This is a genomic window from Shewanella sp. UCD-KL12 (assembly GCF_001957125.1).
GTDB lineage: Bacteria > Pseudomonadota > Gammaproteobacteria > Enterobacterales > Shewanellaceae > Shewanella.
The window spans coordinates 230,686-277,595 of sequence record NZ_MPHJ01000007.1 but is presented as its reverse complement, the minus strand read 5'-3'; the positions used below and the strand labels follow the sequence as shown (position 1 = coordinate 277,595).

Annotated in this window: 44 protein-coding genes and 1 rRNA gene (1 of these 45 running past the window's edge); 17 read left to right on the top strand and 28 right to left on the bottom strand. The window is 43.7% G+C overall.

Features of this window, described 5'->3' with window-relative positions; all coding sequences use genetic code 11:
* From BM736_RS14720 to BM736_RS14710, 3 genes are all read right to left on the bottom strand, one after another.
* Positions 1 to 287, bottom strand: a 16S ribosomal RNA gene (locus BM736_RS14720); the annotation flags it as partial.
* A 533-nt stretch (positions 288 to 820) separates the two neighbouring features.
* Positions 821 to 1,690: a cation diffusion facilitator family transporter gene (locus tag BM736_RS14715; RefSeq protein WP_076413504.1), complete on the bottom strand. Its 870-nt coding sequence runs from the start codon at positions 1,688 to 1,690 to the stop codon at positions 821 to 823.
* Positions 1,691 to 1,794: 104 nt separating this feature from the next.
* Positions 1,795 to 2,277, bottom strand: coding sequence for a Spy/CpxP family protein refolding chaperone (locus tag BM736_RS14710; protein WP_076413502.1), 483 nt, complete (start codon positions 2,275 to 2,277; stop codon positions 1,795 to 1,797).
* 232 nt (positions 2,278 to 2,509) lie between these two features.
* Between BM736_RS14710 and BM736_RS14705 the strand changes: the two genes are divergently transcribed.
* Positions 2,510 to 3,193 carry a response regulator gene (locus BM736_RS14705; RefSeq protein ID WP_076413500.1) on the top strand — a complete coding sequence of 228 codons (684 nt, stop codon included), beginning with the start codon at positions 2,510 to 2,512 and terminating at the stop codon, positions 3,191 to 3,193.
* On the top strand, positions 3,193 to 4,572 hold the full coding sequence (locus BM736_RS14700; RefSeq protein ID WP_076413498.1) for an ATP-binding protein: 1,380 nt from the start codon (positions 3,193 to 3,195) through the stop codon (positions 4,570 to 4,572). The genes BM736_RS14705 and BM736_RS14700 overlap by 1 nt, the downstream gene beginning before the upstream one ends.
* Before the next feature lie 138 nt (positions 4,573 to 4,710).
* Here the strand turns inward: BM736_RS14700 and BM736_RS14695 are convergent, their stop codons facing one another.
* Entirely contained in the window at positions 4,711 to 5,379 is a 669-nt protein-coding gene (locus BM736_RS14695; protein ID WP_076413496.1) for a TetR/AcrR family transcriptional regulator, read from the bottom strand.
* Between the two features lie 122 nt (positions 5,380 to 5,501).
* Between BM736_RS14695 and BM736_RS14690 the strand changes: the two genes are divergently transcribed.
* Positions 5,502 to 6,368 (top strand): LysR family transcriptional regulator, encoded by an 867-nt coding sequence (locus BM736_RS14690; RefSeq protein WP_076413542.1) that lies wholly within the window; start codon positions 5,502 to 5,504, stop codon positions 6,366 to 6,368.
* A 135-nt stretch (positions 6,369 to 6,503) separates the two neighbouring features.
* Here BM736_RS14690 and BM736_RS14685 read toward each other — a convergent pair whose 3' ends face one another.
* From BM736_RS14685 to BM736_RS14670, 4 genes are all read right to left on the bottom strand, one after another.
* Positions 6,504 to 7,628 (bottom strand): hypothetical protein, encoded by a 1,125-nt coding sequence (locus tag BM736_RS14685; RefSeq protein WP_076413494.1) that lies wholly within the window; start codon positions 7,626 to 7,628, stop codon positions 6,504 to 6,506.
* Positions 7,629 to 7,685: 57 nt separating this feature from the next.
* Positions 7,686 to 8,930: a hypothetical protein gene (locus tag BM736_RS14680; protein WP_076413492.1), complete on the bottom strand. Its 1,245-nt coding sequence runs from the start codon at positions 8,928 to 8,930 to the stop codon at positions 7,686 to 7,688.
* Positions 8,931 to 9,250: 320 nt separating this feature from the next.
* Positions 9,251 to 9,604: a cytochrome c3 family protein gene (locus BM736_RS14675; protein ID WP_076413490.1), complete on the bottom strand. Its 354-nt coding sequence runs from the start codon at positions 9,602 to 9,604 to the stop codon at positions 9,251 to 9,253.
* Positions 9,605 to 9,631: 27 nt separating this feature from the next.
* Positions 9,632 to 11,152 carry a flavocytochrome c gene (locus BM736_RS14670; RefSeq protein ID WP_076413488.1) on the bottom strand — a complete coding sequence of 507 codons (1,521 nt, stop codon included), beginning with the start codon at positions 11,150 to 11,152 and terminating at the stop codon, positions 9,632 to 9,634.
* A 267-nt stretch (positions 11,153 to 11,419) separates the two neighbouring features.
* Between BM736_RS14670 and BM736_RS14665 the strand changes: the two genes are divergently transcribed.
* Positions 11,420 to 12,337 (top strand): LysR family transcriptional regulator, encoded by a 918-nt coding sequence (locus tag BM736_RS14665; RefSeq protein WP_076413486.1) that lies wholly within the window; start codon positions 11,420 to 11,422, stop codon positions 12,335 to 12,337.
* Between the two features lie 89 nt (positions 12,338 to 12,426).
* Here BM736_RS14665 and BM736_RS14660 read toward each other — a convergent pair whose 3' ends face one another.
* On the bottom strand, positions 12,427 to 13,407 hold the full coding sequence (locus BM736_RS14660; RefSeq protein ID WP_076413484.1) for an MDR family oxidoreductase: 981 nt from the start codon (positions 13,405 to 13,407) through the stop codon (positions 12,427 to 12,429).
* Between the two features lie 143 nt (positions 13,408 to 13,550).
* Here BM736_RS14660 and BM736_RS25200 point away from each other — a divergent pair, with 143 nt between their 5' ends.
* Positions 13,551 to 13,694 carry a hypothetical protein gene (locus BM736_RS25200; RefSeq protein ID WP_179079060.1) on the top strand — a complete coding sequence of 48 codons (144 nt, stop codon included), beginning with the start codon at positions 13,551 to 13,553 and terminating at the stop codon, positions 13,692 to 13,694.
* Positions 13,695 to 13,799: 105 nt separating this feature from the next.
* On the opposite strand, the gene BM736_RS14655 is transcribed toward BM736_RS25200, so the two are convergent.
* From BM736_RS14655 to BM736_RS14645, 3 genes are all read right to left on the bottom strand, one after another.
* The gene (locus BM736_RS14655) at positions 13,800 to 14,279 is read right to left on the bottom strand and encodes an ankyrin repeat domain-containing protein (protein ID WP_076413540.1); all 480 of its coding nucleotides are present in this window, start codon (positions 14,277 to 14,279) and stop codon (positions 13,800 to 13,802) included.
* A gap of 116 nt (positions 14,280 to 14,395) precedes the next feature.
* A complete protein-coding gene (locus BM736_RS14650; RefSeq protein ID WP_076413482.1) occupies positions 14,396 to 15,907 on the bottom strand; it encodes a catalase in 1,512 nt (503 codons plus the stop codon).
* A gap of 124 nt (positions 15,908 to 16,031) precedes the next feature.
* Positions 16,032 to 17,843, bottom strand: a complete 1,812-nt coding sequence (locus BM736_RS14645) for a sigma-54-dependent Fis family transcriptional regulator (protein ID WP_083700192.1) — start codon at positions 17,841 to 17,843, stop codon at positions 16,032 to 16,034.
* Between the two features lie 278 nt (positions 17,844 to 18,121).
* On the opposite strand from BM736_RS14645, the gene BM736_RS14640 reads away from it, so the two are divergent.
* The 3 genes from BM736_RS14640 (at position 18,122) to BM736_RS14630 (ending at position 22,313) form a co-directional block, all read left to right on the top strand.
* On the top strand, positions 18,122 to 19,642 hold the full coding sequence (locus tag BM736_RS14640; protein ID WP_076413480.1) for an aldehyde dehydrogenase family protein: 1,521 nt from the start codon (positions 18,122 to 18,124) through the stop codon (positions 19,640 to 19,642).
* A 210-nt stretch (positions 19,643 to 19,852) separates the two neighbouring features.
* The gene (locus tag BM736_RS14635; RefSeq protein ID WP_076413479.1) at positions 19,853 to 21,406 is read left to right on the top strand and encodes a YjjI family glycine radical enzyme; all 1,554 of its coding nucleotides are present in this window, start codon (positions 19,853 to 19,855) and stop codon (positions 21,404 to 21,406) included.
* Positions 21,378 to 22,313 carry a YjjW family glycine radical enzyme activase gene (locus BM736_RS14630; RefSeq protein ID WP_076413477.1) on the top strand — a complete coding sequence of 312 codons (936 nt, stop codon included), beginning with the start codon at positions 21,378 to 21,380 and terminating at the stop codon, positions 22,311 to 22,313. The genes BM736_RS14635 and BM736_RS14630 overlap by 29 nt, the downstream gene beginning before the upstream one ends.
* A gap of 330 nt (positions 22,314 to 22,643) precedes the next feature.
* Here the strand turns inward: BM736_RS14630 and BM736_RS14620 are convergent, their stop codons facing one another.
* Positions 22,644 to 23,591, bottom strand: coding sequence for a LysR family transcriptional regulator (locus BM736_RS14620; protein WP_076413475.1), 948 nt, complete (start codon positions 23,589 to 23,591; stop codon positions 22,644 to 22,646).
* A gap of 170 nt (positions 23,592 to 23,761) precedes the next feature.
* Between BM736_RS14620 and trmL the strand changes: the two genes are divergently transcribed.
* On the top strand, positions 23,762 to 24,226 hold the full coding sequence (trmL, locus tag BM736_RS14615; RefSeq protein ID WP_076413473.1) for a tRNA (uridine(34)/cytosine(34)/5-carboxymethylaminomethyluridine(34)-2'-O)-methyltransferase TrmL: 465 nt from the start codon (positions 23,762 to 23,764) through the stop codon (positions 24,224 to 24,226).
* A 21-nt stretch (positions 24,227 to 24,247) separates the two neighbouring features.
* On the opposite strand, the gene BM736_RS14610 is transcribed toward trmL, so the two are convergent.
* From BM736_RS14610 to BM736_RS14595, 4 genes are all read right to left on the bottom strand, one after another.
* Positions 24,248 to 24,784, bottom strand: a complete 537-nt coding sequence (locus tag BM736_RS14610) for a hypothetical protein (RefSeq protein ID WP_256717876.1) — start codon at positions 24,782 to 24,784, stop codon at positions 24,248 to 24,250.
* On the bottom strand, positions 24,741 to 25,307 hold the full coding sequence (locus BM736_RS14605; protein WP_076413468.1) for a hypothetical protein: 567 nt from the start codon (positions 25,305 to 25,307) through the stop codon (positions 24,741 to 24,743). Before BM736_RS14605 ends, BM736_RS14610 begins: the two co-directional genes overlap by 44 nt.
* A gap of 180 nt (positions 25,308 to 25,487) precedes the next feature.
* Positions 25,488 to 26,924, bottom strand: a complete 1,437-nt coding sequence (locus BM736_RS14600) for a M16 family metallopeptidase (protein WP_372828703.1) — start codon at positions 26,922 to 26,924, stop codon at positions 25,488 to 25,490.
* Positions 26,925 to 26,929: 5 nt separating this feature from the next.
* Positions 26,930 to 28,261, bottom strand: coding sequence for a pitrilysin family protein (locus BM736_RS14595; protein ID WP_076413464.1), 1,332 nt, complete (start codon positions 28,259 to 28,261; stop codon positions 26,930 to 26,932).
* Between the two features lie 277 nt (positions 28,262 to 28,538).
* Between BM736_RS14595 and BM736_RS14590 the strand changes: the two genes are divergently transcribed.
* Positions 28,539 to 29,243 carry a flagellar brake protein gene (locus BM736_RS14590; RefSeq protein ID WP_076413462.1) on the top strand — a complete coding sequence of 235 codons (705 nt, stop codon included), beginning with the start codon at positions 28,539 to 28,541 and terminating at the stop codon, positions 29,241 to 29,243.
* A 44-nt stretch (positions 29,244 to 29,287) separates the two neighbouring features.
* On the opposite strand, the gene BM736_RS14585 is transcribed toward BM736_RS14590, so the two are convergent.
* The gene (locus BM736_RS14585; protein ID WP_143562409.1) at positions 29,288 to 29,644 is read right to left on the bottom strand and encodes a hypothetical protein; all 357 of its coding nucleotides are present in this window, start codon (positions 29,642 to 29,644) and stop codon (positions 29,288 to 29,290) included.
* A 6-nt stretch (positions 29,645 to 29,650) separates the two neighbouring features.
* The gene (locus BM736_RS14580) at positions 29,651 to 31,246 is read right to left on the bottom strand and encodes an EAL domain-containing protein (protein WP_076413458.1); all 1,596 of its coding nucleotides are present in this window, start codon (positions 31,244 to 31,246) and stop codon (positions 29,651 to 29,653) included.
* Positions 31,247 to 31,544: 298 nt separating this feature from the next.
* On the opposite strand from BM736_RS14580, the gene BM736_RS14575 reads away from it, so the two are divergent.
* Positions 31,545 to 33,659 (top strand): EAL domain-containing protein, encoded by a 2,115-nt coding sequence (locus BM736_RS14575; RefSeq protein WP_076413456.1) that lies wholly within the window; start codon positions 31,545 to 31,547, stop codon positions 33,657 to 33,659.
* Here BM736_RS14575 and BM736_RS25015 read toward each other — a convergent pair.
* Together BM736_RS25015 and BM736_RS14570 are read right to left on the bottom strand one after the other, a co-directional pair.
* Positions 33,630 to 33,815, bottom strand: coding sequence for a hypothetical protein (locus BM736_RS25015; protein ID WP_143562402.1), 186 nt, complete (start codon positions 33,813 to 33,815; stop codon positions 33,630 to 33,632). The genes BM736_RS14575 and BM736_RS25015 overlap by 30 nt on opposite strands.
* A 141-nt stretch (positions 33,816 to 33,956) precedes the next feature.
* Complete coding sequence (locus BM736_RS14570) at positions 33,957 to 34,553, bottom strand: tRNA-uridine aminocarboxypropyltransferase (protein WP_076413455.1); 597 nt, start codon at positions 34,551 to 34,553, stop codon at positions 33,957 to 33,959.
* Positions 34,554 to 34,803: 250 nt separating this feature from the next.
* Here BM736_RS14570 and BM736_RS14565 point away from each other — a divergent pair, with 250 nt between their 5' ends.
* Entirely contained in the window at positions 34,804 to 35,775 is a 972-nt protein-coding gene (locus tag BM736_RS14565) for a putative porin (protein ID WP_076413453.1), read from the top strand.
* Positions 35,776 to 36,007: 232 nt separating this feature from the next.
* Here the strand turns inward: BM736_RS14565 and BM736_RS14560 are convergent, their stop codons facing one another.
* Positions 36,008 to 37,210: a multidrug effflux MFS transporter gene (locus BM736_RS14560; RefSeq protein ID WP_076413451.1), complete on the bottom strand. Its 1,203-nt coding sequence runs from the start codon at positions 37,208 to 37,210 to the stop codon at positions 36,008 to 36,010.
* A gap of 106 nt (positions 37,211 to 37,316) precedes the next feature.
* Here BM736_RS14560 and BM736_RS14555 point away from each other — a divergent pair, with 106 nt between their 5' ends.
* Both BM736_RS14555 and BM736_RS14550 read left to right on the top strand, forming a co-directional pair.
* Entirely contained in the window at positions 37,317 to 38,279 is a 963-nt protein-coding gene (locus BM736_RS14555) for a LysR substrate-binding domain-containing protein (RefSeq protein WP_076413450.1), read from the top strand.
* 201 nt (positions 38,280 to 38,480) lie between these two features.
* Positions 38,481 to 38,834: a hypothetical protein gene (locus BM736_RS14550; protein ID WP_076413448.1), complete on the top strand. Its 354-nt coding sequence runs from the start codon at positions 38,481 to 38,483 to the stop codon at positions 38,832 to 38,834.
* Positions 38,835 to 38,909: 75 nt separating this feature from the next.
* On the opposite strand, the gene BM736_RS14545 is transcribed toward BM736_RS14550, so the two are convergent.
* The 3 genes from BM736_RS14545 to BM736_RS14535 form a co-directional block, all read right to left on the bottom strand.
* Positions 38,910 to 40,187, bottom strand: coding sequence for a hypothetical protein (locus tag BM736_RS14545; protein WP_256717873.1), 1,278 nt, complete (start codon positions 40,185 to 40,187; stop codon positions 38,910 to 38,912).
* A gap of 106 nt (positions 40,188 to 40,293) precedes the next feature.
* On the bottom strand, positions 40,294 to 41,721 hold the full coding sequence (locus BM736_RS14540) for a DUF4145 domain-containing protein (RefSeq protein ID WP_076413446.1): 1,428 nt from the start codon (positions 41,719 to 41,721) through the stop codon (positions 40,294 to 40,296).
* Between the two features lie 58 nt (positions 41,722 to 41,779).
* Positions 41,780 to 42,505, bottom strand: a complete 726-nt coding sequence (locus tag BM736_RS14535) for a hypothetical protein (protein WP_076413444.1) — start codon at positions 42,503 to 42,505, stop codon at positions 41,780 to 41,782.
* A gap of 182 nt (positions 42,506 to 42,687) precedes the next feature.
* Here BM736_RS14535 and BM736_RS14530 point away from each other — a divergent pair, with 182 nt between their 5' ends.
* Complete coding sequence (locus BM736_RS14530; protein ID WP_076413442.1) at positions 42,688 to 43,206, top strand: DUF2780 domain-containing protein; 519 nt, start codon at positions 42,688 to 42,690, stop codon at positions 43,204 to 43,206.
* A 131-nt stretch (positions 43,207 to 43,337) separates the two neighbouring features.
* Complete coding sequence (locus tag BM736_RS14525) at positions 43,338 to 43,787, top strand: TerB family tellurite resistance protein (RefSeq protein WP_076413440.1); 450 nt, start codon at positions 43,338 to 43,340, stop codon at positions 43,785 to 43,787.
* Between the two features lie 91 nt (positions 43,788 to 43,878).
* On the opposite strand, the gene BM736_RS14520 is transcribed toward BM736_RS14525, so the two are convergent.
* The 3 genes from BM736_RS14520 to BM736_RS14510 all read right to left on the bottom strand — a co-directional run bounded on the left by BM736_RS14520 (position 43,879) and on the right by BM736_RS14510 (position 46,408).
* A complete protein-coding gene (locus BM736_RS14520) occupies positions 43,879 to 44,703 on the bottom strand; it encodes an HDOD domain-containing protein (protein ID WP_076413438.1) in 825 nt (274 codons plus the stop codon).
* 181 nt (positions 44,704 to 44,884) lie between these two features.
* Positions 44,885 to 46,150: an L-methionine/branched-chain amino acid transporter gene (gene yjeH, locus BM736_RS14515; RefSeq protein WP_076413436.1), complete on the bottom strand. Its 1,266-nt coding sequence runs from the start codon at positions 46,148 to 46,150 to the stop codon at positions 44,885 to 44,887.
* 36 nt (positions 46,151 to 46,186) lie between these two features.
* The gene (locus tag BM736_RS14510) at positions 46,187 to 46,408 is read right to left on the bottom strand and encodes a hypothetical protein (RefSeq protein WP_143562400.1); all 222 of its coding nucleotides are present in this window, start codon (positions 46,406 to 46,408) and stop codon (positions 46,187 to 46,189) included.
* A gap of 121 nt (positions 46,409 to 46,529) precedes the next feature.
* Between BM736_RS14510 and BM736_RS14505 the strand changes: the two genes are divergently transcribed.
* Positions 46,530 to 46,910, top strand: the 5' portion of a protein-coding gene (locus tag BM736_RS14505) for an Lrp/AsnC family transcriptional regulator (RefSeq protein WP_076413534.1). 48 nt of this gene lie beyond the right edge of the window; 381 of the gene's 429 nt are visible here — the first part of the coding sequence; the start codon lies at positions 46,530 to 46,532; its stop codon lies beyond the right edge, outside the window.

Genomic DNA, 46,910 nt, shown 5'->3' with positions numbered 1-46,910 from the left:
AGGGATCGTCGCCTAGGTAAGCCATTACCTTACCTACTAGCTAATCCCACCTAGACTCATCTAATCGCGAAAGGCCCGAAGGTCCCCTCCTTTCCCCCGTAGGGCGTATGCGGTATTAGCAGTCGTTTCCAACTGTTATCCCCCACGACTAGGCAGATATCTAGGCATTACTCACCCGTCCGCCGCTCGACAGCAAAGGTGCAAGCACCTTTCTGTTTCCGCTCGACTTGCATGTGTTAGGCCTGCCGCCAGCGTTCAATCTGAGCCATGATCAAACTCTTCAATTAAAGTTTTGTTGGTTCCTAAGAACCGGCTCAATGAATTCTGATTTCGTTTAGAAGACTCGGAAGAATCTTAAAAACGTTTGTACATATTGCTATGAACACTCATCGTTACATTGAGTTAAATTTTTGATTGCTTCCTAAGAAGCAATTTCGAATAACTCAACACCTGTGAATGTCCACACAGATTTCTTGTTTCGTATTGTTAAAGAACGTTCGCCGCTGTGGGCTAGGGGTGCGTATTCTACACTTCCCTTGGTTGGCGTCAAGTGCTTTTAAAAATTAAATTTCTAAGCGTTTACTTGTTGCCCTGACTAGCTACTCGCCTTAGTTAGCTTATCGCTTAAGAAGACTGGTTTGCCGTGTCAGTGGGAGCGCATTATAGGGATGTCAGCCGTGATGGCAAGTGCTTTTTTGATATAAATCGATATTTTTTAGAAGTATTAAATTAAGCACATACTACACACCAGTTACCCCCAGATTTATCCACAATCGGCACCATTTCGTTCATTTTACATACTAAGCAGTCATTAATGACATCAAACTGGATCTTGGTGAATAATAACTTCTGCATCATCAAATAATGCTCTTATCCTCGCTTCGGTCTGATCCGCAATAGTATGTGCTTCTTTTAAACTAAGAGAACCATCCAACTCTAAATGACATTGAATAAACGTTGTCTTACCCGATTCACGGGTTCTCAAGTCATGGATCCCTTTAACTTGAGGATCTTGCTGTGCCAGCTCCATTATCTTTAACCGAGTGTCATCATCAAGCTCCCTATCCAATAGAGATTGAATTGAACGATAAGCCAAGTCTATTGCTTGCTGTCCAATGAAGATTGCAATAAGAATTGCAAACAAACCATCGGCCCACCACCAACCATATTGCGATAATACTAAGGCCAGTAGTACTGCAGCATTTAAAAACAGATCAGATTTATAATGAAGCGCGTCAGCCTCTACAACTGTACTTGATGTTGCTGCTAATGCTTTCTTCTGTAGAACCACAAGCGCGAAAGTCAGCACAATAGCAATAATAGAGACAACAACACCTAACATTGCATGGTTAACTGGAGCTGGGTTTATTAACCGGTCACCACCATGGAACAGAAGTAAAAATGCTGAGCCTAAAATGAATGCAGATTGTGCCAATGCGGCGAGAGGCTCAGCCTTACCATGGCCGTATCTATGATCTTGGTCGGGAGGTACGATCGCATAGCGGATAGCAATGAAATTGACAATTGATGCGAGTGCATCTGCAAAGGAATCAGTTAACGACGCCAGCATACTGGCTGAGCCAGAATAGAACCATGCCGCCATTTTAATGGTAATAAGGGTCAAGGCAGTTGCCACTGCAGCGCGGCTAGCTAACTTGACCCAAAAGTCGTATTGGGAAGCTTGAGTCATAAGATCATATTTCTACTATATATAGCTATTCATTTATCTTGAACTAGCTTGCAGGGGAAGCCTATGATCTTATTGTATACCAATCTTGCATTTAAAGCCGATGACTAGCGACCACCTTTACCTTTACGGCTATGGCCTTTTTCAAAGTTCTCCTTGAATTGCTCTTGCTGCTCTGGAGTCAAAAGCTGATAAACCTTGTTTTGCACTTTCAACATATCAAGTTTCTTCGCTTGGCTGTTTGCTTGCCTTTCCTGCATCATCGATTGCGCTTTTGCTTCATCAAAACTGTCTGCAGTGATCAGTGTTAAGAACTCTGCTTTTTTAGCCTGACGTTCCTCTTTTGATGGACGACTCTCTTTCATCGCAGTCTTTTGCTCTTTCATTAAAGACTTTATTTCAGTTTTTTGCTCATCAGTAAGGTCTAACCCTCTAAACATCTGGCGCATACCACCATGGTGTGACTTACCCTCACTCTTCATATGATGCTGACAACCCTGATCTCCATCATCGGCATACACTGCTGTTCCCATAAGGGCTGTACTAGCGAGTATTGCGAGTAAACTTGCTTTAACGGTATTCTTTTTCATTTCACTAGCCTCTATCTGGTAAGTTAATTGTTTTATTCAACAGGTTCTAGTGTAGAGGTTTCAATGTAAGCTAGGGTTAATTGATGGTAAAGCACTGTAAATTAGCTATTAGATTCTATTTCAAAATACCTTTCTCTGTCGTCTTTACTTAGACTTACACTCATAAACTGCAATTGACATCCAAAAGGGTATACTCCCTTGTTAGTGAAATGATTAAAGGTTGAGTTGAAATATGAGCCAGCTATTATTAATAGATGATGATTTAGGACTTTCTGAGTTGTTAGCGCAACTTCTTGAATTAGAGGGCTTCGAGCTTACTCTCGCCCATGATGGGCAAGCGGGTCTAGACCTTGCCTTGGCAAACAGTTATGACCTTATTCTGCTCGACGTGATGCTTCCTAAACTCAATGGCTTTGAGGTACTTAAAGCACTCAGGGCAAACAAGCAAACTCCAGTGCTAATGTTAACCGCCAGAGGCGATGAGATAGATCGAGTTGTCGGATTAGAGATTGGCGCCGACGATTACCTACCTAAACCCTTTAATGATAGAGAACTGGTTGCTCGAATTAAGGCTATTATTCGCCGAACTCATATTTTGCCAGATGATACACAACCTACAGTATATGAATACGGCGATATCAAACTTGACCCGAGTCGCCAGGAGGTCTACTGCCAAGAGCAGCTGCTTATTCTCACGGGGACTGAGTTCAGCCTACTTTTTGAGATGCTTCAAAATGGTGGAGAGCTAGTCAGTAAAGAGTCACTTAGTGAGACAGTACTGAGCAAAAAGCTGATGCCCTTTGATCGTAGTTTAGACATGCACCTCTCTAATTTAAGAAAGAAGCTTCCAGAGCGTGTTGATGGACGGCCGAGAGTTAAGACCATTCGTGGCAAAGGTTATATCTGGCTACCTTAATGAGTGTAAATAAACTTCCCAACCGCATTTTTATTAAATTGCTGCTAGGCTTTTGGCTTTGCAGCTCTTTAATTATCGTTATTGTTGGTTTACTGCCACTCCTGCAAAAAAACCATGATAGAGCCCCTCTGCCTCCGCATTTAGAGCAAATGTTATCTAGGGTGGCCGATAGAATTTCTTCTCGCTTAATTGAAAACCCTGAAGCAATTAGCAGTAAACCTCTTAAGCGGTTGACACATCAAAGAGATATGCGAGGCAAACCTGTTCGCTTCTACCTTGTCGATCAACAAGGGCGTGTCCTTAACGCCAATAAAGTATCTAGAGGACTGCGTCGCTTCATGCTTATTGCAGATGAAGTCAACCACCCTATATCACAACAGTTTAGAGATGAATTGATCTTCGGCCCGTACGAGTTTGATGTAGCTGATGAAAGCTATTCTCTCTACGGAAGACTAGGAGATCATCACCCTAGGCCCTGGTTCTTCTTTTTTGCTGAAAATAAGATCCTCACACTCAGCTTAGCAATATTACTTTCTGGTTTACTGTGTGCACTACTCGCATGGCACTTAGGTAAACCACTGCGAAGCTTGCGGTTAAGTGCAGATGCATTAGCGGCAGGAGATCTATCCAGCCGTGTTGATAACAACACGACAAACAGAAAAGATGAGATAGGACAGCTAGCTCAGGCCTTCAACGGAATGGCTACCTCTGTTGAAAATATGGTTAATAGCCAACAGCGATTGATCAGTGATATCTCCCACGAACTAAGGACGCCATTAACACGGCTGCAGCTAGCACTCGCCCTTGCGCGTAAGAAAGGGCAAGAATCAGCAGAAACGGAAAGAATTGGCTATGAAGCTGAACAGCTGGAGCAGATGATTGCAGAGTTGCTAGAGCTGTCTCGGGTAAAACTCAACATTCACGATACCAAGTACCAAGTTTTCCTTAATGAGACGCTAAGTCAGGTACTCGATGATGCTGAGTTTGAAGCTTCTCAGCAGGGCAAGCAGTTGTTAATTGATATTGATGATTCAATCTCATTGCCTACTAACCCTAGGCCAATGGCCCGTGCGATAGAGAACTTACTTAGAAATGCAATTCGTTATGCCGAGCTGCAAATCCATATTAAGGCACAAGCCACTGACTCTGAAGTAATTATAGTTATCACAGATGATGGGCCAGGCATTGAGAATGAACAAGACTTGCTCGCTATTTTCGATCCCTTTTATCGCCCTCAAACAGCAAGAGAAAGAGAGTCTGGAGGCTGGGGACTGGGTTTAGCAATCACTAAGGCAGCTATAGATGCTCATCAGGGACTGATTGTTGCTGAGAACAGAGCGCCTCATGGCTTAAAGGTGACCATTAAGCTGCCGAGCTAACTACACACGGTTGGCTCAATACCTTCTTAGCTAATAGCCAAGTCGAAAAAGCCTGCATGATGGGGGATTCGTTTATCTGAATGCCCCATCTACTGACTTAATGCATCGCTGAATGGGTAACACACTCGAGCATCACAGTTAAGCTGCTGAACTCATCGTACTTTGATGCAAGCTCAATTCCTTCTTAGCTAATAGCCATGCTGAAAAAACCTGCTTGGTGGGGATTCGTTTATCTGAATGCCCCATCAACTGACTTAATGCATAGCTAAACTGGAAGTACAGTTGTACATCCTCAAAGTGTTTATCTGCATCATCACTATTTATCATGGCTCCCCTTAGATAGCTCATCACAAGCTCAGCCCTATCAAAACCAGGCACATCGCCAATTCGAGAGATCATTTCTCTGTTCCACTGTAGATATTCAGCACAGAGATGCTCAAATCGATCACGGTAATGAGCAGTGGCTTGATCGAGCAGATCTTGATTTGGCATAACACGGTCAATGACAAACAGCTTCTCTGACAAAGTGAGATATAAACGATTACAGTGATGATAAAGAAAACATATCAGCGGGTCTTGATGCTCTTTCTCATCTTGCTTTGCCAGCTCAATCCAGGTTTGATAATCGTTACAGGCAACAGCAACAATTAGATCGGCTTCGGATGTAAAGTGATTATAGATAGTGCCTTTAGAGATTTGGCTTGCCTTCATTAAATGAGATCGACAGAGATCAAAGGTTTTATGTCCCTTTAGGCTGCGCTGAGCGGCCTTAACTAAATACTTTTCTCGCTGTGCCCAACTACTCATATCGACCCCGTCACACTTATTAACATTGCAATTTTTTAACTTCACAATTACAAGGTAGCAAGCTTTAGCCGACCTGGATATTGAGTAATACTGATACCACTATCAATAATCCCAATACCTCCATGTTAAAGATTGAACTACTTGAAAGCTTTATTGCTATCGCTGAATGCGGAAACCTATCTAAAGCAGCCGAAAAGCTCTGTCGCACTCAATCAACACTCAGTTTACAAATCAAAAAACTGGAGGAAAGTGTCGGTCAGTCGCTGTTATTGCGGGATAACAAAGGTGTCACCTTAACTGAGTCAGGCGCCACTTTATTGAACTACGCCTACAAGATGATGCAACTCAACTCTCAGGCTTTAGATGATCTCAAAGAGTGCCAAAACAGAGAGACGATTCGATTAGGTGTGCCGACTGATTACATTAACCGTTATTTAAGCAGCTGTTTATTAGAGTTCATAAGAGAATTTACCTGTATTGAGCTCGTCATTGATACCGATGTCAGTGGCAACTTATATAAGCGATTACAGCAAGGTGAATTTGATCTCATTGTCGCCACTCACTGGCAGCCACCGGTCAATGGTGAGCTGTTATTCGAAAGACGATTCCACTGGGTTGCTGCAAAAAATGGTAATGCCCATACACGCAACACTATTCCTATGGCCCTTTATCCAGAAAACTGCCCAATACGTGCACAGGTATTTGCCAATCACCAACTTTCTATGCGCCCCATTAATGTGTTGCTATCCACTCCCTCACCGCAAGCACTATGTATGGCTGTAGAAAATGATTTAGCTATCGCACCAATTGGCGAGTTTCGTATTAACGACAACATGCAGATACTCGATCCTATTGAGCATGGAATTCCGGCTTTACCTGTGTTCAATGAATCACTCTACCTCAACCCAGAGACACAGACTGATGCCACCAACCAGCTAATTACATTGATTAAAGCTAATGTCAGCAACTTAGCTGAAGTGGCCGATTAAAATAGCGAATTAGATCTGTAAAGAAGCCAGTTTCTGAAGTAAATGATTTAGGGCTACAAATTAAAATGCCAACCGAATGGTTGGCATTGCTTTAGCAAAAGCAGATAAGTTTTTATCACATCATGCTTACTGAAATCAGAAGTAGTACCCAAAGTTAATATTAATCCGCTTATCCCAGCTATCGCCTATTTCAGGCAAGCCAACATGACCATTGTCTCTGGTAGAAGCATACATATTTTTGCCGAGGATAAAATCGATCATGGTATAGGTCGGCCCTGAAGAAACTGCGCAGCCTGTGACATTTTGGTAGCTAGTATCAAAATCCTCATCGTCAACATCTGGGGTAACTATGCCAAAGTCATTGTAAAACTTCAGGCTCCCCCATTCAGTATCAAGTGTTTTCGCAAAGTTGACACTATATGCTTGCGCTTTTGAAGCTATTTCATATTGCCAGTTATATGCGGCAACCGCTATTTTATTGCTGTCAGCGGCATCCGCAGCATCATATTCATACTGCATTGCTTGCAGTTGTACGTTCCAGCCCTTATAGCTACTGTCCACATGAATAGCCACCGCATATCGATCACCATTATTACCCGTTTTACTGTTATAGATCTGACCATACTCAACCGAAGCACCAAGCGCCGTACTGCCACCGTCATAATTCATTTCATACATCTGGCGCAAATTGAACTGATTGGTCTCTTCGTTACTGTATTCAGTACCATTAACTACACCAGTATAGAGATCTGTGGAGTAACGATCGCTACGGCTTGCCCCATATTCTGCATTCTTATAAAAAGCCACCTCTGTACCCCAGGCACCACTTTTATACGCGCCTTTCACACCAAGATCATAATCATCTTCAAAACCGAGATAATATGGCATCCCAAACCAGAAGCTATTCGATATAAAACCTGGATTACCGAAAGGAACCTGATTAACGCCTACCTGAATTTGCCACTCGGGGCTTATATCATAATACCCATAGCCAAAGCGTAACGCTTGCCAACCATCAAAAAAGCGATATTCACTCGCTAAGCCCCAATCACCTAATTTCCCATTAAACTTAATTGCCGCCATATCAAAGGTGAAATCACCTAACTTATCTTTAGAGCTTTCACTATAATCTTTATATGCATAGTTAACTCGTACAGTACCACCTACATCTATACCATCTTGTTGCTCCTCGGCCATCAAATTAAAAGATGAAACACACAGTGGAATTACAATTAAAGATGTCAACTTGAACTTATTCATAAATACTCTCTTGGAAAACCATCAAAAAACAATAAACAGCTATTACTGAAAATATAATTACCATTTAAGTTTGGTTAGATCGCACTGAATAACTTCACCGCGGTTTGCTGGAGTACCAGGGTTATTTGCAGATTCACATAATAACGTCGTGCCATAATCATTACGTTTATCGTGGGCATTACTTCGAGCCCATACTGATACGATAGCTCTCTCTTCTGGTTTAGCTTCACAGCTGCCATCTACATCAAATGCATGAATGGTATTTTGATGAAAATACAACAGAGGATCTTGCTCAGCGCTCCCCGCTTGCCACATAGAGGCTTCATTGGCCTGGCTGGCATCAAACTGCACTCGGCGCATCTTGTTATCTTCTTTTACCGTCTTAACCAATGGTGAGTCTTCTCTTACAGCAAAGCTCTTGAATTGATTGGTACATGCAGGCTTACGCATGTTGTAGTAGAGCTCTGAGATGGCGTGATTATGATATGGATACAGAGTATCTACAGCCTGAACTGTCATCCCCACTTCGGCACCCACTTTTTCTCCGTTAATCTCATCGATACGCAACAAACCCCAATGGCCAAATATTTCGGCGTAGGCGTAACCGCCACGAATATTGTTGAAGTTTTTATCGTTGCGCTTGCTCTCTTCACCGTACATGGGGAACCAACCTGCAGCCGCCCATAAGTTTGGTAGTGCATTTGCGCTCACATCATATGGAAAAGAGGATGGCATTTTCACTTCGTTGCCTGTAACCATCTTGGTGAAGTTTTTAGTGAAGTTCAGCCCAATCTTTCTGACCTCTTTATTGGTCACTTTAGTATTAAAAAAATCTTCGAACGATGCACGCTTGGCCCACTGTGCCACTGGAGAGTTTTTCTCTAGTTCTCCCCCGGGGCTATATATCCAACTGACATCTCTGCGCGCACCAAAACATTGCTTGGCCTTTTCAGGGTTATTGATCACCTGGTAGATATTCTTCACCAAAATTTTCATATCACGGCGATCCATGATGCACATTTTTTTACCACCTTCGGTGGAATCAAATAACGCCTCATCCGAGTTAATACAGTTACTCTCTTCACCATTTGTTAATGCATGCGCATACCCTTTTAAATAAACTAATGTTTCATCCCATAATATATCTACATACTTCTGTTCTGACTTAGAATACATAGGTGTATCACCCAAACATTTAAACTCAGCATTATTAATATCATTAACATCTAAAACATCGGGTAAAGTATTAGCTGACACTCCATTACAAAACAAAAGTGCCAATACAAGAATTGATTTATTCATTTATTACATCACTCATAGCTGCATTAATTTCAAACTAATAATAATCTTGGAACCAATTCCAAAAATATAACAGCAACAAGTTAAGCCACTTATTATTCATTTATTATTTACATGAGTCACAATTATTCAAACTTTAATTGTTTCATAAAAGGTTTGTTTATATGAAGTTATAAGCAAGGCTTACAAAAAAGCCCCCGATGGATATCGAGGGCTGAGTTAGATAGCACTATTGCTAAAAACAGATCTTTGCAGGGATATGGGGACAAGCAATAGCGCTATAAGTACTCAAAATAGTGAGTTATACCTAAATAAGGCCAACCTTACTCTTTATGTTTATCAAACTTAAAGGTATGACAATTGCTGCATATCGGCTTCTTAGGCTTATGCTCGCCATGACACTCCTGACAAGGTAGGTCTTTACCATAGTGCAGGTTATTGTGTGGATTCTGCCACTTGTCCTCTTCACTACGAGCAGTTTGTTCAGCTAAATCATCAATATCATGACACTGCAAACAAGCTTGATCAGATGGGAACTGCTTAATGCCATTGTCATGGCATGTTTTACAATCCTTCCCTATCACCTCTTTATGATGATCACGTACCTCTACCGCTTGCGCCGATAAACTCACTAAGCCAGTTAGGACCAGCGCGAGTACAATATTTAGTTTTTTCATTATTGATTCCTCTTATTACAGGTCTAATTAGGCTTTCATGATGCTACGTGCAGCAGTCATACCCATCACCATACACTCAGGAATAGAGCAACTACCTAAGCGACTCACTCCGTGGATCCCACCACAAACTTCACCAGCGGCATATAGGCCTGAGATAGGCTCACCCGTAAAGCTGTCTTTCACTTCAGCTTTAGTATTCACTTGAACACCACCCTGACAGTAATGTACTTTCGGCCATAAACGAACCACGGTAAATGGTGCTTGGATATACTTATCCTTGGCCTTCGTCATGTTCTTACCGAACTGAGTATCCTCACCAGATTTAACGTAGCTGTTGTACTCTTCAATCTGAGCTTTTAATGGCTTAAGTGGTACATCAAAGTGCTTAGCAAGTTCTTCGATCGAATCAAACTTCCAGCCTACGTTGTACTTGATCACTTTCTTAGTATTCGGGTGCTTCTTGGAATCTTTATAGCTAGTGATCAAAATTGGAGGTAATGCCTCCCCCTTCTCATCGCGACATGCAAGCTCGGCATCGGCGCGGGTCTTACGGTCAGCAATCTCATTCATAAAGCGCTTACCCGTTAGACGGTTGATAGCCATTGAATGAGGGAAGTTGTAGATAGAGTAATTAGACACATAACCGAAGCCACCTTCATCAGGTGATGCCCATGGGCCAGATTGAATATGAGCCAAGTGAACGGGAACGGCACCTAAACGGAACATCTCATACATACCTTCACCCGTTGCACCTGGAGCGTTAGTGCAACCGACTTCAGAAGTCAGCGTTGGATCTTGTGCCATACGAAGATCAATGTTCTGCGCAAAGCCACCAGTCGCCATAATCACACCGCGTGATGCGCGGATATTTATGACCTTTCCAGGCTGATCTTCACCAAAGTGATAGTTCTGGCGCATTTTAACTCCAAGAATCTCACCTTTCTCACCCACTAAGAAGCCTTCAAACTTAGAACGATTATGGGTTTTCACACCAATTTTTTGGCACTGCTTGTAGAGTGGTTGTGTAATACCAGCACCACAGCTCACAGTTGTTTGATAAGTACGCGCAACAGAGTGGCCACCTAATTGCTGTAAGTAAGGGTGATATTCGCTGCCTGCATCAAAGGTCATCTGCAGTGCTTCCATCGCATGCTCTGCCACATGACGCAGTAGTGCTTCATCTGCTATTCCACGGCCAGATTTCATCTGATCGCTTACCATTCTGTCTACTGAGTCCTGCACACCCTCTTTGTTCTGCATCGGCGTATTCGGCGCGGCAAAAAGACCGCCGTTGATGGCTGAGTTACCACCAAAATAGGACATTTTTTCGAAGATATGAACGTCTTTAGCCCCTTTACGTGTGGCTTCTATTGCAGCCGCTAGCCCCGCAAAACCAGAACCAATAATGAGAACTTCAACTTCTTTATCCCATTTAACTCCTTCCGCTTTTTCAGAGATGGCCATTGCTGGTGCGGCCATTGCAACACCTGCAGCAGCTCCCATACCCTTAATGAAATTACGGCGTCCAAGCAGATTGTTATTGCTCATCTGTCATCACCCTTTTTAGTTTTAATCGACAAGGTAATAGTAAAGATGGAACACGTTCCAAAACGGGAGAAACAAGGCAGTGTATCTAATCGTGAATAGTTAAATGATGAAAGTTAAGACTAGGTTCAAATTTGGTTAAAACTATAACTTTTGAGGTATTTTGGAACCCGTTCCAAAAGCGGGTGAGCATTGAAAAACTCAACGAATTTCAAGCATAGGTCACCCCATGATGATAGTGTTGTATTAGCATAGTCTTGGGTAATAAAAATGGAACTAGAAGAGATCTACCGTCACGATCTTAGTTTGCTTATCGCACTGCAGATTTTGGTTGAAGAGTGCAGCGTTACACAAGCTGCTAAACGGCTACATTTGAGCCAATCTGCCACCAGCAGAATTTTGGCAAGACTGCGTGAAATGCTTGATGACCCACTATTTACCCGTGTCGGACAAAAATTGGTCCCGACGCAGCGGGCGCTCGAGTGTTACTCACAACTGCAGCAACCGACAGGGCAGTTGATCGAACTATTGAGCCCTAAAGAGTTTAGCCCTATCGCATGCCAACAAAAATTCACCATTGCTGCGACTGACTATGCCATGCAGGCTCTGGTGCCTTTCGTTTTACCCGAAATATACAGCAAAGCCCCTAATATTAAGCTCGAGGTGATCCCCGTTCAGCACCAAGAACTTCAATCCCAGCTGAGTAAACAGGGGGCTGACTTAGCTATCTGCCGAGCAATCGGTCAGACGGAGCAACTCAATCAAGAAAGCTTAGGCAAGGTAGGCGTCAGCTGCTTGCTTTCACCCGAGCACCCTTTAGCTGATTCAACATTGACGCTGGCCGATTATCTGCATTTTCCCCATGCAACAGTAGCGATTAGTGATGGAGTAAAAGCACTGGTGGATTCGGCAATTGCAACTCATCCTGATAGAAACGAGCTTTTAAGAGCGTCGCACCTTGATAGTGCGCTAGCTTTATTGCCATTTCACCCGCTAATCATCACATTGCCTGAGGGGATGGCTGAACTGGCAGCCACGAAGCATAGACTCAGACTCAAACCACTGCCTTTTAAGATACCAAGGCTAGATTACACCCTATTTTGGCACTCAAAATCTGAGCTAGATAAAGCACATCTCTGGCTAAGAGGGGAGATAGCACTCTCTATCCGTCAGTTGCTAAAGCAGTAAACCTTAAAAAGTAAGTAATAAAAAGACCTGCTACTGCAGGGCTTTGAAAGGGAAAACACTAAGCTAACAGTCAGGTGTAATACTCAGAGTTAGATTTTAACTAACACTCGGCCAGTTACCTGCCCTTTAACTATTTTATCGGCGTAAGCTGCAACCTCTTCAAGTGCAACGGTTTGGGCCGCTTGCTGGTAATAGCTATCAGGTAGCAACTCTATCACTCTTCCCCATGCCGCTTTACGTTTTTCAAATGGGCAAGACACTGAGTCGATACCGAGTAAGCTAACACCACGTAGAATGAATGGCATCACAGTGGTTGGTAGCGCAAAGCCACCAGCCAAACCACAGATAGCGGCTGCGCCACCATAATTCATCTGCGCTAATGCCGTTGCCAACACTTTATTACCCACAGTATCGACAATACCAGCCCAGCGCTGCTTCTCTAAGGGTCTAGCGTCTTGTTCAAATTCACTACGGTCAATCACCTCAGCAGCGCCGAGTGACAGCAACAATTCACTGTTCTGTTCGACTCGCCCAGAGCTTGCAACGACTTTATAGCCCAATCGAGCCAGTAAAGAGACAGCGACAGAGCCTACGCCACCACTTGCGCCAGTCACTAAAACTTCACCAGATTCAGGCGTGATCTTGGCATCTTGTAGCGCTTGCACACATAGCATAGCGGTTAAACCGGCAGTGCCTATCATCATCGACTGCTCTGCACTGCACGCTGCTGGCATTGGCACTAACCAATCCGATTTAACGCGTGCCTTTTCAGCCATACCGCCCCAATGATTCTCACCTACGCCCCAGCCAGTTAAGATAACCTCATCGCCTTTTTTATAGCGCGGGTCAGCTGATTCACTCACAACACCAGAGAAATCTATGCCGGGTACCATAGGGAAATTACGAATAATTCGGCCTGTGCCAGTAATGGCTAAACCATCTTTATAGTTTAATGAAGAGTAACTAACATCAACCAACACCTCGCCTTCAGGAAGCACTGACTCGGTTAGCGCTTCAATATTCGCTAAAGTTGTCTTACCTTCTTGGGTGAGCACTAACGCTTTAAACATAATTAATCCTCTCAATTTGGCAGGTTAGATTAGTCTAAAACACCACATGAATGAACTGCATATTTTGCATATACGTTATGCGCTCAATACATAATCTAGCGACATGACGTGAATAGATGCATTAAGCAGTATGAGAACTAGTCATGACTTATACCAATCAGTATAAAGACTTGCTCGCTCAGCGAGAGTTTAGCGCTTCTGAGGCAAGGCTACGAGTGAAGAGCATAGTTATTCTACGTTTAAGCTTGTTAACGCAGCATTCAGAAGCACTAAAACTCGCCTTGTAGGAGCTTTTTGGGCTTCCTGCTTCTTCGTTGAATAACCTCATAAGGAATCACCATTACATCATTTATTCGCCTTGAATTAGTTTGCCCAAAATAGCTCTGAGTAGATTAATTTCTTATACTGATTGGTATTAACTGGTGCTCCTGCCCCCAATATTGAGCAAACTCCTCGAGTGTCATTCCGGCCTTATTGGTCATGCTGCTGTCACAACTTTGACTGTATAGCAGGCGGGTTATTCTGAGCTCAGCTTTAATCATTGCCCCCATAATCGCTGTATTGCCACGCTTATCTTGAATACAAGTATCGGCATCATAATCAAGCAGTAACTTAACTGCATCATATTGACCTGCATATGCCGCTGTCATTAATGCGGTATAGCTTTGCTGATTGACTTGGTTTACAGGAAAGCCTGCATCAAGATACTGACTCAGCACTTCGGTATCCCCAACTCTAGCCGCAGCCATAAAATAATCGGTAAGTTCAGATGCTAATTGAGGTTTTTGGGAGGCGAGCTTACTGCTCTCGTTCGCTGATAAGGGGAGTGCTATAGAGCACAATAAGACGAGAGAGATGAGTAATTTTGTCATAACGCTAAAACCTGTTGATAAAAGGTTGCCCACAACATGTACTCTAAAGGGCAGAAAGAGCTTAATTACATGTTGTGGGACTTATTTTGAAATATAACGGCCCTACGCACTGGTTACTAAAGTGATTTAGATAACTGTTTTACTTTGCTTAAATCACCATTTACAGCACGTGTTAGTGCCTGACCATAATCCTTATCCGCTAAGTAGAAGTAGCTCAACATCTGGTGCTTAACTGCACTGTCTTTTACTTTAGACAGATCGCCAGATAAGTTAGTGATCAAGTCTTTCCTATCTTGTTTGCTTAAGCCGCGATAGAAGATACCCGCTTGTGTGTAGTTATCTTGCTTGCTGATCGCTTTCTGCTGCACATTACCTGACAAGGCAGTGTAAACAGCGCGATATTGATTATCATCAGTCAAATCTCGCTGACGGCTGGCTTGATAATTCACATCAGAGCTTGAGATCCCCATATTGGCAGCCCCTTCCTGATTGTGGTTCTGCACCTCGACTTGCGCTCTGTTAATCGGCAATTGAGTATGGTTTGCCCCAAGACGATATAACTGAGTATCGGCATAGGAAAAGATACGTCCCTGCAGCAATCTATCCTCAGAAGGTTCGATTCCTGGAATTAAGTTTGATGGTGCAAATGCTGCCTGCTCAGTCTCTTGAAAGAAGTTACCTGGCATACGATTTAGCGTCATAGTGCCCACTTTCGTTTCAGGCACATCTAGCCACATCTTAGTCGCATCGAGTGGGTTATAGTTAAAGTCATTCAGCTGATCTGGGCGAAGCACCTTCACATAGAGATCCCACTTAGGGAAGTTCCCAGCACCTATCTCGCGGTACAGATCGTCGGTCATATGGTTGAAGTTTTTGCCTTGCATCTCGACAACCTCTTCAGGGTTTAACCCCTTGACGCCCTGCTGACTTTTCCAGTTAAACTTTACATAGCTTGCTTGGTTTTCATCGTTCACCCACTTATAAGCATGCACACCCCAACCATCCATTTCACGGTAACTCGCAGGGGTACCTAGATTACTGTAGACCTGAGTTAACATATGAGTCGCGCTTGGTTCATGACTGAAAAAGTCAAAAAAGCGATTAGGATCTTGCATATTAGTGACTGGAGATGGTTTCAATGAGTGCACCATATCTGGAAACTTCATCGCATCACGAATAAAGAAGATAGGCAGGTTATTACCCACAAGATCCCAATTTCCCTCTTCTGTATAAAATTTAGTGGCAAACCCACGTGGATCTCTCAATGTTTCTGGCGATCCCTTAGAGTGAATGACCGAAGAGAAGCGCACAAATACTGGGGTTATTTTGCCTTTCTCACTAAAGGGTACTGAGCGCGTTAATTCGCTGAAGTCACCATTGGCAACAAACTCGCCATGGGCGCCAGCGCCACGAGGATGCACAACACGCTCAGGAATTCTCTCTCTAGCGAAGCGCTGCAGCTTTTGAATTAAATGCACATCTTGCAGTAACACACTGCCCTCACTGCCAGCTGTTAGAGAATTTTGGTTGTCGCCTACGGGGGCGCCGTTATCACGGGTTAATGTCGTTGCCTGAGCGCCAGTACTGAATGCTAAAGATAAAAATAGAAAACTTTTTGAGATATGCACAACGTATCCTCTGAATGCATGGGTTTGCTCTTTCTGCTTGCAAACAGTATATGCTGGACACATTAATAGAATAAAACGAACAAATTCGATTAAGCTAAACTACAAAACAAATTAAAAGATTAATTTAAGCTTTGATCCCTAAGGCTTTGAGTTTTCGATAAAGCGTATTGCGACTAATGCCTAATGCTTTAGCGCATTGAGTGATATTACCGTCTAGTCGATTGAAGGTTTCCATCACATTGGTGTTAATCGTCTCTTCCAAACCCGAGGGCTCTTTAAGGCAAGTATCAGCACTAGCAGCTTGAGCAAGTCGTTGTTGAATATTGTCGGGCAAGTGCTGCCTATTGACCTCGGCTTCCCCTTCAGACATCAAACAGATCACCTGCATTAGGTTATCAAGTTCACGCAAGTTTCCAGGCCAAGCGTAATCAAGTAATTGAGCTAATAAAGCGCTCTCGATACCTTGTTCTGCAACACGATACTTACGGTGCAGTTTATGGATAATTCGCTCAATATCGCCTCGCTCTCGCAGCGCGGGTATCGTCACCTGTAAGCCATTGAGACGATAGAAGAGATCTTGCCTAAACAAGCCATCCTCCACCTGCTTTTCTAAATTAATATGGGTGGCTGCTACAACTTGAATATCCACTTTGAAAGCCTGATTACTCCCAACAGGCGTGACCTCTCGCTCCTGCAAAACACGAAGTAATCGACTCTGTGTCGCAAGGGGCATCTCGCCAATCTCATCAAGAAACAGAAAGCCGCCATCAGCATGTCGGATCTTACCCTGGTAGCCATTTCGACTTGCCCCTGTAAAAGCACCAGCTTGATAACCGAAAAGCTCTGACTCCACTAAGTCGGCAGGAAGTGCTGCACAGTTAACCGCGACCAAAGGGGCCGATGAACGCAGGCTCTGAGCATGTAGCTTATTGACGAACTGCTCTTTTCCTACCCCGGTTTCACCTAAAATTAATAGCGGGATCGAGCGACCAATCACCTTACAGGCCTGTTGCCAAGCTCGCTCAAGCTTAGGCTCTCTAAATTTAACGCCGACTTGCTTAGCTGAGAAAACACGCTTACTGGGATGAATTGACTGACGTTTGATATGCAGCGATTCATGCCTTAATACTCCCTCTCCTTTATGCCAAGCTTGCCCTAAGTACCGGTTGATATCATCACCCACTCGCGGTGAGTTCAGCAGCTTTTGCGCCATGGGATTACTGCCCAGTATCTTGCCCTCATCATCGGCTATCACAATCCCCTGCCAACCAGAGTTGATAAGCGACGCTTGCTCAGCAAGATCGATACGGTAGTGAGACCCAGGTATATGACATAGCAGCGCTGTTTCAATCTGCTGCACTAAGCTAGAGATCAACACCAAGGTTTGCTGAGTATGCTGCGCCTGCTCAGTGGTAATGTCTATCGCGCCCAACATCTTCCCTGTTGATGAAAAAATTGGGCTAGCCGTACAGCTCATAAAGCGGTTTTGTTTGAGAAAATGTTGTTCACCTACCACTGAAATAGCCTGTTTTGCACTAAGCGCTGTGCCGATGGCATTAGTCCCTCTATGCTGCTCTAGCCAGTTTACCCCGACATCTAAAGCGATGTTCGCCAGCTTATCGGAATACTTAGATACCCCCCAATGACAGAGCACATACCCTTCACTGTCAGATAGGATTAAACGGCTACTAGTGTGGGACATAAGTTGATTAAACAGCGGGACGCCGTGGGTATTAACCAGCTCAATCAGCTGTTTATGAGTATGGTGACGCGCTTGCAAATCACTTAGCGCTAACCGCATATCTTGAGGATTTGCAGTCTCTCTCAGACCAGATTCTTGGCTACGCTGCCAAGAGTCGGCAAGCCAATGCTGCTGTAATTGTTGACCGTTAACTTGCTGAGAGCCCAACTGTTGAGCGTTCAATTTGAATGTCATCGCAGTGTTCCATTCTGGCACACCTAGGGTGTGCAGTTATGTCACAGTGCGAACACTAAACCAATGCTACTCCATCCTGGTTTTCGCACATTAAGAGTTCAAAAATTAGTTTTTCATCATACTGTTACCTCACCAATATCACAACTCCTGCCAGTTTGGCCTAATGCTTGCTCCATTCCCTATGAGTAAAGCAACAAGCTTTACGATGAATAACAACAAGATACATAAAGAAGTATTAGCTAAAGCGATCTAACAAGACAAATTAAAGGACAAAGATAATGAATTACGCACATCCAGGCAGCGCACAATCAAAGGTTAAGTTTAACAGTCAATATAACAACTTCATTGGCGGTGAGTGGGTGGCTCCCGTCGGCGGTGAATACTTTCCAAATAGCTCACCCGTTAATGGTGAGGTGTTCTGTCATGTTGCTCGCTCTGATGAGCGTGATATTGAACTCGCACTAGATGCTGCACATCAAGCTAAAGATAGCTGGGGCAAAACCTCAGTAACAGAGCGCTCAAACCTACTGTTAAAAATTGCCGATCGTATCGAGCAAAACATTGAGTACCTTGCCATTGCCGAGACATGGGAAAACGGTAAAGCAGTGCGTGAAACCTTAGCGGCCGATCTCCCCCTGTTTGTCGATCACTTCAGATACTTTGCCGGTTGTATACGCGCCCAAGAGGGCAGTGCTGCAGATATTGACGCCAATACTGTCAGCTACCACTTTCCTGAGCCTTTAGGTGTTGTCGGTCAGATCATTCCTTGGAATTTCCCACTATTGATGGCCGCCTGGAAAATTGCCCCAGCCTTAGCCGCTGGTAACTGTATCGTACTTAAACCTGCCGAGCAGACCCCTGTGTCTATCTTGGTCATGCTTGAACTTATTGAAGATCTGCTTCCTGCGGGGATCCTTAACGTAGTTAATGGTTTCGGTACTGAAGCGGGACAAGCGCTGGCCACCAGCAAGCGTATCGCAAAACTGGCCTTCACAGGCTCAACCAATATCGGCCAACATATTCTCAAATGCGCCGCTGACTCACTGATCCCCTCAACAGTAGAACTCGGTGGTAAATCACCGAATATTTACTTTAGCGACGTGATGGATCATGAGGATGAATACCTAGATAAAGCCGTAGAGGGCATGTTACTGGCCTTTTTCAACCAAGGTGAAGTCTGTACCTGTCCATCTCGCGTGTTGATTGATGAGAAAATTTACGACAAATTTATTGCCAAAGTGGTTGAGCGAGCTAAAACCATCAAGCAGGGCGATCCTCTCGATACCGATACCCAAGTCGGTGCGCAGGCCTCAAAAGAGCAGTTCGATAAAATAATGAGCTATCTAGCGATTGGTAAAGGTGAAGGCGCAGAGCTGCTACTGGGTGGTGATATGTGTAAGCTCGATGGCGATCATAGTACTGGCTACTATATCCAGCCGACGATTCTTAAAGGCACTAACGATATGCGTATCTTCCAGGAGGAGATTTTTGGTCCAGTGATCTCTGTCACCACCTTTAAAGATGAAGCCGAGGCATTAGCCATAGCCAATGATACCGAATACGGTTTAGGTGCCGGCGTGTGGACACGTGATATGAACAAGGCGCAGCGTATGGGCCGAGGTATTGAAGCAGGACGTGTCTGGATTAACTGTTATCACGCGTACCCAGCTCATGCGGCATTTGGTGGCTATAAGCGCTCGGGGATCGGCCGAGAAACCCACAAGATGATGCTATCTCATTATCAAAACACGAAGAATCTATTAATCAGCTATGACGTTAACCCACTAGGTTTCTTCTAAATATGCAATTTCGTTTAAGCTGAAATTGAGCAAAGCCATGCTTACACCAATCAGTATAGGTGTGGCTTTGCAGCCTTCCCCCTACAGATAAAACTGTGACTTTAGTTTCGGATTTCCATTTAAGAAAATAATAGAGCAAAGCTTTTCACTATGGTGATACGTACAGTCGAGTTAAATTAGTATCCATAATTTAAAAGTGGGTATAGCAGCATGGCTCTACAAGCAAAGCTAGCGCAAATCGTCACAGATCCAAATCTCAGCGTAAAACAGAAATCAAATTTCTTAGCCTTAGAGGCTGAAGCGAGTCTCCCCTATCTTGAAATTTCTGAGGCTGTCGACGCCGCAATGAGCAATGGCATAATCTGCGATATGTTTGAAGGTCACGCACCATTTAAGCCGCGCTATGTCTTACCAAACTATGCAAAGTACCTTAAACAAGGCTCACAATATTTAGAGCTCACTCCTGCTCAAGACCTCGATGAAGCCCTTAATGCACTGACGATTATTTATCACCATGTGCCTTCGGTAACAGGTATTCCCGTCTTCTTAGGTCACCTAGATACACTACTACTGCCTTATATGGACGGCGTTGATGAAGCAGCGCTTTATCGCAAATTAAAACTGTTTTGGATCATGTTAGATCGCACGCTTCCCGATGCCTTTATGCACGTCAATATTGGCCCCACAGATAATATTGTTTGCCGCACTATCTTAAAAATTGATGCCGAACTGAAGCAGATAGCACCCAACCTAACTTTCATGTATGACCCAAAGGTCACTCCTGAAGATCTACTGAAAGTCGCCACAAGCAATATCTGTGAGTGCAGTAAGCCCCATATCGCCAACTACCCTATTCATCGGGATACTTTTGATAAAGCTGGCTTTGGTATTGTTAGCTGTTATAACTCACTCCCTTTAGCTGGGGGAGCTAACACCTTAGTTCGTCTTAATCTGAAAGAGGTGGCATTAAAGGCTAACAGTATCGATGACTTTTTTGCTGAAACCTTGCCTCACTACAGCCAACTAACCTATGAACTTATTAACGCACGAGCCGGTTTTTTACATGAGAAATCAAATTTCTTCGACAGCTTCTTAGTCAAAGAGCAGCTCATTGATGAGAGCAGATTTGCCCCTATGTTTGGCATATACGGGATGGCTGAAGCGGTGAATATACTGCTAGGGACACCAGAACCAAGCGAGTCTGATTCAGGCAAACCAAGTAAGCAATATGGTCATAGTGCTTTAGCCAATGAGCTCGGGCATAAGATCTCAGCAGCGTTAGATAAAATAGTCAAAGCAACACAGGTCAAATACGGTTATAAGGGCCGAGCTTTGCTGCACGCTCAAGGGGGGATAAGTCTAGATAAACAGGTCACTCCTGGCGTAAGGGTGCCCTATGGTACAGAGCCAGACCCTATCTCTCACATTCAGGCTTTGGCCAAGCACCATCAATATTATACGTCGGGGATCAGTGACATCTTGACCATAGATGAAACCGTAAAAGCAAACCCTGATGCCATGTATCAACTTTGCAAAGGCGCTTTATCTCTAGGGTTTCGCGAGTTCACAGCAAATGTAGCCTCTAACGATCTTGTTCGCGTCACGGGTTATATGATTAAGCTCTCCGATATCGCCACATTTAAAGAGCAAGGTTCACGCACCAACACCACCTGGCTTGGCGAGGAAGCAGCAAAAAATACCGGAATATTAAATCGTACGCCAAGAGTTGCAAGCCATGAACAATCGCCACGCTACTCAAACTAGTCTGCAGCAAAGTGCCCAAGAGATTCAACTTGATAAAAGAGCACTGGTTAGCCAGATCATTAAGTTCTCTACCGTTGATGGACCCGGTAGCAGGCTAGTACTTTTTTTGCAGGGGTGTAATTACCAGTGTAAAAGTTGTCATAACCCTCACACCATAGAGCTGTGTGATAGTTGTGGCGACTGCGTTAGCCATTGCCCCGCTCAAGCACTAACAATGATAATTGAGCAGGACAAAAAGCAGATTATCCACTGGAATAGAGAGCTCTGCTCGCACTGTGATACTTGCCTAGAGGTATGTCCTAAACAATCTAGCCCAAAAACTTCTGATTATACCGTGTCACAGATACTCGACTTAATCCGAGACCAACTGCACTTTATCACGGGGATCACGGTATCAGGCGGTGAGGCTACACTACAACTTAGCTTTATTACGGCACTGTTTAAGGCGATTAAATATGATGAAACGCTCAAACATTTAAGCTGTATGCTAGACAGTAATGGCAGCCTCAGCGCCACAGCTTGGGAGAAGTTACTCCCCTATGTTGACGGTGTCATGCTAGATCTCAAAGCTTGGCAACAAGAGACCCACCAATATATAACGGGTCGAGGCAACCACAGGGTATTTCAATCCATTCAGCTAATTGCCAAATATAACAAGCTCTATGAAGTGCGCTTATTGCAGATCCCTGGCGTGACTGATTTTGAAGCAGAAATTGACTCACTGAGTGATTATCTCAAACGTTTACCGAGAGAAACTCGAATTAAACTCAACGCATTTCAACATCATGGCGTTAAAGGTGAATCACTCACATGGTCAGTCTGCACCAAAGGCAATATTGAGCAATTTGCTCAACAGCTGACAAACAGAGGGGTTCAACAACTCGTGCTACCTAGCTTTTATAACTGACTGAGCGATAACAGTTTATACCAACCAGCATAAGAAAGTGATCTACTCAGAGTGTTTTTTGGCAACTAATTCAAGGCGAATAGGTGATAGAATGGTTATTCCCTTGTGAAGCTATTCAACGAAGAAGTAGGCAGCCAAAAACACTCCTGAAAGGCGAGTTTTAGCACCTCATATGCTGTGTTAACGAGCTAGAACGTAGAATAACTATGCCCTTCACTCGTTGCAAAGAACATGGATGTTCTGAATGTCGTTAATGCAGGAGCAATTAATGACCTTGCCTCTGAAGCGCTAATATCTCGCTGAGCGATCACATCTTTATGCTGATTGGTATTACTGTTCTAAGCTTGATTGTACTATCTGCTGATACAGCCAACGGTGTGCCGGATCATTCATGCTTGGCTTGTGCCACACCACACTATAAGCCACTTCACCGTAATCAAAGGGGAGCTCTAGCGCCCTTAGTCCTCTGGCTTGAAAGGCAGTTTCGGCCCATCGACGTGAACAGGTGAATAACAGTTCACTGTGATGGCACATCAAGGCTGCACTGCCAAAGTCAGGCACTGAAATTGCCCGCTCTCGATGCCTGCCTAACTGAGCAAGCTGCATTTCAAAAAATGGCGTATTAAGGTCGCCATCAGTAATGCCAATATGTCCGTAGCTGAGGTAATCATCCAGACTAAATGAACGAGTATCTTTTCCATCTTCTACCAGCGGGTGAGCAGGATTCATCAAGCAAACCATTTCATCACTCAATAACTTTTCCCATACTAGATCTTTATGGATAGTGGGAGCACTACTCGGCTGACTCAAGTCATGGGGCAGAATAATAAAATCTAACTCACCTTTTGCTAGCCCATCAAAACCAACAGTATCTTTTAAGCTAATATCTAATCGAATGTTAGGCGCTAACGCTAACACTTGCGCACTCAACTTAGCCGCTAGCAACTCAAAGGTACTCTCACGCATAGACAGTGAAAACCGACCACAATACTGAGCAGGATCGAAGCCCTCTTGAGTCATAATTTGGTTCATATCATTGATCATTTGATGAACGCTAGGCCCTAATCGCCGTGCTAATGGAGTAGCAATCAAGGTATTACCGTGGCGATAGAACAGCTCATCATTGAGACTTTCTCTAAGCTGACCTAAGGTTTTGCTCACCGAAGATGGACTTAAGCAGAGCCGCTGGGCACTCGCCGTTACACTTAATGTATCTAACATCACATGCAAGGTGATCAGATGCTTCATGCTGATGCGAGAAAGTTTAATGAGATCCATAAGCAGTTTATTTCCCAAAAGTAGCTGTACTCGCTACGGATTTATCTCATTCTACAGTGAGATCTTTTGCCACACCATCGCTGTAGAGCCAAGGAAACTATCGCTATTTTCTGCCTGACACTATTTGCCGTATAATCACTAGTCATTACTCATTTTATTTAGCAGGCCGCATGTTCCATATCGCACTCTACGAACCTGAAATCGCTCCCAATACAGGCAATATTATTCGCTTGTGTGCCAATAATGGCTGCCAACTTCACTTGATTGAGCCTTTAGGTTTCGACTTAGAGGAGAAGAAGCTACGACGCGCGGGCCTAGATTATGCGGACCTAACTCGAGTGACCCGTCATAAAGACTATGAGAGCTTCCTCGAAGCTATGAGTGGCAAACGTATTATGGCCTGTACAACAAAAGGCAGCCGCCCTCACACTGAACTTGAGTTTGAAAAAGAGGATGTACTGCTCTTTGGTCCAGAGACACGAGGCTTACCGATTGAGATCATCGAGTCCTTACCCACATCTCAGCGTCTAAAGATCCCTATGGCAGGTACGAGTCGCAGTTTAAACCTCTCTAATGCAGTCGCCATTATTAGCTATGAAGCTTGGCGACAAGTAGGGTTTGAAGGCGCACTGTAAAGCTAATCCGATGACAAAGCGCTAGTGTTGATCTGGCTGCATCTCGACGCCGCGATAGAATAGATACCTGTCAGTATCATCATCGAGATACTGCACGTTTTGCAGCCAAAGCCAGCCATTTTTATTCGGTTCAAATCTGAGTTGGATCAGTGCAGGACGCTTATTCAACTCCCCCTCACCCAACAAAGTAAAGCTGCCATATTGCTTGTATAAGCTAAAACTCTGAGTTTTATCAATCTCATCGCCATCAAAGTAGGTAAGGAATACCGACTCTCCTCTCACCCTAAACCACCAAGTCTCACTGAAAGGCTTATTAGCATTTCTACTGACAGAGATGATCAGTTGCCGTTTATCTGCCGAGCAGATCGTCGACACCGTAACCTCCAAAGGCGCTTGCTTTAATTTTGCAGCACTTCCTTGCCACTCTCCGGCAAGCGCATCACAAAACTCGTTAAAATGCGCTTTCTCGGCCCAGCATGGAGACGCATAGAGGGTGAGCAGGAGTAAACTAAATTTAAAACAGCTCGATATCATCTTCTTGAAGGGTATGGTGCTCATCTTTATATAGCTTCAATGCTTCATGTACAGGGGTTCCTTGAAGAACATGCTCGAACATTTTTCGCTCACAATCAAGAGAATAACTTTCCTCTATCTCCTCTTGAAGCTTTTCCCAGGCACCTTGCGAAGTGCGGTCTTTTGAATTACTTAGCACCTCCTCCATCATAGCGAGCCCCATAATCACATGCTGTAATCGCTGAGAGACTCGATCATAAAATTGAAATGCGACCACCCCCTCTCTCACAGCTTCCGCTAAGTTTTCACCATGAGCTAATACTTCAGTAGGCGTATCCTCTAATTGGGTCAGATACTGATTCATCCCCTCTAAATGCTTCGCCATATCGGTAAATAATGCGCCTAGAGAGGTCACATTATGATCACCATCGGTAAGAGATAGCTCAATCTGCGCCATTGCGAGTAGTAAAACTTTGATGCTTTCTTGGATATGGCACCAGTCTACTTGGCTATCTGGTTGTTGGATATCTTCAGCTGGACTTATGGCCTGTGCATTAGTGATTGTCATCCCGGCCCTCCTTGTCTTTTATTCCTAGCATCAAGTGTAGAACAGCAAGTCGAAAAGGAAAGTTGCAGGAGGGGTATTAGCCTAAGCACTGACCCTTGTACAACAAAAAGGCCTAAAGTGAATGAACACTTTAGGCCTTAATATAGAGGTACTAGAACAGTGGTTTTGGCGTGACTAAAGCTAGCCTCCGAATCCCACCGCTTTAATATCTATTGTTTTAACATCACCATACTCAGCAACAATCGGCGCAACCTTCTCGGCATTGCCGATTACGACAAATTGCAGATTTTGCTGTGGAAAGTAACGCTGCACTAACCTTTGTGTCTCAGCCAAAGTGAGTCCATCAACATTTGCTTGAAAGTCATTGATAAACGCATCATCAAACCCATAGAGATACATATCTGACATTAAACCCGCTAGCTGGCCACTCGTTTCAAACTTAGGTGGGAACTGACCTTTGACATAAGCCTTAGCCGAATCAAGTGTGACCTGATCAACGCCCTTTTCCCATAATCTGGCATAGGTTTTTAAAGCAAGATCTATGGTCTCTTTAGTTGTCGCAGTCTTAGTAAAGGTACTGATCCTAAAAACGCCACCTTGCGAATAGGGAATAAAACCAGAGCGAGCCCCGTAAGTTAGTCCAGCGTTCACCCTTAGCTCATCATTTAGCCAAGAGGTAAAACGACCACCTAGTATGGTATTAACCACTTTCAGACCTACATAGTCAGGGTTGTCACGTGAAATTCCCTTGCCGCCAATTAAGAAGGTTGTCTCAATCGCATCGCTTTTGTCGACTAATAGCACCTTTGGAGCGTTAAGCTCAGGCTGTCCCTCTTTTAGAGGCGGCATCACAACAGCTTCTAAGTTCTGCCACTGACCAAATAGCGCTGTTAACTTTGACTTCATTGCCTTAGCGTCAAAATCTCCCACAACAGCAATTGCGGTATTACTTGGCTGATAGTAGCTTTTATGAAACGCCCGCATCTGAGAAACATTAAGATCGGCTAATGAGGTCGCGTTACCCGATGTCGCATTCCCATATGGATGCTCACCAAAAACTAACTTATCAAAGTAGCGACTGATCACAGAGCGTGGACTCTCTTTTGACTGTGATAAACCCGCTATCTCTCTTTGACGTAAGCGATCAAACTCCTCAGCACTAAAATCAGGTGAGAGTATTACACTCTTAAGCAAAGGCAGCATTTTATCACTGTCTTTTGCCATAAAATCGGCACCGATATAGCTACCCTCTTTTCCCGCATCGGCATAGATAGACGCCCCAAGAAAGTCGACCATCTGCTCGATCTCACTCTTAGACTTACCATCAGCGCCAAGTAGTAAGCTTTGTGCAGTCATTGAAGCAACACCTGAGGTGGTATCATTGACTGAGCCCGCTCTGACCACGGCACTCACTGTGATTAACGGCACCTCATTTTGCTCCATCAAATACAGAGTTAGCCCGTTATCTAACACCAGTTGTTCATATTGAGGAACGCTAAAACTACCGGTTTCAACTCGACTTGTTTCAGTTTGAGTCGCACATGCAGACAGTAACAAGCTACTTGCAGCAACAATGGCTGTTATAACTTTATTGGAACGCGTGGATAATTCAGTCATCGTTTTCATTCATCACTCTCCTCTGTAGCGGCTAGTACTGCAACGGTGCGGTTTGCACGACGTAGATAGGTTTGAGCGACACGCTGTAGGTCATCTGGTGTTACCTTGTTATAAGCATCTGGTGCATTGAATAGCTTCTCGAAGCTACCAAAGTAGAGCTCATAAGTGCCTACCGTATTTGCCTTACCGTTGATGGTTTCCATAGAACGATAAAAATTCATCAACTTGATATTTTTAACTTTCTCAAGCTCCTGCTCTGTCACACCTTCACGTGCCACGCGATTAATCTCAGCAATTAAGCTCTTTTCTAGCTCAACAGCGGTGATCCCAGGGTTCGCCACTCCCATGACATAGAAAAGATTCGGGTCTATGGTCATAGGCAGATAAGTTTCAACTTCAATAGCGAGCTGTTTCTCTACAAGAGATTGGTACAGACGAGAACTATTACCTGCACTAAGCACTGATGACAACAGATCAAGTGCGTAATAATCATCATGTGATGATGCCGGTACATGATACGCAAGCATCACATTAGGTGTGCTTACCGATGCTTTTTGAACAAAGACTCTGCGCTCGCCCTTTTGTAGCGGCTCTACCGTTTTCACTTCTCGTGGCGGTGCTTGTGCTGGTATAGGCGCAAAATACTTATTTGCTAATGCTTTTACTTCAGCGAGTTTCACATCACCCGCAATAACAACAACAGCATTGTTAGGGGCATAATAAGTTTTATGGTATTGCACCAGATCATCTAAAGTCCAAGCGGCAATATCAGACTCATGGCCAATGACTGACCAGCTATAGGGGTGAGCTCTAAAAGCCGCTCCCTTTATCTCCTCTTGTAGCGTACGCCAGTTTGAGTTTTCAAGACCAGTAGTTCGCTCTGAGGCAACAACCCCACGTTCACTTTCAACCATATTTGCGTCAATATCTAAGTGCGCAATACGATCAGATTCAAGATCAAAAATGGTTTCCAATGCATTTGCTGGGAACCAATCTGTATAAACGGTTAAGTTCTCAGTGGTGTAAGCATTATTGGCACCACCAGCGGCTTCCATAGTACGGTCGAACATCTTAGGACCATACTTTTTCGCCCCATTAAACATCATGTGTTCAAAAAAGTGAGAGATCCCAGTGATCCCAGGCACCTCATTACGAGAGCCTACCTTCCAAAAAAGATACATATTGGCGTTAGGGATTGAAGCATCCTCAACAACCATAATTTTCATGCCGTTATCTAGAGTAAAACTCTGGATATCTTCAGCTTGAGTCGCTTGAACTGAGATCGAGGTTATCAGTAACCCCAGTGTCAGTATCAATCCCGATACTATTCGGATCATTTTGCGCTCCCTATAAATGAGCAGACTGTGTGTTTATACCTATGGGTATTTAATGTGTGGTGAACATCTACCAACTAAAACCTATGCTCTAGCCTAGATAGATGAGATCAAGCGTCACTATAGAAAAACAAAACAAGATTAATATCAAGTCAAAGCTGCCAATTTACCATTTAGAGTTGTAACGGAATGCAATAAAAATAGAGATAACTTTCAATTCCATAAAAGGCTAAATCTTTATATTGGTGCTATGGTTTAGTAAAAAAAGGAGCGGAGCTAAGTGACGGACTCACAGACTTACGAATTTTCTGACTTAGATGGCATAGCCTGCAATACTGAGGTCAATATTCAGATCCCAACCCCCACACAAGCCATTCGCCTACGCACCCGAGTCATAGGTGTCGACCCTCAATTATCTGTCATTTTGGCCCTAGGAACAGACAAAAACTGGCAACATGCAACTGAATTTATTACTCAAGGGCAAAGTGTGGTGATTCGGATCATTAAGAGTGATGAGCCTGAAGCGACTGTGCTCGCATTTAGAAGTAATATCACTAAATTGCTCAATAGCGCCGGACGTTGGCTAGTTATCGACTATCCCAAAGCGCTACAAAAAGTCGCTTTAAGACAACACTCAAGAATCCCAATCAAGGTTGAATCATCAATGAGAGCCGCGCCATTAAAAGAGGGAGGAGAAAGTGCAGAAGCAAAACCCTTAGCTCATGGGCATCTAACAGATATTTCAATTAAAGGCGGTGCTTTTATCTGCAAGAAAACAGACAGGTTAATCAAGGATGGTAATAACCTTTTACAAGTGAAAATCATGCCCGAAATGGAAACCATATCAATACCCGTCACAATACGAAATGTGCTTGAAGTCGAAAGTGATAAAACACACAACCAATACGGTTTCGAACTCGATAGTCCACAAAGCGAGGCTGAGCTATTCGTTCAAAAGGTCATTCTTAATCACTTGCTGCAATAGCTTATTTGAGCAGATGACTTAATCAAAAAGGGCTAATTCCCCACTTATGGTTTAGGGATTTTTCGCTCTTTTGCTGCAGCTTCTTTCGCCTCTCTGAGGTATTTATCTTCTCTCGACTCCCGCTCATTAAATTGCTGCTGAGCTTTAGCTTTTTGCTCTGACTCCCAGTCATTATCTAACATCTTTTTATAGATCTTCTTCTCTCTGCCTTCAGTCTCATTGGCCGCTTCTTTTGCCTTTTTAAGCTGCGCTTGTTCAACCTGTTTAGACTCTTCTCGCGCTTCATCAGCCTTCTGGGTCAAACTCTTATACTCAGAAGCTTGTAGGTTTGCCGCCAAAAATAAACACACTAAACTTGCTAAGGTTAGCCCATGGCTACCCGCTAACTTCCCTATTATCATTTTCATCTAACACTCCTTTATTATCTGTTCATCACTTTGAGGCCTTATACTTTCTCCAGTTTGGCATACCTCATTTCTTTGCAACCAAAACTCGATAAACTCAGCCGCTGGCAGGGGTTTTGAGAATAGATATCCTTGCTGCAACTGTACGCCTTTCCCCTGTAATGACATGGATTGCGCCTCATCCTCTACACCTTCAGCAATGATCTGCAGCCCTAAAGATTTTGCCATCTGGATATAAGCATCCAGTACTTGAGTTCGATTAGGTGACAGCGTTAAGGTATCAATAAAGATCTTATCAATCTTCATCACATCTATGCTTAACTCTTGCAAATATGAGGCCCCCCCATATCCAGTTCCGGCGTCATCAAGTTCAACGCAAACTCCGAGCGCCTTCATCTTTTCAATATTGCTTCTCGCCTCTGCAAGGTTTTTCAACGGCAGACGCTCAGTGATCTCTATAGCCAGCTGATGAGAGGGGAAGCCCTGATTGGTCAGCTCAGTTAACTGCTCAGCAAAAGTTGACTCTTCTAGATGTTGCGGAACCAAGTTTATGCTACAACGAAAGCTTGTTGATGAATGTAAAACCTCAGCAAGATCTATGGGGATATTTTTCAGTAGCTGGAGTGTAACTTCGTTGATCAAGTCACTCTCCTCTAATGTCTGAATAAATAACGCTGGGGACTCTATACTTCCATCAGGCTTAACCCAACGCACAAGCGCTTCAGCCCCTGAAATAAACCCGGTTTTAGCATCGATAACAGGCTGATAGAAAGCAACCATCTCACCGTGTTGAACCGCTTGCAGAAGTTGGTAATCTAAAGAGTTATGCTGCTTCCTAATCAAACTGATGATATAGAAACACAATAAACTCAACATGATTGAGATTGGTGTCGTAAACATCAATGATGACAGCGCCAGGCTTCTCACTCTTTGTCTACCGACCACGGCATCGATATAAAATGGGAACTTATCACTTATGACTCTTTCAGAACTCAGTATACGGTCTTTTAAGCCTCCCACCTTAAAGATAAGGTCGTCATTAGATAGCCGAACTTCCACATTTCGGCAGTCCGTACAGTCGTCCTCAAAGAAAGAGTAGCTATCCTCTAGTGCGATACGCACAACATTAATTCGCTCTCTGGTTTCTAAGGTTAAAAACAGATCTCGCTTAGCGAGTCCTTGCCAGTCATATCCCATAAAGCTAATGGCACGGTTCTTTTTCTTATCCAGATAGATAATATTTTCAAAGGTCCTATCTAATTGAGATACTTTGATATTCCCAACTACGGAGCAGTAGGTCCAAGGATCTGAATCTCTATGCCTTATCAGGAATAACCCAGCACCTAAATGATCGAACAAAAACTCCTCTAGCGTTTCCTGTCCTTCATAGTCACAACCATCGAACTCGACTTCATTGAGCTTTTGTAAACTAAGGCCTGCCACATGCAGCTTATGTTCAATATAACTAAGCAGCTGTTTTGAATCAGATTTAACTTCTTTTGATACTTGCCAATACGCATAAGAATATGAGGTGATAACAGCGATAAATACCACTAAAAGAGAAAACAGTCCCCAGGAAGATACCTTTCTAAATTGCATAGTCAGTAATGTCCATCAACTAAATCAATAACTTCTTTAGTGGCAATACTCACAAACCCCTCCCCAGAGGACAGCTCAGAACAAAGGCGATATTTTAACCCTACATGAGTGATAATGTGCAGATAAAAATTAGCTAAATATCGGTTATATATTACAAAAACAAACTTCGGGTTTGAGTAAAGGTTGAAATAAGGTTACTTTTAACTCTGCTGTAATCTTGTACTAATAGATATAATGCATTTTTAACTAATTTCACACCTTAATGGATTTCAGTGATATGGGACAAGGGAGTATAGGAATGGGCCATTGGTCTTATCTATTATCTAAGCTGACTTCAGATAGGCCTAGCTTGTCTGAAAAGCTTGAGTCTTGGCTAGAAGAAACTGACGTTTCCCCTATTGCTATCATTAAGAATTACCACTTTATTGAAGCTAGCCCAACTGCCCTAAGCTATTTTCAAGCACAACCGGAACACCTACTAAACGCCACCCCCTATGATATATCCCCTCGAATCCAATCTTCTGGGCACAATAGTGTTGAATACTCACAAGAGCTAATTCAAAAAGCCTTAATGGGTGATGTCATAGAGTTTGATTGGCTTCATTTAAGCCAGCAGGGTAAAGAGCTACCCACTAAAGTCTCTCTGTTCCCTTTTAATCTTGATGGGCACCCCGTAGTTGTCGCTCAATTTGTGGCAGCAAATAGACGAACAAGAGCCAGAGCTAGCACAGATAATGGATTTAGCAGCTTACCTAGCCAATTGATGTCGATGACATTAGAGGACAGTGCTGAAGCGGTTTATATTACCGATGCCAAACATAATATCATCGCAGTCAATAAAGCAATGTCGCGGATCTGTGGCTATAGTGCCGATCAACTACTGCATAAAAGTATCGATCTTATTGACCTACGCAAACATACAGCACTAGAAGAACAAGAGTACAATAGCGCACTCGAGGAGCGAGGTAGCTGGCAAGGTGAGGTTTGGAAGCAAAGATCTGATGGTTCAGAGTTCCCAGCATGGAAAAGTTGCCGCAAACTGATTGCTGATAACCACACTTACTACGTCACTATTTTTAGTGACATCAGTAGTAAGAAGAAGCTAGAAGCCAAACTCACTGAACAAGCCATGTACGATACTCTGACAGGCTTGCCGAATCGATACCACCTTAAGCTGCTTCTTAACCAAGCACTGCAAGAAGTTAAAGATAACCCAGCCCAAATGGGCGCGTTAATGTTTCTTGATCTTAATGGCTTCAAAAACATTAATGACTGCTTCGGTCATGCGACTGGGGATAAGGTACTGCAACTTGTTTCAGCGCGATTAGAAGCCAGCTGTATCGAAAAAGCAGAAATTGCTCGGCTCGGTGGAGATGAGTTCACCTTAGTAATAAAAGGCTGCCAGGATAAAAGCGAAGTTGAGGCATTTTCTCAGCAAATTATGACCCTGTTTGAGGCCCCATTTGAGATTGATGACCAAAAGTTATACTTAGGAACCAGTATCGGTATCGCGTTATTTCCAGAGCACAGTAACCAAGCGAGTAAATTGCTCAGCTTAGCCGACACAGCCATGTATAGCGCGAAGAAAAGCCCACAGCATGTACTTTTTTATAATACTTCGATGCACGAAGAAGCTGAAAAGAAACTCACTTTACTTAGTGAGCTACGCCATGCTCACAGTCTCAAGCAGTTCAAACTCGCTTATCAAGTCATCGTCAATTTAGAGTGTAATACCGTTATTGGTGCAGAAGCCCTATTACGCTGGCAAAAGAGCGATGGCGAAGTGGTTAATGCGACCGATTTTGTTCCTTTGCTTGAAGAAACGGGGCTACTTATCTCAATTGGCCCTTGGGTATTGAAGCAAGCTTGTCAGCAGGTCGCCCAATGGCGGCACGAACACGCTCCAGATCTCAAAGTATGCGTTAATGTTTCACCTATGCAACTAGAGCATCCAGACTTTTCTCTCCATGTTAATCAAGCTTTAGAGATCAGTCAGCTGCCCGCCGACGCGCTAGTATTAGAGATCACCGAGTCAGCACTATTAAGGCAGCCTAAGAGAGTTAAAAAAACCCTAAGCCATCTCAAAGCGTTAGGCGTGAGTATTGCTATTGATGACTTCGGGGCAGGCTTATCCTCATTAAGCAAGCTTGGAAGCTTGCCCATAGATAGCTTAAAAATTGATGCAGGCTTTGCTAAGCGCTTAAGTGAGCCACAGGGGAAGCTACTTTGCCAGGCAATGATACAACTCGCTCAAGCTTTAGATATTAGTTTTGTCGTAGAAGGGATCGAAACACAGCAGCAGAAAGAGATCTTAGAAAAGATGGGGAAAGGCTTTGGTCAAGGATACTTCTTTGGTCACCCTAAAGCTGCAGATAGCTTTACCTCAGAGAGCTTCATTGCTATCGATGAGTAGTAGCAACAAAACATCAGTCATACGGACTGAAAAATAAGAGAGTGAAAGCTGCGCCGACATCCGCAGCCAGTTAATGACGCGCGCACTGCCTCCCTGCATGGACAGCACACCGACGCAGCCTTCACACCACCTGTAGTACAGATGATTCGAATACATTAGACCTCATCTAATCATAAATAAGCGTGATCAATTTACGGTTTTATTCAGCGCTCACTGATATATGTCACAAAAAACAGTTCCCTTTAGATTGAGCCGTTTCTACCTACATCAAAAAACATAATTAACGTTATGAAAATATCATTTTTTATAACGCTTTCTAATCTCTGCAGGCATTGAGTTTAAACGCTGTTCAACCATGGCGCCTAATGCCTTTGTTAACGGTGTCACTTCAACACTTGGCTCAATTGCCTTAAGCATCATGGCAGCAGCTTCGAGAGTTGATAAACTATCACTTCGACTTGCCTTCCTGATGGTGTAGTTAGACGCAGACTCTAAATCTAAATGCAGCGCAGGGTACTTCTGTAACCAAGGGTTTAGCTGTAAAAGCTTATAGGCTTTTCGCCATGTGCCATCCAACAATAAAATAATCACATCTTCTGCGAAGTCTACCTCAGCTGCATTTTGACTTTCATCTGAGGGGTAAACAAGGAACACAGGCTTTTTACTTGCCTCTAAGTATTGTTGCAACTGAGCAAAATCATCAGGCCCCTCACCAACAATAACTTGAGTACGGGGAATAACCAGAGAGAGTAAACGGACGCTATTTTTTGCATGACCCACTTCACTAGGATCTTGCAATACAATAATCTCTGTCATCACCTCAATCTGCTCGATACTTTTACAAAGACAAGCCTTCAAAGGGTAATGACATTTTGGGCAACTAGGACGCGTCACAAAGCTCTCAATTTTCAAACTGTGGGTAAAGTATTGTAACCGACATCAGATACAAACTGTATCAAGCAAATTATTTACACTCTCACCCAGCTTTATTACATTTGTATATTCATTAAGAGGTACGGAAGTACTTTGAAGTGAATTTTAAGGGACTATTTTTATTAACTATTTTCGAGATGTTATTCATTTAGATGAAGAATACTCTCTCGAAGTACAAGCCGTGAAAAACCAGTATATACAAGGAAGTAACATGAAAAAGTCAAGCTTAAGCATCGCTATTCTGCTCACACTTTCCCCTTACATTAAAGCTGAAGAGCAACAGATTTTAAATAGCTTCCAACATGAGGCTAACCTCACTTACGTTACAGATACTGGAGACGATGGCACTTCGCTCTGGCAACTAGACTATCGTTACTATTTCGATAAAGTCGACAGTGAACAAAGCCCCTATGCGCTCAATACTTTTATGGCTCAAAGCTCCAACATGGGCGCACAATATAGCTTAATGAATACCGAATACCGTGGCATTGGAGGTGATTTTGATACAGATAGCTACAGTATTGATGGCACCTATGTTTTCGACTCTAACTGGTTTTTAGGGCTAGCCTACCAACACGTAAGCCCAGAACAACAAAGTGCAACTTATGACCAAGATAGCGATACGTACACCATCAATGCCGGGTACTACATTAATAATAGCGCTTCCCTCAGTGCCTTCTACAGTAACAGTGAACAATCTGAAGAAATAGATCGTGAGTTTTATCAACTATCTATGGAACAATCTGTAGATAGTTATGGTGTCGAATATCGCCACTTCTTTGCATTGAACACACTTTCAGGCATCGATCTATCGGCCAGGCTAAGCCAGGAAAAACTTGACTATATTTCAATATCGAGTGGTGTCTCTAACACCACAAACCTCTCAAATAACACAGTCAATACGGCGGTAATTAACTTAGACTGGTATATAAATCGTTCATGGTCCATTGGCGCAAACTACCAATGGTTAGATATAGACGCTGAATATATCGCAACGGGCGATCTTGAATGGCATACAAAAATGTCACATAGCGATAGTTTTTATGGTTTGAAAACAGCCTATTGGTGGCAGATATCTCAACATTTTTCCGCTAATTTTAATGCCGTAAAACTTTTTGGTTCAGATGAAGATAATACCCCAGATGGCTTCTTGATTGGCGCATCGATCAATGGACGCTTTTAACTACTGATACCTTCCTCGCATGCCATCTTTGGCATCCGAGGATAAATACCTCTGACTGCCATGGAAGGTGGGAATGGCAATAAATGACTGGAACACCTCTTGTAAGTAAGCAGGGCCATGTATAAAAAAGCCCGCTACTGTGGTTAGCAGTTGGCGGGCAAAGGGTGTTGCTTAAAATAATCAGTTATCGTCTAACATCTAGGCTCTAGCAACTAAAGTCTAACGACTCGTGTTAATGCGCATGTTGCTCTTGATGCCAGTGGTCTAAACGAGACATTGCCATCATAGACAGTAATGATATCGCTAACCCCCCCATCACAAGTGCTACCGCATAAGGCGCTGTTAAACTGGTCTGCTGTACTAGACCTGCGAGCAAGGATGCACCGCTCATTTGAATGCAACCTAGCATAGCGGTTGCAGTACCTGCACGCTCACCAAATGCTGACAATGCCATACTCGTCGCAGGGCCAAGTAAAAGTGCAAATCCGACGCAAAGCAACATCATAGGGAACATGAAGCTCAGGGCTGCCGCTAAGCCTGTTTGTGGCCCCAACACTTGCACAAGCACCTGTAGTAGCGCCGATACCAGCATAGTTATCAGTGCCAAGATAACCGTTGGACGATTTCCAAGCTTAGAGATAACCATAGGAGCAAGAAAACACGCTGCGATATTCACTGCTGCATTTAGGCCGAATAACCCGCTAAAGGTCAGCTCTGACATACCTAAAGTGTCAATAATCCATACTGGTGCATATGAAACATAGCTCAAAATCGCAGCCATGCCAGCCATACAGCAGATGGCATAAAACATAAAGTGTGGCTCAACTAACACAGGCTTATAACGAGCCCAACGGTATAAAGGCCCTGTCGTTACTGTATTCTTAGGGCGAGTCTCTGGTAATCGATAACCGACGACTAGCATCATTACAATTGCGTATAACGTCATAAAAATAAAGGTCGAGCGCCAGCCAAACTGTAGCGCTAATAAGCCACCTAGTGTTGGAGCTAACGCAGGAATAACACAGATCACTCCATTAAGGTAACTGTAGTAACGCGCACCTTCTTTTGGAGAAAAGCAGTCACGTACCGCACTAAATACCACAATCGAGGTCGAGCACGCTGCTAAACCTTGTAGTACTCTCGCCAGCTGTAACCAATGAAACTCCATGGCAACGGCAGCAAACAAACTACTCAGCATATAAAGTAGTACGCCACCTATCGCAACAGGTCGTCGACCATAGCGATCTGCAAGTGGGCCAATCAAGATCTGACCTACACCCATAGCAAAAAGAAACAGTACGAGTGTTGACTGAACTTCACTCATTGAAACAGAAAACTCTGTCGCCATCGTAGGCATAGAAGGGAGATAGATGTCGATGGCAAGCGGGCTTAAGACCACCAAAGACATTAAAATGGGTAACAGATTTCGACGCATAATTTTCTCTAGATGTAGCATTATTCTATGACTTCATTTTAGCTCAGCCATGATATGAACAGAAATGGTATAATTTCAGAACTGAATTTCCTTTAAGGAATAACTGATGAAATTAGATAATTTGGCTCGCATCGATCTCAATCTATTAGTGATACTGCAAGTACTGCTAGAAGAGCAAAGTGTCACCCGTGCTGCGAGCCGACTTCACCTAAGCCAATCAGCACTGAGTAAAAGCTTAAACCGATTACGCGACACTCTTGGCGATCCACTGTTTCATCGTACCGCTCACGGTTTAACCCCTACGGCTCATGCGGTACTTTTAAGCCAGCAACTTCCAGATATGCTGCAAGGGCTTTATCAGCTCACACAACCACCAAGCTTTACTCCTGCGAGTAGTAACCGCCAATTCTCCTTTGCTATGGTTGAAAGTGCCTATGAAACCTTACTGCCCTATTTCATCGGACCGCTACTTAATACCGCCCCCAACCTTAAGTTAGATACTTATGTTTGGATGGAGCAATCAATGCAAGCTCTACAGAAAGGTCAGATCGATTTCGGCATTGCGGGTCGCGATCTACACCCTCAATCTGACTTTCAAATAGATAAGCTAGCTGACGGTATTGAGCATCAAACTTTGTTTACCGATAAACAGATCTGTCTGGTGAGAGAGAACCACCCCATCATCTCCGCAGTCACGACAGGGCAGTGGAACTTACAGATTTATCTCGAAATGTCACATGTACAAGTTCGCTGTGAAGGTAACGACTGGTGGGCATTGGACTATCATTTAGCTAACTCTGGGCATAGGCGTAAGCTCAGTACTACAGTGCCTGACTTCTATGGCGCTGCCAGTGTATGTGCCCATAGCGATCTCATCTTTACCTTGCCTTCAAGCTTCGCTCGACATGCTCAAAAGCTCTACCCACTCGTGGAGTTACCATTGCCATTTGAATTTATTCCTTTGGCTTATGTGCTGCTTTGGAATAGCCGAAACAATGAGGAGCCTGGACACAAGTGGATAAGAGAGACCATTTGTAAGAGTGTCGCTGAGGCTTTTGAGGACAGTTAACAACGGGTTCTCCTCTTCCCGTTCAGCTTAAATTAACCCTTTATGGCTTATCATAAACACATTGATAAGATTAAAAACATTAAGCGATTTCTGCTTGTTTTTGACAATTAGTTACATTTTCAAAGCCAGATTAACTGAATTTAACGTGATATCTGGTCAATAAAAAAGCAGAATCAATACAGATAAATTTTTGGAGTTATTATGATCTACAGTCAATTTCAGCAATCACCTTTTCAGGCTAGATTTTCTGGTGCCAAAGGTTGGATGGCATTTGCAGTCGGTCTGGCAGTTATCACGTTAACCCTTATCGCTTTGCCTTTTGTCTTGCTTATAGGTGCTATCAGCTTTTTACTATTGAGCCTTTTCGGCAGAATATTTTTAAAGAAGCAGCTTGCCCGGTTCCAGCAACAGCAGCGCTCATTTGGCGACCAAGCTGGCCAGGATCAATTTACACAAGAGCAGGGAAATCGTGTTTTCAGTGATCACCCATTTGCCGATAAGCATCCACAGGCTAAGCCTCATCAAGGTCGTACTTTCGAACACGATCCAAGCTAAATATCCGAGCTTAAAGCCCATATTTAACATCGTCACCTCAGGCTAATTGAGTTAGCCTGAGTCAAATAAACTGAGTTACACCTTAAATTGTGATGCGGCTAAGGGACGCTTTAACAGAGCTTCAAAACGCTTCCAACGTTCAGATGTTCTGGTTTCTCCCCCCTTTTCAACCCACCTAGCGACACTCTCTTCACCATGATTGTAGTTGATCACATAGGATCGGTTAGAGAGATAAAACTTAACCCTCTGCTCTGCTCGAGAACGGGTATACAAACCGTATTTAATCAACAAATTTTGCGCATCAAGCACTGAGATATGCCCATCTGTAAGCTGTTCACAAACTAAGTTATCCAAATAAGCCAACTTCTTATAGCAGCTTAATACCTGATGGTACCTCTCGATATCCCCTTCAATTCCAGCCAGTGGCATCAAGGTATCACGCTCAAAGCTGAGCACATCGTCAGGTGACATAATCAAACTTAGCCCGTAATTCGCGCTGCCTTCTGATAGAAATGAGATGGGGCTGTAGAGTGGATATACGGCATATTCAATCCACTGCTCATTTCTAACGAGATCTCGCTCCTGAAGTAGGTTGAATACATGATGTCCCGGATACCCCTCATGGCTTGCCAGCTCTAAGCAACGTTCGATATACAGCGGCTGATCTTGATTCAGCTGGATTAAGCTAGAGTAATTACCTTGATACCAGTTATAGGCAGTCCAAATTTTATCGGTAACAAACTCAATACTAAAATTTTCACCTTCCGGTAAAGCAATATGAGCACCAGTTAATGCTCTAGCCTTATCTACCGCGGCTTCAAAAACTGCAGGGATTTTATCTTGAGGTACGATAAATGCCGAACGAAATTGCTCAAACCGTGCAGCGAGTGAGCCACTACCCGGTAATAAAAGCTCAATTTCATCTTGAATTGATTCAAATGAGCAAAGCTCAAATTTTTGCGTTTGAGTATCATATAAACCGGTAGATTCAACATCAAAACTCCCAAGCTCACCCAAAAGATGCCCTAAATAGTACACCACAGATGACAACTGCTTCTTTAGGAAGCTATAGCGAGACTCAAGCTTGGTATCGACCTCAACCAAATCAAGTTCAGCAAGCTCAGACTCCAAAGTCTTAGCCACCTTGAGCAATGAGTTAAGAGGTAACTTTTCACAATCAGTCCTCCAGATCTCTGGCCCATAATAAGCATCAACATAAAATGGATCATGCATTCCAATAGCAAGGACGATTCTGACATATCGCTCAGCAACAGCATTCAGCTTGAGATTTAACTGACGGTTTTTCTCTACCAACACATCATCCGCTAGCATATTTTCAGCATGTTTCAGCAATGCGCTCTCCTAATATTCTTGAAAGATACAAGTGTAACATATTGCATATTGTATGCAGAAAGCAAGTTCACATGTTTTCATCGGTAAGTTTAGCGTATAGGAAAAGCTAAGAGAGAAGCTCTTTGGCACGCTCAAGGGAGTTGAGCTCATCGGGGGCGGTGGCTACTGAAAGTACATTTTCTACTTGCTGTAGTAACGAATCCCACAGAGGAGCAATCACCGCAAGCTCATCTTCGTTAGCTCGCTCTTTTGCAAGCTTCAATAGCGCCGAAGATGTAACGACATCAATTCGTCCAAGCATACCATCGGCTAGTGCGATACTGAGTTCAATCATCGCAGGGACACTATGGCCATACTTGATCACTTCACGAAGGTACTTCTCAGCCAAGGCTAGTTCATTTGTCGCTGAGCTATCGTCGTTCAATATAGCTTGAGCACGAGAAAGCATGGCATCGACCTGCCCTTGCTCGGCGGCCTCTTTCATCCACCTCTCGCTCGCCAGCATATCAACCTCAGCGCCTTCGCCATTGGCTAACATCAGTGCCAAATGAAATTGTGCGTGAGGAAAGCCAGCGTTAGCCGCTTGGGAGATAAAAAAGTTAGCCTTAATAAGGTCGCCTTGCTGATAAAAAAGCACCCCTAAATTAGCCATGGCTTCTGATTGTTCAAGATCGGCGGCCCGTTGCAGGTACTCCTCAGCCTTGGCTAAATCCACAGTAAGGGTTTCACTGCCTACTAGATAGAAATATCCGAGCAACGCCATGGCGTTAGGAACTCCCGCCTGTGCAGCCTGCGTGATAGCCTGCTCACCGGCAATGGTGTCTGCTTGACCATCATAACCATGGATTAAAGCAACACCATACTCATGCAGGGCATTCATATCTTTAGCCGATGCTTGTGCAAACCAATATTGAGCCTTAATTAAGGTCTCACTTGAGCCAGATTCTTGAGGCTTACAGTCATCAAGCTCTTCAATCGCCTGCTCCTGCTCTTGCTGCATCAAGGCGCGCGTTTTAAGTGACATTCCTACTAAGTACTGAGCTTCAGAATCGCCTTTCATGATGGCGCGATAACAGAGGTCGCGGCCAGCCAGTGAGTCGAAAGGTTCAAATTGATATTTAGGAAGAGGCTTACCCGTCACCTGTTTAAATAGTGACTCAACAAGCTTAAGCAGTTTACCGATAGACTTTTCACTTAACGCCAGTAACTGCTCAGCAGTTAAGTGATATTTTTCAGGATGGGCACCGCGATTACCGTCTCCTCTGAGCTTATGCAGTGCACGGGCAATACGCACATCAACGACACGCTTACTGTTAAGTGTCTCAATTCTGTCGTAAAGGTTTGGACTGTCGAACTTCACCCCTTTAGCTTCAGCCAGTTGATCTGTGAGCTTATGGGTGAAACTGCGAATTAACAGTAAAGCCTGAGTAGGAACATCTCTTACATAGCTTTTAGCTACGCCATAATCATGACCTAAATCAGCAGAGAATTGAGTAACAAATTCGACATCGGTAAGCACAGCGCAGCTCCATATTTTTAGAGCTTAAGTGTCATTTCTAATGAACGAACTTAAGCCCTAAAAGTGTTACACCTTAAACTTCTTCATCTATTGATTCAGCAGGCTTTGGACGTGACACCATATACAAGCGAAATAGTGCGACGTTTACAAATAGCCCCATGAAAGCAATAAACACTTCGACAATAAGCTGAAGTGGCACACCGACAGATTGCACAAGAGCTGAGAGAGAGCCGCCAACCAGTGACAGAGGAATGTATAACATCAACACCATCAAAGTTTTAAATGCGATTGGGCCACTGAATTTGAAACTGGCTTTAATCGCTTCGAACGGTGTTAAACGCTCAACAATAATCATAAAGTTTACAAAAGCTAATCGAGCAAATATGTAGATACTCATGGTTAAGCCTATCAACCACAGAGGACCAAAAGCGGCAAATATCATCACTGGAGCCAAAATAGCTAAACCAGAAAAAACACCAGCCAACAATAAACCAGGCACAAAGTTTAAACTGGTTTTCAATATCAATAATGTACTCGCTTCATGACCTTGAGATCGGATCTCCAAGAAGATGGTCAACGCGGCAATTAAAAGCGAAAATACCAGCAATAGGGCCATCATTGCAGCCATGTGTGAACCACCAAATTGAGGGTTCTCTATATCGGCACTTCCAATCTCCATACCTAGCCATAACTGAATACCAACTTGAATAAACAGAATCGGTACAGTTAAGGCCGCTAACTGGCTAATATGATTACGAAAGAAGTTAAAAGCTTCTGTTAATATCGCAGACAATGACATGCGTGTTTCCAATAGATAATTAAAAAAGCAAAACAGGGCTCACAGGATACCGAAATTTGATATTTTTTGCACCGACGAATGCTTGATTACCTCAGCCACTTGGTAAAATAGATGCAAAATTAATGTTAAAAAAGCTAGAATATGGACAAGAGTCAAACTAATACACCATTGGAAGGGAAAAAATGAAATTATCTGCTGTTATTGGTCTCATCATTACGAGTGTATCTTTAAGCTTACCTGCAACTGCAGGGTGGTTTGATGATCTGACTTCAAAAGAAGAAACTAAGCCACAAGCGACTCAGACACAAAACAATGATCTAGTCGGTAGCGTTATGTCTCAGCTAGGACTTAATCAAACACAAGCGGAAGGCGGCCTTGGCAGCTTGCTATCTCTGGCAAAATCTAGCCTTGGAAGTGGTGAGTTCTCCTCTATCGCTAGTGCGATTCCAGGTATCGATGGACTCTTATCTGCAGCTCCAGCGGTAGACAATGACTCAGGAATGTCTGGCCTACTTTCAAAAGCTGGTGATCTGGGTAGCTCTCTACAAGGTGGTGCTCAAGTTTATGATGCGTTTGAAAAGCTAGGTATCTCTAAAGAGCTTGCTGCACCTATGGTTGATATAGTGAAAGGTTATTTAGATGCAAATGCGGGCGATGGAACCACTGACCTTCTGATGAAAGGACTGGGCGCTATCCTTTAAGTTGTTAAATCAATGAGACGAGCTGTCGCTGAATTGATGATGACCTTCTACGATCTGACTCATATTGGAACTCTTCCGTTCAGCGTCACTCTAAGAGTTGATGCTCACTCAATCATTTAGTAGGTAAATAGATGCTGGCCAAACTAAAACAATTTCTTAATTCACACTCCCAAGCTGTTTCTCCTGAAGAGAAGGCCCATCAACTCAAGTTAGCCTCTGTAAGCTTACTGCTTGAAGTCGTTTTTGCAGATGAGACATTAGAAGATGAGGAAGCGAGTCTACTTCCTGAGCTGCTTACCAACTCATTTTCTCTAACACTCGCTGAAGCCAATGAACTCATTGCTGAAGCGAAAAAGATTCAGGGTGACTCCACGTCCCTTTATGAGTTTACCAAAGAGATTAATGAGCAATGCAGTGTTGAGCAAAAGCAGAAATTGATACTGTCGATGTGGAAAATGGCTTATGCAGATGGCCAACTTTGCCAATATGAAGATCAAATTATTAGAAGAGTTTCAGAACTGCTCTATTTAAAGCACAGCGAACTGATACAGATGCGTAATCTTGCTATTGAGAGTCAGTAGCATTCAATTCTGCTGGTAGTTAGACGATAAAAAAGAACAAAGGAGAGCACCGACGTACTCTCCTGAAACTATAACGACTAAACTTTAACGGCTAAGTTAGCTGTTTTGCGATATCAAAACCTTTTCCCCTGAGCGACTCAATTTTATCCTGCAGTCCATCGACTTCCATCTTCAGACCAAGAGAGATCGCCTGTTGAGACAACCAGCTTGTTCTCTCATTTTCATCAATCAAGTCCCAATCATCAATAATCATATGGGATAGGGCTAACAGTGCCGCCTGTTTCGAATAAGGGTCAGCTTGCTCTGGGTGGTTTTGATATTTTATCCCTTGAACGAGTTCAGAGGAGAATTTCCAGTTTTTAGCCAGCAATGCGGCAACCTCAGGCGACTCGTAACCCAATATATCTCGCTCTACCTGACACTTATTTTCACCACGCTCCACAGCCTCACGAATTTTGACTGACTTATCAGGCTCTATCGTTGCAATGAGTAGGTCGCCAATATCATGTAAAATACCGCAGGTAAAAGCAGTATCAGCAGGCGTATCGGAGCGCTTCGCGAGCTCTTGACCATACAGAGAAACCTCAAAAGTCTGCCCCCAAAACTCTCCGAGTTCGATACCTGCAATCGTGGGTACCGCGCCAATAACGGCAGAGGCTATCACTAAGGTTCTGAGGGTTTGCATCCCCAATCGAACTACCGCCTCATCAATAGAGCCAACTTCTCTGCTGCGCCCATAATGCGCAGAGTTCACTAAACGTAATATTCTGGCGCTAACAAGAGGGTCATGAGAGATCTTCTCAGTGATATCGGCGACTGAAGCACCGTCGTTATTGACAAGATCTAATAGCTCACTGACCGCCTTAGGTAAACGTGGTAACTCATCGATATGACTGAGTAATGCAGCTGAATCCATTCTATTTCTCCGCAATAATCTGTAACTATGAGTTAGAAATATAGGACACAAATTAAATAACTGCAGAGCTTTCGCTCATCAAATACTGCCCGTATTGTTGTGCGAAATAAGCATGATCCTCCAAGCTTATTAGCGGCCTTACCTTTCACTTAACGGTCAAAGCCGACTTCTCCTCTTAAGGCTATGCCGCTTGCAGTTTCTGCTTACTGAGTAGGTGACTCTTCTGCCACCACAAGATAGGCGCAACAATCAATGTCATCATCACGGCGTAGAGCATGTTCCACCCAAGCGCTATGCCCATCACAATACAAAAAAGACTACCAAGGCCAACAAGAGGCAGGTATCGCTTACTCAGTAGTTTAGCTGCAGCTAGCATAGACATCAGGTAAATAATAACAAACACACCATTTGTCCAAGCAATCAGATGCTCTAACTCCTGCCCAAGCAAATAGGTCATCACTATGACCACAGCCATTGCCAATAACACGGCGGACAGCGCTCTCACTGGCACCTGAAACTGGTTCAGAGAATCAAAATAATTTGGCAATATACCTTCACGACTAAAACTCCATACCAACCTAGAAACACTCGCGGTATAAACATTAACTGTGGCTAACCCACCAGCAATACCTAAAATTCCGATAATCTCAGCGCCATAACCCCCTAATAAGTTATCGAAAGTCACCACCATAGCTAGCCCACTGCTCATATCAGCCTCTGTCAGCAGTAGTAATCCGGTACAGGCTAGATACACTACGCCGACTAATACCGTCCCTATCATCATGGCAGGGATCATATCTCTCTTCGGCTCTTTAAAGTCGTTAGCCAAGTGAGTCATGGCCTCAATACCGAGAAAACTCCAAAAAGCGATACCCGCAGCTGCCATAATTAAATCTGACTCAGTACCCGCCTTATGGGAGATCAAGGCCAACCTATCTAGGCTTAATCCACCCGCCCCAAACATCAACACCACAACAGAAACGATGGCGAGCGTCAGCGCAAATTGCAACTTAGCTGAAATGTGAATTCCCCGAAAGTTGAGCAAAAAGAGCATGACCAAGAAGCCAAGCTGTACACCTACCTCACTCCAACCAGATATCGGAATCAAAGCTTCAACAAATTGAAAGGTCATCAAGATCGCAGCTGGCGCCCCTAAAGGAACAACGAGGAGGAATATCAAGCCAATCGTCCTACCTGCAGTACGACCAAATGCCTTCTCTACAAAATAGGCGGGACCTGCGGCATGGGGAAAAGCGCCAGCTAGACGACCAAAAACTAAGGTCACTGGAATAATCGCCAACGTCAGTAATAACCACGCAATTAAGGCACCACTACCCGCAATAGCAATCGTCATCTGAGGAAGAATAAATACCCCAGTCCCTAGTAAGGTTGTCGCCATGAGCCCTGCTCCCTGCCAACGCCCAATTGTTCCTTTCACTTGATCCATTTTCACCACATCCTATTAATGCATCTCTACTTCAGCTCAGCAAACACCTTCAAAGTGTCTGTACACACCACATTTTTTATCGCCTGAACACTTGTAAAAATAATGCTCACTACGCCACACCACTATTGGAATATGTTGCATTAGTATAGACTTAGCCAATTGGTCAAACTGTCGGACTTGCTCTGTGATTTCGACAAGAATACCGACAAAATGACGGCCATTGAGACTTATACCGTCAATTTGTTCGTTTGATATCATTTGTAAGGTGTCGCTTAAGGGGGTTAGTGTTTGAACTTCCACAAGTAAAGTGCTGCTCGTGAAGTGCACCTTGCTAACACCGGTCAACACTATACATAGGAGAGGAGCACAGATGGATAAACTGGACAAGTTCGATAAAGCCATTATTGCCGAGCTCAGAATTGACGCCAGACAGAGCGTGTCACATATCTCAGAAGCGGTGAATCTATCTCGCTCAGCGGTATCTGAACGAATTAAAAAGCTCGAACACACAGGTATCATCCGCGGCTATCAAGTGCTACTCAGTGAATCACAAAAAGAGGGGGTGTCAGCTTATTTCGAGATCCAACACAGATGTCCCCGTTGTGCCGATGTCGTCCATGTGTTTCAAGCGATTCCTGAAGTCATCACCTGCCGCGGTATCACTGGCGACATGGACTTGCTGGTGTATGTACAAGCTTCCTCAATGAAGCGCCTGCATGAGATCCGTGAACATATTGATGCTCAAACCGATATCATCAAA

What these genes read in the sequence shown, in the direction of transcription:
- BM736_RS14715 (WP_076413504.1), bottom strand. Translation starts at nt 1,690, where the DNA reads ATGACTCAAGCTTCCCAATACGACTTTTGGGTCAAGTTAGCTAGCCGC.
- BM736_RS14710 (WP_076413502.1), bottom strand. Translation starts at nt 2,277, where the DNA reads ATGAAAAAGAATACCGTTAAAGCAAGTTTACTCGCAATACTCGCTAGT.
- BM736_RS14705 (WP_076413500.1), top strand. Translation starts at nt 2,510, where the DNA reads ATGAGCCAGCTATTATTAATAGATGATGATTTAGGACTTTCTGAGTTG.
- BM736_RS14700 (WP_076413498.1), top strand. Translation starts at nt 3,193, where the DNA reads ATGAGTGTAAATAAACTTCCCAACCGCATTTTTATTAAATTGCTGCTA.
- BM736_RS14695 (WP_076413496.1), bottom strand. Translation starts at nt 5,379, where the DNA reads ATGAGTAGTTGGGCACAGCGAGAAAAGTATTTAGTTAAGGCCGCTCAG.
- BM736_RS14690 (WP_076413542.1), top strand. Translation starts at nt 5,502, where the DNA reads ATGTTAAAGATTGAACTACTTGAAAGCTTTATTGCTATCGCTGAATGC.
- BM736_RS14685 (WP_076413494.1), bottom strand. Translation starts at nt 7,628, where the DNA reads ATGAATAAGTTCAAGTTGACATCTTTAATTGTAATTCCACTGTGTGTT.
- BM736_RS14680 (WP_076413492.1), bottom strand. Translation starts at nt 8,930, where the DNA reads ATGAATAAATCAATTCTTGTATTGGCACTTTTGTTTTGTAATGGAGTG.
- BM736_RS14675 (WP_076413490.1), bottom strand. Translation starts at nt 9,604, where the DNA reads ATGAAAAAACTAAATATTGTACTCGCGCTGGTCCTAACTGGCTTAGTG.
- BM736_RS14670 (WP_076413488.1), bottom strand. Translation starts at nt 11,152, where the DNA reads ATGAGCAATAACAATCTGCTTGGACGCCGTAATTTCATTAAGGGTATG.
- BM736_RS14665 (WP_076413486.1), top strand. Translation starts at nt 11,420, where the DNA reads ATGGAACTAGAAGAGATCTACCGTCACGATCTTAGTTTGCTTATCGCA.
- BM736_RS14660 (WP_076413484.1), bottom strand. Translation starts at nt 13,407, where the DNA reads ATGTTTAAAGCGTTAGTGCTCACCCAAGAAGGTAAGACAACTTTAGCG.
- BM736_RS25200 (WP_179079060.1), top strand. Translation starts at nt 13,551, where the DNA reads ATGACTTATACCAATCAGTATAAAGACTTGCTCGCTCAGCGAGAGTTT.
- BM736_RS14655 (WP_076413540.1), bottom strand. Translation starts at nt 14,279, where the DNA reads ATGACAAAATTACTCATCTCTCTCGTCTTATTGTGCTCTATAGCACTC.
- BM736_RS14645 (WP_083700192.1), bottom strand. Translation starts at nt 17,843, where the DNA reads ATGACATTCAAATTGAACGCTCAACAGTTGGGCTCTCAGCAAGTTAAC.
- BM736_RS14640 (WP_076413480.1), top strand. Translation starts at nt 18,122, where the DNA reads ATGAATTACGCACATCCAGGCAGCGCACAATCAAAGGTTAAGTTTAAC.
- BM736_RS14635 (WP_076413479.1), top strand. Translation starts at nt 19,853, where the DNA reads ATGGCTCTACAAGCAAAGCTAGCGCAAATCGTCACAGATCCAAATCTC.
- BM736_RS14630 (WP_076413477.1), top strand. Translation starts at nt 21,378, where the DNA reads ATGAACAATCGCCACGCTACTCAAACTAGTCTGCAGCAAAGTGCCCAA.
- BM736_RS14620 (WP_076413475.1), bottom strand. Translation starts at nt 23,591, where the DNA reads ATGGATCTCATTAAACTTTCTCGCATCAGCATGAAGCATCTGATCACC.
- trmL (WP_076413473.1), top strand. Translation starts at nt 23,762, where the DNA reads ATGTTCCATATCGCACTCTACGAACCTGAAATCGCTCCCAATACAGGC.
- BM736_RS14610 (WP_256717876.1), bottom strand. Translation starts at nt 24,784, where the DNA reads ATGAGCACCATACCCTTCAAGAAGATGATATCGAGCTGTTTTAAATTT.
- BM736_RS14605 (WP_076413468.1), bottom strand. Translation starts at nt 25,307, where the DNA reads ATGACAATCACTAATGCACAGGCCATAAGTCCAGCTGAAGATATCCAA.
- BM736_RS14600 (WP_372828703.1), bottom strand. Translation starts at nt 26,924, where the DNA reads ATGACTGAATTATCCACGCGTTCCAATAAAGTTATAACAGCCATTGTT.
- BM736_RS14595 (WP_076413464.1), bottom strand. Translation starts at nt 28,261, where the DNA reads ATGATCCGAATAGTATCGGGATTGATACTGACACTGGGGTTACTGATA.
- BM736_RS14585 (WP_143562409.1), bottom strand. Translation starts at nt 29,644, where the DNA reads ATGATAATAGGGAAGTTAGCGGGTAGCCATGGGCTAACCTTAGCAAGT.
- BM736_RS14580 (WP_076413458.1), bottom strand. Translation starts at nt 31,246, where the DNA reads ATGCAATTTAGAAAGGTATCTTCCTGGGGACTGTTTTCTCTTTTAGTG.
- BM736_RS14575 (WP_076413456.1), top strand. Translation starts at nt 31,545, where the DNA reads ATGGGCCATTGGTCTTATCTATTATCTAAGCTGACTTCAGATAGGCCT.
- BM736_RS25015 (WP_143562402.1), bottom strand. Translation starts at nt 33,815, where the DNA reads ATGTATTCGAATCATCTGTACTACAGGTGGTGTGAAGGCTGCGTCGGT.
- BM736_RS14565 (WP_076413453.1), top strand. Translation starts at nt 34,804, where the DNA reads ATGAAAAAGTCAAGCTTAAGCATCGCTATTCTGCTCACACTTTCCCCT.
- BM736_RS14560 (WP_076413451.1), bottom strand. Translation starts at nt 37,210, where the DNA reads ATGCGTCGAAATCTGTTACCCATTTTAATGTCTTTGGTGGTCTTAAGC.
- BM736_RS14555 (WP_076413450.1), top strand. Translation starts at nt 37,317, where the DNA reads ATGAAATTAGATAATTTGGCTCGCATCGATCTCAATCTATTAGTGATA.
- BM736_RS14550 (WP_076413448.1), top strand. Translation starts at nt 38,481, where the DNA reads ATGATCTACAGTCAATTTCAGCAATCACCTTTTCAGGCTAGATTTTCT.
- BM736_RS14535 (WP_076413444.1), bottom strand. Translation starts at nt 42,505, where the DNA reads ATGTCATTGTCTGCGATATTAACAGAAGCTTTTAACTTCTTTCGTAAT.
- BM736_RS14530 (WP_076413442.1), top strand. Translation starts at nt 42,688, where the DNA reads ATGAAATTATCTGCTGTTATTGGTCTCATCATTACGAGTGTATCTTTA.
- BM736_RS14525 (WP_076413440.1), top strand. Translation starts at nt 43,338, where the DNA reads ATGCTGGCCAAACTAAAACAATTTCTTAATTCACACTCCCAAGCTGTT.
- BM736_RS14520 (WP_076413438.1), bottom strand. Translation starts at nt 44,703, where the DNA reads ATGGATTCAGCTGCATTACTCAGTCATATCGATGAGTTACCACGTTTA.
- yjeH (WP_076413436.1), bottom strand. Translation starts at nt 46,150, where the DNA reads ATGGATCAAGTGAAAGGAACAATTGGGCGTTGGCAGGGAGCAGGGCTC.
- BM736_RS14510 (WP_143562400.1), bottom strand. Translation starts at nt 46,408, where the DNA reads ATGATATCAAACGAACAAATTGACGGTATAAGTCTCAATGGCCGTCAT.